This is a genomic window from Kitasatospora sp. NPDC088391 (assembly GCF_044753345.1).
Lineage (GTDB): Bacteria > Actinomycetota > Actinomycetes > Streptomycetales > Streptomycetaceae > Kitasatospora.
Genome location: NZ_JBIVNB010000004.1, coordinates 280,950 through 336,959, shown reverse-complemented (window position 1 = coordinate 336,959; position 56,010 = coordinate 280,950). Strand labels below are relative to the sequence as shown.

Below are 56,010 nucleotides of genomic sequence, written 5' to 3'. Positions count from 1 at the left end.
GTCGAACGGCACGCACCGCAGGGTGTTCCTGATCGCGGTGATCGAGCCGTGGCTCTCCGGGGAGACGCCCGTGGGGGACGCGGCGGCGACCGCCGGGGCCGCCGGGGTCTGCGGGTCCGCCGAGGGGGTGCAGCCCGCCACCGCGAGCAGCGCCGCCGCGCACCCCGCCCCGGCCGCGAGCGTCCACCGGGGCCGGGGGCCCGGCTCCGCCCGGCGGGTTCCTGCCTGTCCTGTCCGGCGCATCCCGGTCACTCCCGTCGTTCGCGTGCTGCGCTTCGCGCGCTGTGGTTCACGTGCTGTGGTTCACGTGCTGCTGTCCGCCCGGCCCGGCCGGCCCGGCCGGACTCCGAGCGTAGGAACGCGGCGACGGCGGCAGTACCCGGGAAATCCCGGGGTCACGGCGGGCGGCCGCCGGTGGGAGACTGGCGGCCACGACTGCCGCCGAACGGGCCGGGGCACCGGGTGCCGGGGCGCTCCGCGGGGTTCGTGCACGGCCAGGAGAACGACCAGGAGCAGGAGGACCGTTGAGCCCGACCGACACGCTCGGCGCGCAGCCGTCGCCGGGCCCGCTCCGGACGGCCTGGCGGTCCTGGCGCGCGGGCGGCGCGATGCTGCCGACCAGCCGGGCCGGGGCGGAACTCGCGGTCGTGGTGACCGTGGTCTGCTGGCGGATCGGCACCCTCGCCTCGATGGCCCCGGCGGTGCCGACCGCGGTGGCGCACTCGACCCGGCCCTGGCTGAACGCGGTGCTGATCGCGCTGGCGGTCACCGAGTCCGCCGTGCTGCTGGCCTGGATGGTGCGCCGCCGCGGCTACTTCACCCCGCTGTGGCCCGCCGTGGACTGCGCGACCGCGCTGGTCTGCCTGCTGGCCGAGCCCTGGTACGTGCCCGACTCCGACCTGGTCGGCACCTGGACGGGCTGGGCGCCCGCGTTCGCCGCCAGTGCCACCATGAGCGTGGCGGCCGGGGCCCCGAAACGCCGGCAGACCTTCCTGCTGACCTCGGTGATCGCGGCCTGCTACCTGCTGGTCAGCCTGCCGGCGCTCGATCACAGCGCCCAGCGCGCGGCCGTGTTCAGCAACACGCTGACCTACTTCGTCTTCGCCGTGCTGTGCCGCAGCATGAGCAGCGTCGCCCGGCGCTTCGGCACCGCCGTCGACACGGCGCGGCTCGACGCGGTGGAGGCCACCCGCCGGCTGGAGGCCGAGCGCAGCCGGCGACTGCTGCACGACCCGGCGAGCCTGCTGCGCTACCTGGCCGACCCCGACCTGGACCCCGGACTCGCCCGCACCGTACGGGCCCAGGCGCTGGCCGAGGCGAACCGCATCCGCGCCCACCTGTCCGAGCCCCGGCTCCCGGCGGGCGGTCCCACCGGCGGCGGGGGCCCGGGCGGGCGGCTGCTGACCGAGGTGGTGCGGGAGGCGACCTCGGGCTTCCACGACCTGCCGATGGACGTGCTGGTGCAGCTCGCCGAGGGCGTCGAGCTCCCGGCCGCCACCGCGGAGGCCGTCACGGCGGCGGCCGTCACCGTGCTGCACAACGTGCGCCGCCACGCCGGGCCCGAGGCCGGGGTCGTGGTCCACGCCGACTTCCAACCGGACGACCGGGAGTGGGAATTGACCATCCGGGACAGCGGCCGCGGCTTCGACCCGGCCGGCACGCCGTACGGGTACGGGCTGACGCAGCTGGTCGGCGTCGCGCTCGCCGAGCAGCGGATCAGCAGCCACGTGCACTCCTCGCCGGGCGGCGGGACGACCGTGACCCTCCGCGGGACGGTGGAGCGATGACCACTCCCCCGTCCCCGCCTTCCCCCTCGCCCGCCGGGCCGCCCGCCGAGCCGTCCGCCGGGCGGCCCGCCCCGGTCCGGGTGGCCGCCGTGGACGACGACACCGTGATCCGCCGGGGCCTGCCGGTGCTGCTGGAGCGCACCGAGGTGGTGGGCGCGTACGCCGACGTGGGCGAGTTCCTGGCCGCGGACGCGCGGGTCGACGTGGTCCTGCTGGACCTGGTCCTGACCGGCACCGGGCGGCCGGAGGTGCTGCAGGGCGCGGCCGCGATCCGCGCGGTGGTGGCGGCCGGGCACCGGGTGCTGATCTACACCAACGAGCGCCGCCAGGCCGTCCTGGTCGCCTGCCTGGCCGCCGGGGCGTCCGGCGTGGTGCACAAGGCCGAGCCGCTGCCCGCCCTGGAGGACGCCGTCCACGAGGTCGCCGCCGGTCGGGTGGTGATCACCCAGGCGCTGGTCGGCCTGGCCGAACTCGCGGAGCGCCGGGGCGAGTTGCCGTCCCTGTCGGCCCGGCAGCGGCAGGTGCTGTCGGCCCGGGCCCGGGGCGAGCAGTTCCAGTCGGTGGCCGACCGCCTGTTCATCACCCGCCGGACCGCCGAGGAGCACATGGCCGCCGTCACCGCCAAGTTCGCCGCGTTCCTCCGCGACCACTCCCCCGCCGACCTGGAACGCCACCTGGGCATCGCCCCGGGCGACGTCCTGGAGCAGCTCGGGTAGCCGCCGGACGACTAGGGTGCATGCGGAACGTCCGTTCGAACGAGAGGTGGTCCGGGTGTCCGGCAGGGTCACGGCGGTCAGCAGCAGCGGCGAGCACTCCTTCGGCAAGCCCAACCGGGAGGCGATCCGGCTGCTGGCGGGGCTGGGGGTGGAGGGGACGCGCACGCCGGGGTGACGGTGCGGCACCGGTCGCGGGTGGCGCAGGACCCGACGCAGCCCAACCTCCGGCAGGTGCACCTGATCCACGCCGAGCTGTTCGCGGAGGTCGCGGCGGCCGGGTTCGACGTCGCCCCGGGCGAGTTGGGCGAGAACATCACCACGGCCGGGCTCGACCTGCTGGCGCTGCCCACCGGCGCGCTGCTGCGGATCGGGGCGCAGGCCGTGGTCGAGGCCACCGGGCTGCGCAACCCCTGCGCGCAGATCGACGGCTTCCGGGCCGGCCTGCTGAAGCAGGTGGTCGGCCGGGACGGGAACGGGGCGATCGTCCGCAGGGCCGGTGTCATGGGCGTGGTCCGCAGCGGCGGCGAGATCCGGCCCGGCGACCGCGTGACCGTCACGCTGCCGGACGGGCCGCACCGGCCGCTGGAACGGGTCTGAGCGGACGGCGGAATCCCCGGCCGGATCGTGGGGACATGTATCCGGGCGGGCGAACGTCCGGGCTCCGGGCGGGTGGGCGGCGAGGCGGTACGGCTCGGCCGCTCGACGGCATCGACCGTACAGTGCGGCGGAGTTGACGTTCCGTCAGGAGTTGGTGGCTGTGCTGCGGGCCCAGCCGCGCCGCTCGCCCTCGTCGATCAGCCGGCGGCCGGCCGCCCAGAGGGCGGTGGAGGCGTCGCCGATCACCGCCTTGCGGGCCCGCACCTCGTCCGCGGTGACCCCGGGGGTGCGCCAAGTGCCGCCGCGGGCCATCCAGTTGAGCAGCAGGGGCTGGAGCCGGTCCATCGCCTTGGCGAACCGGGCCTCGGGGGTGCGGCGGGCCTCGAACTCGTCCCACAGGGCGCGCATCCGCTCCGCCTGGTCGGGCGGCAGCAGGCCGAAGATCCGCTCGGCGGCGGCCTCCTCGCGGGCGGCCTGGTCGGCGGCGGCCGCGCCGTCGTACAGCGGGGTGTCCCCGGCGTGGATCTCCACCAGGTCGTGCAGCAGCACGAGTTGGACGGTGTGGCCGATGTCGATCGGCTCGTCCGCGTACTCGGCCAGCACGCCGACCATCAGGGCCAGGTGCCAGGAGTGCTCGGCGTCGTTCTCCCGCCGGGCGGCGGCGGCCAGCGGGGACTGCCGGAGCACCGTCTTGAGCCGGTCCACCTCGACCAGGAAGGCGAGTTGGGCCCGCAGCCGGGCGTCCAGGCCGTCGGGGAAGGGGTTCGCGTCCACCAGCAGCTCGCTCATGCCCCCATCATGCCGGGCGCGGGCCCGACCCCGCGGGCGGCGCACCGTCCGGGAGGCCGGGCCCGCGCCGGCAGGCCGGTCCTGCTCCGGCAGGCCGGGTCCGCGCCGGGAGAGCGGTCCCTGTCCCGGGGCCGGGAAGTCATGTCCGTCCCGGGCGGAAAAGGGCCCGCGCGGTATTCCCGGACCGCCGTTCCCGGCGTCCGGCCGTGGTGGGTGCGGCGGTGGCGGCGGCGCGGTGTCATTCGTGCCGGACCCAGCCGGCGGGCGGTTCCGGCAAATTCCACGCCAGCGGGCCGTTTCCTGGAAGGACCCGCTCCGAGCATTGCCGATGCCAAGACTCCTTGTGGTCGGCCCTGCGGCGGCGCTATCTTGGCGCGGCGCTCAACTCCCTTTTCCCGGGCCTTTACCGACGTTCCGTCAAAAGGGTCGCCCTGGCGGGTTGCGGCTTTTCCCCTTGCCTTTCCCTTGCCGTCGGCCGGTGGCCTGTCGCCGTGTTCCGCCGCCGTCCTAGCGTCCTGCCGCCGAGCTGTTCCGGCCGCCCCCACACCCCTCGGGTCCGCGGCCGTCCCCCCATCAACCCGGCTCGGCGGGAGGAATGGCGATGAACCGCAAGACCGCTCTGGCGGTGGCAGTCGCGGCGGCCCTCACCCTGGGCAGCGCCGTGGCGACGAGTGCGCAGAACATCGCGCTGGCCAGCAACGCGGCATCGGACGGCACCCGGTCGAACCCGGCCGGGTTCCGGGCGATGGACGCCGCGGGCCGCGCCGCGGCCCTGGCCCGGGCGGGCCGGGAGGCCGATGCGGTGGCGAAGTCGCTGGGCCTGGGCCCGGACGAGCGCCTGGTGGCGAAGGACGTCCTGGTCGACAACAGCGGGGCGCGGCACGTGCGGTACGACCGCACCTACCGCGGCCTGCCGGTGCTGGGCGGCGACCTGGTGGTGCACCGGAGCGCCGATGACACGATCACGTCCACGAGTTGGGCGCACCCGGGGGCGATCTCGCTGAGCGGGGTGACGCCGCGGCTGAGCGCCCAGGACGCCTCGGCGAGCGCCGCGCGCAGCGCCGAGCACGTCAAGCAGGCCCGCGCCACCGACCGGGACAGCAGCCAACTCGTGGTCTGGGCCCCGGCGCACGCGGCCCCGGTGCTGGCGTACCGCTCCACCGTGACCGGCGCCGGCCAGGCGGGCGCGCAGTCCCGCGAGGCCGTCCTGCTGGACGCGGGCAGTGGCGCGGTGCTGGACCAGTACGAGCTGGAGCAGGGCGTCTCCGGCACCGGCAACGGCGTCAACGTCGGCCAGGTCACCGTCGAGACCAGCCAGGACGGCAGCGGCGGCTACACGCTGACCGACGCCCAGCACGGCGGCACGATCGTCTACGACTCCAACAACAGTCCGCAGTCGAACCCGGCGCAGAACGCGCAGGCGTTCTCGAACTCCACCGACAACTGGGGCGACGGGACGGCCTCGAACCGGGAGAGCGCGGCCGTGGACGCCTCCTACGGCCTCGCCAAGACCTGGGACTTCTACAAGAGCACCTTCAACCGCTCCGGCATCCGCAACGACGGCCGCGGCGCGCCCGCGTACGTGCACGTCGACAACCAGCTGCTGAACGCCTTCTACGACGACTCGTGCTTCTGCATGTCGTTCGGCGACGGCTCCTCGCAGAACGGCAACATCCCGCTGACCGCGCTCGACGTCTCCGGCCACGAGATGAGCCACGGCGTCACCGCCGCGACCGCGAACCTGAACTACTCGGGCGAGAGCGGCGGCCTGAACGAGTCGACCAGCGACATCATGGGCACCATGGTCGAGTTCTACGCCGGCAACAGCACCGACCCCGGTGACTACTACATCGGCGAGAAGCTCAACATGGGCAACGGCTACCTGCGCCGGATGGACAACCCGGCCGCCGACGGCTCCTCGCTGTCCTGCTACAGCAGCCGGGCCGGCCAGGTCGACGTGCACTACTCCTCCGGCATCGCCAACCACTTCTTCTACCTGACGGCGGAGGGCACCGGCGCCAAGACCATCGGCGGCCTACCGCACGACGGCGCGCCCTGCAACGGCGACAGCTTCGGCGGCATCGGCAAGGACAAGGCCGCGCAGATCTGGTACCGCGCACTGTCGACCTACATGACCTCCACCACCGACTACGCCGCGGCCCGCACCGCGACCCTGCAGGCCGCCGCCGACCTGTACGGCGCCGACTCGCAGGAGCGCTACATCGTCTCCAAGGCGTGGGCCGCCGTCTCGATCGGCACCGCCCTGCCCGACCCGGGCAACGGCACCCCGACCCCGACGCCCACCCCCACGCCGACCCCGACCGGTACTCCGGCGCCGGGCGGCAACGCGCTGGCCAACGGCGGCTTCGAACAGGGCGCCACCGGCTGGACCCAGAGCGCCAACGACATCACCAACTCCACCCAGCAGCAGGCCCACGGCGGCACCTGGTACGCCTGGATGATGGGCTACGGCAGCGCCGCCACCGAGACGCTGGCGCAGAACAGCGTCACCGTGCCCGCCGGCAGCCCCAAGCTCACCTTCTGGCTGAAGGTCACCACCCAGGAGACCGGCACCACCGCCTACGACACCCTGAAGGTCAAGGTCAACGGCACCGCGCTGGCCACCTACTCCAACGCCAACGCCTCCGCCGGGTACGTGCAGAAGACCGTCGACCTGTCCGCCTACCGCGGCCAGACCGTCAACCTGGAGTTCGCCGGCCAGGAGGACGCCTCGCTGTCCACCGTCTTCCTGCTCGACGACGTGAAGATCGGCTGACCGGGCCCCGTGCCCGGACTGACGCCCCGTCGGGAGGTCCCGGCGGGGCGTCAGTCGCGGTGGCGGGCGAGTTCGGTGCGGCCGCGGACGCCGTACTGGCGGTAGAGGCGGGTGAGGTTGGCCTCGACGGCCTTGACGGAGAGGTGGAGGGCGGCGCCGATCTCGCGGTTGGTGGCGCCGTTGCGGATCAGGACGAGGATCTGCTGCTGGGTGGGGGTGGGGTCGGCCTCCAGGGCGTCGAGGGCGGCGAGGGCGGTGGCGGTGTGCTGCTGCCAGGGCAGGCAGGCGGCGGCGGTGTAGCGGGCGTGCGCCTCCTGGAGGGCGGTGCGGGCGGCGGCGCGGCGGCGGGACCGGCGCTCCAGGTGGGCCAGGGCCAGGTGGGCGCGGGCGAGTTCGAGCGGGTAGGGGTGGGTGTCGGGGAGCAGCGCCCGCAGGGTGTCGGCGGCCCGGCGGGGGTCGGTGACGGCGGTGAGGTGGGCCTCGGCGCGGTGCAGGCCGAGCAGGACGACGTCGCGGCCGAGCCGGTCGGCCCGTTCGCGGGCGTCGGCGAGGACGTCGGCGGCCTCGTCGTGCCGGCCGGAGAGGGTGAGCGCCTCGGCGAGGTCGGCGTCGACCAGGAAGAGCGCGGGGTCGTGGAACTCCATCCGGCGCAGTTGGGCGAGGCAGCGGGTCAGGTGGTCGGCGGCGGCGGGGTGGTGGCCGCGCAGGAGTTCGACCCGGCCGCGCAGGCCGTGGGCGTAGGCGAGCCATTCGCGGTCGTGGTCGTCCTCGGCGGCGCGGATCGCGGAGTCGAGGAGCCGGGCGGCGCGTTCGGCGGTGCCGCCGTTGAGTTCGGCGGCGCCGCCGAGGACGCGGGCCGGGCCGGGGCCGGGTTCGATGCGTTCGCGCAGGTCGTGGGCGGCGCGGCCGGCGGCGAAGGCGTCGGCGCAGCGGCCGGCGCGTTCGTAGACGGAGGCGGCGATGTAGAGGACGTTGGCGAGGTCCTCGGTGCGGCCGGCGGCCTCGACCTGGGCGCGCAGGGTCTCGACCTCGTCGAGGGCGCGAGGGAGGTCGCCGGTGCGCAGGGCGGCGATGGCCAGGCCCTGGTGGCAGAAGACGGCGGCGGCGGTGAGCGGGCGGCCGGCGGCGAGGCGGCAGCCGCGTTCGAGTTGGGCGAGGCCGCGGGCGGGGTCGGTGAGCAGGGTGATGGGGGCGCGCTGGGCGAGGAGTTCGACCAGCAGGTCGGGGTCCTCGGCGTGGTCGGCGTGCTTCTCGGCGGTTTCGAGTTCGGCCATGCCGGTGGCCCGGTCGCCGCGGTGCAGGGCGCGGACGGCGCGTTCCTGGTGGACGGCGGCGGTGAGGGCGGGGTGGCCGCCGGTGTCCTCGGCGGCGGCGGCGAGCAGGGGTTCGGCGCCGGGGTGGTCGGGGCCGAGCAGGCGGGCGAGCAGCAGGCGGGCGTGCACCCGGATGTCGGCGGCGGGGGCGGTGGTGAGGCGTTCGGCGCAGGAGCGGGCGAGGTCGGGGAGGCCGGCGGCGGCGGCGTTGCGGGCGGCGGCGAGCAGGCGGCGGCCGGCGGCGTCGGGTTCGGGGGTGTGGTCGGCGGCGAGGCGGAGGAGTTCGGCGGCGGTGCCGGGGGCACCGCGGGTGAGGGCGGTGTCGGCGGCGCGGGCGAGTCGGGAGGCGAGCCGGGGGTCGGGGCGGTCGGCGGCGAGGGCCTGGTGGCGGACCTGTTCGACGGGGTCGGCGGTGAGGGTGGAGAGCAGCCGGTGGGCGGCGTGCAGGTCCTCGGGGTCGGCGTCGGCGAGCAGCACCTCGGCGACCAGGGGGTGGCTGAACTGGGGTGTTCCGTTGGGGGTTTGGCGGATGACGCCGTGGCGGCGGGCGGCGGCGAGGGCTTCGGTGACGGCGGCGGGCAGTTCGGTGCCGGGGCGGGCGGCGGCCAGCACGGTGAGGGACTGCCGGGCGGAGTCGGGGAGTTCGCCGAGCCGGGCGGAGACCAGGGCGTGCAGCCGGTGCGGGACGTCGAGCGGGCGGGCCGGGTCGGCGGCGAGTGCGGCCTCGCTGCCGCCGGCGGCCAGTGAGCGGCCCAACTCCAGCGCGTAGTAGGGGTTTCCGCCGCTGACCCGGTGGACCCGGGTGAGGGTGAGGCCGCTCAGGCGCAGGCCGAGGCGTTCGCGCAGCAGGGCGCCGGTGCCGCGTTCGCCGAGCGGGCCGACCGGGATCTCGCGGGCGGCGGGCGGGCAGAGCCGTCCCATCGCGGGTTCGGCGTCGGCGTGTTCGGTGCGTTCGGTGACGGCGAAGCGGACGTGGCGGTCGGTCAGCCGGCGGGCGGCGAAGGCGATCACCTGGCGGCTGGCCTCGTCGAGCCACTGGGTGTCGTCGAGCAGGACGAGCACGGGGCCGCGCTGGGCGAGGCGGCGCAGCGCCTCCAGGACGGCGACCCGGACGGCGAGCGGGTCGGTGGGGGTGCCGGGGGCGGGGGCGCGGTGCAGCAGGGCGCGTTCGAGGGCCTGCCGGAGGTGGTCGGGGAGGTCCTCGGCGAGGCCGGGGAGGGCCTCGCCGAGGAGGTCGATCAGCGCCAGGTGCGGCAGGTCGGCCTCGGCCGCGGTGGGACTGCTGCGCAGCACCGACTCCCCGGTGGTGTCGGCGTGTTGGGCGAGCGCGTCGAGCAGGGCGGTCTTGCCGATGCCCGCCGGTCCGTGCAGCAGGACGCCGCCGGTGGCGGCGAGGGCGGCGTGGATCTCGGCGAGCAGGTTGGCGCGGTCGACGAGCGGGAGCCCGGTCGGGTCCGCCGGGGTGGCGGCGGACCCGACCGGGCCGGTGTGGATGCCGGTCATGGCGGTCAGTGTGCCGCCTTCGCCCCGGCTGCGCGAGGGTGTCGCATGAACACGACACCTCCGCGATCTTCCGTTAAGCCCCCCTTAAGGATCGGCCTGCGGCGGCCGGTCCCCTGACGGTCCGTCAGCCGATGGCGACGTCGTCGACCAGGAAGGTGGTCGCCAGGTAGGCGTCCTCCTGGCCGGCGAACTCCAGGTTGACGGTCTGGCCGCGGTAGGCGGACAGGTCGACGGTCTTCTGCACGTACCCGGCGGAGGCGTTGGCGTTGGAGTAGGTGGCCAGCGCGGTGCCGTTGACCTTGACCTTCAGGGTGTCGTAGACGGTGGAGCCGGACTCCGCGGTGGTGACCTTCAGCCAGAAGGTGAGCTTCGGGCTGCCGGCGGCCGGGACGGCGATGCCGTTCTGCGCCAGCGACTCGGTGGCGGCGCTGCCGTAGCCCATCATCCAGGCGTACCAGGTGCCGCCGTGGGCCTGCTGCTGGGTGGAGTCGGTGATGTCGTTGGCGCTCTGGGTCCAGCCGGTGGCGCCCTGCTCGAAGCCGCCGTTGGTGAGCGCGTTGCCCGGGTTGGGGTTGGTGGGCGAGGCGGTCGGGGACGGGCTGCCGGTGCCGGTCGGCGAGGGCGAGGGGGTGCCGTTGCCCGGGTCGGGCAGGGCGGTGCCGATCGAGACGGCGGCCCACGCCTTGGAGACGATGTAGCGCTCCTGCGAGTTGGCGCCGTACAGGTCGGCGGCGGCCTGCAGGGTCGCGGTGCGGGCGGCCGAGTAGTTGGTGGTGGAGGTCATGTAGGTGGACAGCGCGCGGTACCAGATCTGCGCGGCCTTGTCCTTGCCGATGCCGCCGAAGCTGTCGCCGTTGCACGGGGTGCCGTTGTGCGGCAGGCCGCCGATGGTCTTGGCGCCGGTGCCCTCGGCGGTCAGGTAGAAGAAGTGGTTGGCGATGCCGGAGGAGTAGTGCACGTCGACCTGGCCGGCCCGGCTGCTGTAGCAGGACAGCGAGGAGCCGTCGGCGGCCGGGTTGTCCATCCGGCGCAGGTAGCCGTTGCCCATGTTGAGCTTCTCGCCGATGTAGTAGTCACCGGGGTCGGTGCTGTTGCCGGCGTAGAACTCGACCATGGTGCCGAAGATGTCGGAGGTGGCCTCGTTCAGGCCGCCGGACTCGCCCGAGTAGTTCAGGTTCGCGGTCGCGGCGGTGACGCCGTGGCTCATCTCGTGGCCGGAGACGTCGAGCGCGGTCAGCGGGATGTTGCCGTTCTGCGAGGAGCCGTCGCCGAACGACATGCAGAAGCACGAGTCGTCGTAGAAGGCGTTCAGCAGCTGGTTGTCGACGTGCACGTACGCCGGGGCGCCGCGGCCGTCGTTGCGGATGCCGGAGCGGTTGAAGGTGCTCTTGTAGAAGTCCCAGGTCTTGGCCAGGCCGTAGGAGGCGTCCACGGCGGCGCTCTCCCGGCTCGACGTGGAGCCGTTGCCCCAGGAGTTGGAGGACTTCGAGAACGTCCGGGCGTTCTGCGCCGGGTTCGACTGCGGGCTGTTGTACGAGTCGTAGACGATCGTGGAGCCGTGCAGCGCGTCGGTCAGCGTGTAGCCGCTGCCACCCTGGCTGGTCTCGACGGTCACCTGGCCGACGTTGACGCCGTTGCCGGTGCCGGAGACGCCCTGCTCCAGCTCGTACTGGTCCAGCACCGCGCCGCTGGCGGCGTCGACCAGGACGGCCTCGCGGGACTGCGCGCCCGCCTCGCCCGCGCCGGTCACGGTGGAGCGGTACGCCAGCACCGGGACCTTGCCGACCGCCCAGACCACCAGCTGGCTGCTGTCCAGGGTGCCGGTGCGGGCCTGCTTGACGTGCTTGGCGCTGCGCTCGGCGGTGGCCGAGGCGTCCTGGGTGCTGAGCCGCGGCGAGAGGCCGGCGACCTTGATCGCGCCCTCGTGCGCCCAGGTGGTGGAGGTGATCCTGCCGTTCTTGGCACGGTGCACGACCAGGTCGCCGCCGACCACCGGCAGGCCGCGGTAGGTGCGGTCGTACCGCACGTGCCGGGAGCCGTCGTTGTCGACCAGGACGTCCTTCGCCAGCAGGCGCTCGTCGGAGCCGAGGCCCAGCGACTTCGCCACCGCGTCGGCCTCCCGGCCCGCCTGCTCCATGGCCGTGAGGCGGCCCACCGTGCTCATCGCCTGGAAACCGGCCCCGGACTGGGTGGTGGGGCTGGCCAGTGCGACGTTCTGCGAACTCGCCACCACGGCGCTGCCCAGGGTGAGGGCCGCCGCGACGGCGGCCGTCAGCGCGGTCTTGCGGTTCATCGGTTTTCCTCCCACCGAGCCGGGGTTGATGGGGGACGGCCTTCGGCTCCGTTGGGGTGTGGAGCGTCGACCGGTACGGCTCGGCGGCAGGACGCTAGGACCGCCGGGCACCCCCGCGACATGCCCTCGCCGACCCGGCAAGGGCCGGTCAAGGGTGGATCACGGGAACCCGGCACGCGGGCCCGGGGTCGTCGTGGGGGTCGCCGGGGCCCGGGGGAAAACCGGTCGCCGACGGGCGTTGCGGCCCGTCATCCTGGCGCGATGGGAGACCGGGCCAACGTCGTCGTGGTGCGCGCGGACGGCGCGCACGAGCTGTACCGGAGCGGCTGGGCGGTCGGGCTCGACCTCGACCTGCTGGACGGCCCGGCCGCGCTGCTCGACCTGCTCCCCGGGCTGCACCGGGACGGCTGGTGGCTGGACGAGGTGATGGCGCAGGGCGGGGTGCTGGTCGACCTCGGTCGGCAGGTGCTGCTGTTCTTCGTGTGGGAGGGCCCGACCGGCGAACTGCGCCACCGCACAGCCGCGTTCGACCTGATCCGGGCCGCCTGGCCGGGCTGGGAGGTCCGCCCGCTGTACGACGGCCCGGCCGAACTGCGCGCGTACCTCGGCCTGGACGAGGAGTACGTCCGCTGCCCCGACGCGACGCCCTGCCCCCCACCGTTCCTGCCGCCCGGGGACGAGGACCTGGCGGGGCCCGACCCGGGCGGCGTCCTGGTCACCGTCGCCGGCGGCGGCTGCCACGTCGCCGCCGGGGGCTTCGACCACCCCGTCCACGAGGGGGCGGCCCTGCTCGACCGCCTGGCGGACGCCCCCCGGCACGACGCCTGCCACCTGCACGTCGACTCCGGCCTCCACCTCGACCCGGCCCGCCGCCGCCTGGGCTGGTGGACGCTCTGCTTCTCCCCCGGGGCCTACCGCGCCCCGGAGGCGTGGCCGGGCTGGACGGTCGAGTTCTGGCAGGACGACTGGCGACGGCACGCCGCCGCCGACCCCCGCTGCGCCCCGGCCCCGTTCGGCGCCGGGGCGACGGCCCTGACCGCCGTCCGCACCGAGGCCGCGGAGCGCCGGGCCGCCCGGGAGGAGCACCGCGCCCTGGTCGAACAGCTGCGGGCGGCACGGGCCGCGAGGTGAGGCGGCGTCAGCCGGCGTTCGTGGCGGCCTCCCGCGAGGTGAGGGCGAGGTGCTGGTCGGCGGGGAAGCGGGCGCGCAGGCGGCGGTCGTGGGTGACGAGGGCGACGGCGCCGGGGTAGGCGGACAGGGCGGACTCCAGTTCTTCGACCAGGGCGGGGGCGAGGTGGTTGGTGGGCTCGTCGAGCAGCAGGAGGTCGACCGGTTCGGCGACCAGGCGGGCGAGTTCGATCCGGCGGCGCTGGCCGTAGGAGAGGTCGCCGATCCGGCGGCCCAGGTCGGCGCGGTGGAACAGGCCGAGCGAGAGCAGCCGGTCGAGGTGGTCGGCGGGGTCGCCCGGGCGGCCGTGGGCGAAGGCCCGCAGGACCGTCAGGCCGGGGGGCCACGGGGGCTCGTGCTGGCGCAGGTGGCCGACCCGGCCCCGGGTGCGGACCGTGCCCGCGGCGGGGCGCAGCTCGCCGGCCAGGACCCGGAGCAGGGTGGTCTTGCCCGCCCCGTTCGGCCCGGTGACCAGCAGGCGTTCGGCGGGGCCGATCCGCAGCGCGGGCAGCGCGAGCCGGCCGGGGACCAGGACGCCGTCGAGCTCGGCGGCGGGCGGCGGCGGCCCCCCGGCGGCCGGGCCCTCGGCGGCGGGGCGTTCGGCGGTGCCGATCCGGGCGGCGAACACCAGCGGTTCGGGCGGGGGCAGGACCGGACGGTCCGTCAGGCGGGCGACCCTTTCCTTGGCGTTGCGGATGCGGACGGTGGCGCCGTGCGCCCGGCCGCGGGCCCGGAAGCCGCCGTGGCCGAAGACGGCCAGCGGCGCCTTGCGCGGGATCGCGGCCAGCCGCGTCACGTGGGTGGCGGCGAGTTCCTGGTGGCGCGTCAGTTCGGCGCGCCACTCGGCGTACTCGCGCAGCCGGCGGCGGCGCTCGGCGGCGCGGGCCGCGAGGTGGCCCGCGTAGCCGTCCCCGTGCCGCCGGACCCGGCCCTCGGCGACCTCCAGCACGGTGTCGGTGACGCGCTCCAGGAAGACCCGGTCGTGCGTGACGGCGAGGACCGTGCCGCGGTGGGCGCGCAGGTGGGCCTCCAGCCAGGCGAGGGCGCCGTCGTCGAGGTCGTTGGTGGGCTCGTCCAGCAGGAGCAGTTCGGCGCGGGCGGCGAGGGTGGCGGCCAGCGCGAGGCGGGCGCGCTCGCCGCCGGAGAGCGTGCCGAGGCGGCGGGCGCGGTCGAGGCCGGGCAGGCCGAGGCCGTGCAGCGCCGCCTCCACCCGGCTGTCGGCGGTGTACCCGGCGCGGGCCTCGTACCGGGCGACCAGCCGGCCGTACTCGGCGAGCGCGGCGGCCTGCCGCGATCCGTCGGGACCGTCGGGGCCTTCGGGACCGCCGGGGCCTTCCGGGCCTTCCGGGTCGGCGAGGTCCGCGAGGTCGGTCTCGGCGCGGCGGATCCGGCGCTCCAGGGCGCGGAGTTCGGCCATCGCCTCGTCCACCGCGTCCTGCACGGTGGCCTCCGGCGGGAGGTCGGAGGACTGGGCGAGGTGGCCGGTGCCGCCGGGGGCGTGGACCGTCAGCTCGCCCGCGTCGGGCGCGTCGAGTCCGGCGATCAGCCGCAGCAGCGTGGACTTGCCCGCGCCGTTGTCGCCGATGATGCCGATCCGCTCGCCGGGCCGGACGCCGAAGGAGACGTCGTCGAGGACGGTGCGGTCGCCGAAGCGGCGGGTGACGTGCTGGAGCGTGAGGGGTGAGGTGCGCATGCGCGACCCCCTGTTCCCGGCCGGGGCGGCCGCTGGGCGTGGGTGGTGGACACGCCCGCGCACGCCGCCGCGTCCTCACGGCAGCCGGGAGGCCGGCCGTACCGGAGACGCGAAGGGCGCGGGCGGGAACGCGCGGCGGCGGAGCCTTGCTCGACGCGGCCGCGCGGGGAGTGTCACAGAGAACCCATGCGCAGAACGGTAGACGGCCTCCCGGATCGGGCACAAGCGATTATTCGGGCACCCGCTCCCCCGGCGGCACTGGGCTCAGCGGGCGACCCGGAAGCCGATGTTGCCGCTGGAGCTGTCCGGGGTGTTGGAGGAGCGGGCGGCCAGCCGGTAGCGGTTGCAGTAGGAGGCGTGGCAGAGGTGGGAGCCGCCGCGCATCACCCGGTTCGGGCCCTCGGCGGGGCCGGTCGGGTTGTCGCGGGTGGCGGGGGTCGCGGGCCGGTGGTGGTCGGCGGCGAACCGGTCGGCGCACCACTCCCAGACGTTGCCGAGCACGTTGTGGAGGCCGTACCCGTTGGGCCGGTAGGCGCGCACGGGGGCGGTGGAGCGGTGCCGGCCGGTGTTCCGGGCCGGGAACTCGCCCTGCCAGATGTTGAGCATTTCCCGCCCGCCGGGGGCGAGTTCGTCGCCCCACGGGTAGCGGGTGCCCTCGCGGCCGCCGCGCGCCGCGTACTCCCACTCGGCCTCGGTGGGCAGCCTGGTCCCGGACCAGGCGCAGTACGCGAGGGCGTCGTGCCAGGAGACGTGCACCACGGGGTGCTGCTGGCGGGCCGCGAAGTCGCTGCCCGGGCCCTCCGGGGCGCGCCAGCTCGCGCCCTCGACGGCGCGCCACCACGGGGTGGCGGCGACCGGCGGCGAGAGGGCGCGGAGCCGGTCGGCGAGGAAGCCCTCGAAGACGAAGCTCGACCCGAAGCGCTCGGCCTCGGTGCGGTACCCCGTCTCCCGGGCGAAGGAGGCGAACTCGGCGTTGCTGACGGTGGTCGCCGCGATCGCGAACGCGTCCACCCGCACCTCGCGGACCGGCCCCTCGCCGTCCCCCGGTATCCCGTCCGGGTCCTGACCGCCCATCAGGAACGCCCCGCCGGGCAGCGCCAGCAGCCCCCGGCCGGCCCGCCGGGCGGCGGGCGAGGGCCCGGCCGGCCCGCCGGGCGGCGGGCGAGGGCCCGGCGACGGACGGCGGGAGCAGCGGCAGCAACGGCAGCGGCGGAAGAACCGGGTGGTCGGCGGGCTCGTGCCCGGGGGTGCAGCAGGAGAGCACGGTCGGCCTCTTTCCGGTTTCGATTCCCGGCGGAGTGCGGGGTGGCGGGGTGCGGGGTGCGGGGTGCCGGGCGCGGGGGCGGGAGGGGAGCCGGCCGGTCGCCGGGGAGACGACCGGCCGGCGTTCGGGGGCCGACGGCCGGTCAGGTCGTCCGGTCGGCGGCGAGGGTGGCCGCGAGGGCCGGGACGCCGAGCGCCTGCTCCTGGGCGGGGGTGGCCCCGTACAGGCGGTTGACCAGCTGGTACGGGTCGGCGGCCAGGTCGTAGTACTCGCGGAAGGCGACCTCGCCGGTGCCGGCGGGCAGGCCGTCCGCATCGGTGTGCAGTTTGTAGTACTCGGTGTACTGCTCGGTCTTCGACAGGTACGAGGACCAGGTGTGCGGCCGCCCGGCCTGGTGCGCGCCCTGCTCCCAGTACTCGGTCAGCAGGTGGTCGCGGCTGCGGGTGCCGAGCAGCGAGTGGCCGTCGAGCGCCCAGTCGGGGGTGATCCCGGCGGCCTCCAGGACGGTCGGGGCGATGTCGATGTTGGCGACGATCCGGTGGTCGGCGGGGCTGCCCGCGCCGAGGCCGCCGGCCGGCCAGGACAGGTAGAACGGCACCTCGACGGAGGGCAGGTAGGGCACCGACTTCTTCGACCAGCCGTGGTCGGCCCAGGTGTAGCCGTTGTCGCCGAGGTAGATCACCAGGGTGTTGTCCAACTGTCCGAGCGCGGCCAGCCGGTCGTGGAGGGCCTGCACGGCGTCGTCCACCGAGAGCAGGGTGCGCAGTTGGCGCTCCCTCAGCTGCCGTCCGGTGGCGAGGGTGCCGGTGGCGTTCCTGATCCACTCGGGCTTGTCGTCGCGGTCGGCCTCGCCGACGGACGGGCGGCCGTCCCAGGCGGGGACGGGCGTGTCGGCGTACCGGGGTTCGGGGGTGTTGGGTTCGTGCGAGGCCTTCGGGGCGACGAAGGCGAACCAGGGGCGCGGGTCGGTGGCGGCCTTGTCGAGGAAGGCGAGGGCGCGGTCGCGGATCACCGTCGTGGAGTAGCCGGGGACGGTCCGCACGGTGCCGTTGTCGTTGTACTGGCCGTCGTTGTAGACCACCGGCGCGGCGAGCAGCCACTCGTCGAAGTGCGGCGGGTTGTCGGCGGGGTGCCAGGCGTTCAGGTACTTGCCGAACAGGCCGGTGCGGTAGCCCGCCTGGTGCAGCAGCCGCTGGAAGGTGTGCCGCTGGTCGAGGTTGTACGGGTGGCCGTTGTCGCGGACGCCGTGGTGGTGCGCGTACTGGCCGCTGAAGATCGAGGACCGGGAGGGCGCGCACAGCGGCGTGGTGACGTGCCCGGAGGTGAAGCGCACCCCGTGGCCGACCAGCCAGTCGACCGTCCGGGGCGTGGCCCACTCGGTCTGCTTCGGCTGGTCGTCGGTGAGGACCACCAGGACGTTCGGCCGGGCGGCGGGCGCGGCGGCGGCACTGCCCGCCCCCAGCGGCAGGGCGGCCGCGGCGGCGACGGACGCCGCCCCGGCCAGGAACCCGCGGCGGCCGAACCTCGGCTCCTCGCGGGACGGTTCGGGATTCCGACTCATGGCGTGCAGACCCTCTCTCGACGGAACGGGCGTGCGAACGGAACGAAGCCGGCGAGCGCCCCCGACCGACCGGGGCGCGCCCTGCCCACTGCCCGGCGAACCTACGACCGCCCGGGAACCCCCCGCAATCGCTTCCGCCCGGACAACGCACGCTTTTCACGGCCCTGTTGCAATGTTGCGCGCCCGCGTCGTCCGACCCCGCTCAGCGGGGTGGCAGACCCAGCCCCCAGCGGTCCAGGCCCTCGTACACCAGCGCGGTGCGGGCGCCCTCGTGTCTTCCCCCGCCGGGTGGCCGGAAGCACTCGTACTCGCCGCGGTGGACCTCGATCAGCGAGTCCGGGCCGCGCCACCAGGTGTCGGCCCGACCCTGCACCTCGGGGACGGGTTCGAAGCCGGCCAGGTCGAGCGCGTCCGCCTCGGTGCCGGACAGCTTCGTGGTGCGCCTGGCCCACCGGGTGGCGTGGTGGGCCAGCGCCAGCGACTCCACCCACCCCTCGACGCTCGCGTACAGCGGGGTGGCGCGGGCGCCCCCGGTCAGGCAGAAGGAGTCGTCCGGGCCGATCCAGAAGGCGAACGGGACGGAGGCCCGCTGGTCCCCGGCGCAGAACCACCAGCCCTCCTCGTCCTGCTCCGGGACGTCGGCGCAGAACGGCTTCGGGCCGCCCTCGTAGCCATTGGCGGGCGGCAGTACCAGTCCGCCCCAGGTCTGCTGATAGGCCGCCATCCGATCGACGACCGGCTCGGGGATGCCGTGCTCGCGCCACCACGCCCGGTCCGGCGGGGGCTGCGGCAGGCGGACGCCGTGCACGGCGACGAAGGAGCGGGCCCGGTCGGTGAGCCGGGGCGGGGCGGGGTCCACGGCACCGACCGTACGGGGCGGACCCGCCGGTGCGCACCGGGGTTTCGGGCCGCGCCGGGGAATCTGAGAGTTGACGCTCAGGATATGTGAGAGGATTCTCTCAGGTATGAGTTCCGAGAATCCCCTGGGTGACGTCGAGGTCACCGATCCGCGGGCGATGCGCGCCCTGGCCCATCCGGTGCGGTTGGCGATCCTGGAGCGGTTGCGGCTGCACGGGGCGGCCACCGCGAGCGAGTTGGCGCCGCACGTGGGGGCGACGCCGACGGTGGCGAGTTGGCATCTGCGGCATCTGGCGGAGTTCGGGCTGGTGCGGGACGCCGAGCCGGGGCCGGACCGGCGGAAGCGGCGGTGGGAGGCGGTCGGGCGGGGGTTCCGGTTCGCGGCCGGGGCGGAGGAGGGGTCGGCGGAGGCGGCGTCCGCGCTGTCGCAGCTGATGTTCCAGCGCTCGGCGGCCCTCCCGGCCCGCTGGATGGCCGAGGTCGAGCCCGAACTGCCGCTGGAGTGGCGGACGCTGTCGGGTCTGGCGAACACCCGGGTGGTGCTCTCGCCGGAGGAGCTGGCCGGTCTGGAGGCGGCGGTCGAGCAGCTGCTCGCCCCGTACGTGCACCGCGAGCGCGCCGACTGGCCGGCCGGGGCCCGGACGGTGCGGCTGATGCGCTACGCCCTGCCGGAGGCCGCCGAGGCCGGGGACGGCACCCCGTGACGGCCCCGGCCGCACCCCCGCTCTGGAGCGATCGGCGGTTCCGGCGGTTCTGGGCGGGCCAGTCGGTCTCCCAGTTCGGCGACCGGATATCGGAGTTGGCGCTGCCGCTGATCGCCGTCGGGGCGCTGGACGCCTCCGCCGCGCAGGTGGCCGCGCTGACGGCGCTGGTCTGGGCGCCGAACCTGCCGGCGGTCCTGCTGGGGGCCTGGGTGGACGGCCGCCCCGGCAAGCGCCGGCTGCTGGTGCTGGCCGACGTGGTGCGCGCCCTGGCGCTGGCCTCGCTGCCGGTGGCGGCGCTGTGCGGCGCGGTGACGCTCGGCCAGCTGTACGCGGTGGCGCTGGTGACGGGCGCGGCGGGCGTGCTGTTCAACAACGCGTACGCGCCGTTCTTCGCCCACCTGGTGCCGCGCGCCTCCTACCTGGAGGCCAACAGCCGCCTGAGCACGACCCGTTCGGCCGCGCAGCTGGCCGGTCCGGCGCTCGGCGGCGTGCTGGTGCAGGTGCTGACGGCACCGGGCGCGGTGCTGGTGGACGCGCTGTCCTTCCTCGGTTCGGCGCTGCTGATCGGCCGGATCGACGTCCACGAGCCGGAGCCGGAGCCCGCGACCGGGCCCGCGACCGGGCGTTCGGTGCCGGCCCGGGCCGGGCACGGGCTGCGGTTCGTGACCGGGCACCCGTACCTGCGGGCGGCGCTGGGCTGCTGCACGACCGTCAACTTCTTCACCTTCCTCGGCTACGGCCTGACCGTGCTGTTCGCCGGCCGGGAGCTGGGCCTGTCGGCGGGCGTCATCGGCCTGGCCCTCGGGGTCGGCGCGAGCGGGGCGCTGCTGGGCGCGCTGCTCGCCCCGGCGCTGTCGCGCCGGATCGGGGCGGGCCGGACGGTCGTGCTGGGCGCGGTGCTGTTCCCCGCGCCGGTGGCGCTGCTGACGCTGGCGGACGGCCCGCTCTGGGCCCGGGCGGGCGTGCTGGCGGGGGCCGAGTTCCTGTCCGGCCTCGGCGTGATGATCTTCGACGTGAACCTGAACTCGCTGCAGGCGGCGGTGATCCCGGACGCGCTGCGCAGCCGGGTCTCGGGCGCGTTCGCCACCGTCAACTACGGGGTGCGCCCGCTCGGCGCGCTGGCCGGCGGCCTGCTCGGTTCGACACTGGGGCTGCGCGCCGCGCTGCTGACGGCGGCGGCGGGCGGCGTCCTGTCGGTGCTGTGGCTGCTGCCCTCGCCGATCCCCCGGGTCCGCGCCGTCGAGGACCTGGACGTCCCGGCCGGGCCGCTGCCGGAGTCGGCGGGGGCCCGCTGACGCACTTCGGCGGCACCCCCCACGGGTGCCGCCGAAGCGGGTGCGCGCCGGGTGCCGGCGGTGGGTCAGCCGGGCGTGCCGGGGACGACCAGGCGGTCGAGGTCGGGGGCGGCGCCGGACGGGTTGGCCACCGCGAGGGTGTTGCCGCCCGCGGCGAGGGTGAGGGCGACGGTGACGGTGCCGGGGGTGGTGAAGGCGCCGGTCGGGGCGAAGCTCACGGTCTTCGCGGCGCCCCCGTTGACGGACAGTTGGGCGGAGCGGGCTCCGGCGGAGCCGTTGGTGTAGGTGATCCGGACCTGGTACGTCCCGGCGGTGGCGACGGTGACGCCCTGGAAGGTGAGGCTGCCGGTGCCCGCGCTGACGGTGCCGAGGTAGCCGATCCGGGTGCCGCCGGAGCAGTCGGGGCAGGCCACGGGCGCAGCCCGGCCGGTGCGGGTGTTGCCGGGGGCCTCCGCCTCGTAGGCGCCGTCGGCGGGGGCGGTGCCGGTGACGGTCAGGGTGTACGTGGTGCTGTGGGCGGTGCCGCCGGAGGTGCCGGTGACGGTGACCGGGTAGCTGCCGGGCGCGGTGCCGGCCGCGACGGCGGCGGTCAGGGCGGCGGTGCCGCCCGCGGTGACGGTGGCCGGGGCGAGGGAGACGGTGACGCCCGCCGGGGCGCCGCTCGCGGTGAGCGCGACGGGCTGGGCGGTGCCGGCGGCGACGCTGGTGGTGACGGTCGCGGTGGCGCTGCCGCCGGGGGCGGCGGAGCCGGCGGCGGGGCCGACGTTCAGCGCGAAGTCGTCGGCGGGCGCGGTGCCGGTGCTGTTGACGGCCTGCTGGAGCGCGGCGCCGATGACCGCGGAGGCGGTCATGTCGATGGCGGGCTCGGAGGTCTGCCAGGACCGGACGTCGTCCACGTAGCGGCTGCTGTGGCCGGTGAAGGCGTTGAACGGGTCTGCGCCGTCGGCCGGGCACTTCTTCATGCCGCTCTCGTAGCCGCCGAGTCCGCCGCTGAAGATGCCGGAGGAGTTCGGCCCGTTGACGACCGCGCCGAGCGGGATCGCGCCGGTGCCATCGGTGGAGCCGTTGATGTTGGCGACCTGGTGCTGGATGCAGTGCGGGAAGGTGGTGCCCTCGCCGACCATGAAGCTGGTGCCCCACGGGTTGGCGCCGAACAGCCAGTTGCGCTGCTGGGTGGCGTAGCCGTCGTACGTGGTGTCGCCGCTGGCCTGCTTGTAGAGCGCCTCGGTGGCGAGCAGGCCGAAGCTGTGCGAGTCGACGTCGAAGTCGGTGTAGTTGCCGCCCGCGTGGAACATGTCGGCGGCGGCGTGGTCGGCGCCGACCTTGGTCTGCCGCTTGAGGTCGGCGGTCAGGTCGGCGGTGCTGACGGCCAGTCCGCCGGGGTTGCCGGCCGCGGCGATGGCCCGGATCAGGTCGGCGTGGGCGAGCGCGCTGGTGTCGTACAGGTTGAAGGTGTCGCCCTTGTCGTTGGCCAGGTAGCCCTTGGCCCAGGTCGCGGCGGCGGTCAGGTACGGGGTGGCGTTCTCGCCCAGCTTCTGGGCGGCGAGGGCGAGTTCGGCGGCGCCGAACTCCATGTCGTCGCGCCAGGTGGACTCGGGGTAGTAGTCGTTGGGCACCGCGGTGGTCAGGGTGCTCGGCGGGTTGGCGGTGTTCGCCAGCGCGTACAGCGAGGTCGCGGCCCGGTAGTAGGCCTGCGCCTGGGTCGGGTTGCTCGCGGCGTCGACCTGGGCGGCCAGCGCGAACGCGGCCGAGACCCGGCCCGCCAGGTTCGGACTGACCTGCCCGCCGGGGGTGTTGGCGCGGAACACCGGCCGGTGCGCGGCCGCGTAGCGGTTCTTGGACGAGGTGTCGCCGTCGTCCTTCTCCGGGAGCCGCCACAGGTCGTGGTCGCCGGTGAAGGTGCCGGCCGAGTTGCCGGAGCCGATGCCGACCTGCAGGTACAGCGTCTTGGTGTTCTGGTCCCACATCCGGTTCAGCCAGGCCGCGCCGAAGTGCGCCTCGGCGTCCAGGGTGGCGGGCGCGGCCGGGCCGAGGGCGCGCTGCGAGGCCAGCAGGACGGCGTCCGCGTAGGCGGTGGTGTGGGTGAACTTGAGGTAGTCGCCGGCGTCCGACCAGCCGCCGGCCACGTTCACCGGGCCGCCGATCTTCGACAGGTCGCTGTTGGTGATCTCGTCCGAGCCGCCGCTCTTGAAGGACGGCACCGCGTAGACGTTCGCACTGGCGTCGTTGAGGTGCGCGGGCTTGCGGTTCAGCGTGCCGGGGACGGTGTCGGCGCCGTCCCGCTGGGTCTGGAAGAAGCTCACCCCGTCGGCGACGAACTTGCCGTAGAGGCCCGCGGGTTGGGCCACCTTGAAACTGGGCGAGGTGGCGCTGACACCGCCGTTGACCACCACCTTGTAGGTGCCGGGCGCGGTCAGGCCGCCGAGCGCGATCGGGTAGACGGCCGGGTAGGCGGTGTTCCACGAGCCGAGGCTGGTGGTACCGACGGTGCCGGTCTGCACGGTGCTGCCGTTGGAGTCGACGACGCTGAAGCCCGCCGAGGTGACCTTGGCGCTGGTCATCAGGTACGCCAGCTTGGCCTCCCCCGGCAGGAACCCGGCCTGGTCGACCCGGACCAGGCCGGTGGTGGCGGCGTGCGCGGGAGCACTGACGAACGCGAGCGGCGCGGCGGTGAGCGTGGCAGCGAGGGTCGCGCCGAGCGCGGTGCGGCGTCGGGCGCGGCTGCGGGCAGTGGGCATCGGCGACTCCAACTGTTCAACAGTTAGGAACATTTCCTAACTGATCGCAGGAAAGCTAGAACCTCACCACCCGGCGGTCAAGGGGCCACGCACACTCGCCACCCCGGGTTCACCGTCCCGCCGCCACCGTCACCCCGCCCCCACCTCCCAGGCGGCGAGCCGCTCGCGCCACCGATCCCCGAACGGCTCCGCCCCCGCCCGCAGCACGACGGCCGACTCCCGGGCGGCGGCCGGGACCAAGCGTCGGCGGAGGCGTTGACGGAGCGTCAGGGCCCCGGCGGGGCGGTGAGGGCGAGGGTGAAGCTGAAGCGGTCGCCGCGGTAGAGGGTGCGGACGAGTTCCAGGGGGTGGCCGGCGGTGTCGCGGCTGCGGCGGTGGAGGAGGAGCATCGGGAGGGCGGGCGGCGTGCCGATCAGCAGGGCCTCGCGGGGGGTGGCGAGGACGGTTTCGATGCGTTCCTCCGCGCCGGCCAGGTGGACGCCGTGCTCGGCCAGGTGGGCGTAGAGCGAGCCGGACGGGTCGAAGTCCCGTTCCAGGTGGGGCAGTCGGGTCACCGGGAGGTAGGTGGACTCCAGGCCGACGCGCTCCTCGTCGGCGCGGAGGACGCGCTCCAGGTGCCAGAGCGGTTCGCCCGGCCGGACGGCGAGGCGTTCGGCCGTGGCGGGGTCGGCGGGCAGCCGGTCCAGGGCGATCAGGGTGCGGCCCGGGCGCAGGCCCTGGCGGGTGACGCCCTCGGTGTAGCTGGCCAGCGACAGCGGCTGCTCGATCTTCGCGCCCGCCACCACCGTCCCGCGCCCCTGCCGCCGCAGCCGCCCCTCCACCAGCAGGTCCCGCAGCGCCTGCCGGACGGTGGCCCGGGCCACCCCGTACCGCTCGGCCAGGTCCGCCTCGGTGGGCAGCCGCCCGCCGGGCCCCAGTTCGCCGAGCAGCTCCTCCACCCGGGCCTTCACCAGGAAGTACTTGGGCACCCGCCCGTGCTCCGGCACGCCGGACCGGGCGGGGGCGACAGGACGGTGCGGGGAGCCGTGGTTCACCGCCCTACCCTACCGACGCCGCACCGGCCCCGGACCGCCGGACGGACGCCCGGACGCCCGGACGGATCGGCGTTCACCCGGCCAGGTCGCGGACCAAGGTGCTGCTCACCTGCGGCAGTTCGCCGTACTCGGGGTCGTCGCAGTCGACCGGGAGCCGGTGGACCACGGCGGCCAGCCGGGGCGGGAGCTTCACGTCCAGGCCCTCGTGGCACAGGGCGAGGAGTTCCGCGAGCACCCCGGACGGGAGCAGGGTGGCCCGGGCCTCCAGCACCCGTTGCGGGGGGCGGGGGCCGACGGCCAGGGTCTCGGCCTGGCGGCGCCAGACCTCGGCGTCCAGGAACTCGCCGAGGCTGCGGTGCAGCAGGCTCAGGCAGGACGCGGCGGTGTAGGAACCGCCGCCGGCCGCGAACTGCCACCAGAACTGGGCGCCGTCGCGGTGGTGCGCGACGTACAGCAGCGCGCCCAGGACGAGCGCCCCCTCGGGGTGGATGCGCCGGTCGTCGACCAGGAGGTCCAGCGAGGCGGCGGCGGTCGGCATCGCCAGGACCAGGCTGGTCGCGAGGTCGAGTTCGTGGGCGGCCTGCAGGTGTTCGGAGGGGAAGGGCCGCGGGGCGGTCAGCAGCCGCTCCCAGCACACGCCGGTGTCCTCGGGGCGCGGCCGGGGCGCCCGGGCGGGCAGGTGCAGGCTGTCGCGTCCGGCGCTCATCGCTGCTCCCCGCCCATCGGTCCCGTCCGTCCCGTCCGTCCCGCCCGCCCTGCCCGACCCGCCCGCTCCTCGGTACCGCCGGACCCGCGCGCGCCGTGCACCCGGCCCGCGCCGCACGCCCCGGCGGCCCGGTGCCGTCGGCCGTTCACCGGTGCCACTCGCGGGGGCGGCCGCCGAGGGCGCCGGCCAGCCGGTCGAGGGCCTGGCCCGCGGTGGAGCGCACGTTGGCCTCCGTCGTGGCCAGGCAGTCGGCGATCTGAGCGTCCGTCAGACCGAGCAGGTAGCGCAGGACGACGACGTCGTGGCGCCGTTCGGACAGTCCGCACAGGGCAGCGTACAGCCGCTCGTGACCGGCGCCGGTCTCCGGCAGGTCGCGCGCCCGCTCGGCGGCGGCCCGCACCGAGCGGACCCAGGGCGGGACGGGCCCCGGGGCGGGCGACGGCTCGCCGTCCATCATCCGGCGCAGCAGGACCGCGCCCAGCTCCTCCTTGAGGATCGTCCACGCCTGGAACGCCGGGTACGGCTCGCGCAGGATGCGCTGCCACTCCCGCCACACCCGGTCCTTCGCGGTCTCCACCGCCTCGCGCGCGGCTCCCTCGGGCAGCCGGGTGCCGGCGAAGCCGGACCACGTCCGGTGGTGGGTGTCGCAGAAGGCGTCGAACGTCAGGCGGCTCCGGTCCCCCACCGCCCAGTCACTCTCGTTCACGCACCCCAACCCCTCACCGGTCGCCCCGGAGCGACGGCCGTACCGTGCCGCCGCGGGAACTCGCTTCCCTGGTAAGAACATTAAGGCGCATGAAGGGTCGAGATGGTAATCCGGCACAAGAGGTTTCAGGATCGGACGCAAGTCACTCAATCGGAAAATATGCCCATCCAGCTGCTCCCTCGGCCCGGGCCCGGCCCTCCCCGCCCCCTTGATTGCCCGTTCGTGGGTGTGGGCATAGTGGGGGCGCAGTGACAGACGATCAGGGGGAACCCATGGCAGACGCACAGGCGCAGACCGACGGAGTCCACGGGACGGACCGGAGGGACCGGACCGACCGGACGGACGGGGTCGACGGGGTCGACGGGGTCGAGGTCAACCTCGACATCCACCTGGCGCACTCCGCCCGCATGTACGACTTCTACCTGGGCGGCACCACCAACTTCCCGGCCGACCGGGAGGCCGCCGGCCGCGCCCTGGCCGTCTTCCCGTACGCGCGCTCCGCCGCCCGCGCCAACCGCGCCTTCATGCGCCGCACCACCCGGCGGCTGGCCGAGGCGGGCATCCGCCAGTTCCTCGACATCGGCACCGGCATCCCGACCTCCCCGAACCTGCACGAGGTCGCCCAGCGGATCGCCCCGGACGCCGCGGTGGTCTACGCCGACAACGACCCGATCGTGCTGCTGCACGCCCAGTCCCTGCTGCGCGGCACCGAACAGGGTGTCACCGCCTACGTCCAGGCCGACGTGCGCGAGCCCGAAGCCCTGCTGGAGGCCGCCGCCCGGACCCTCGACTTCGACCGGCCGATCGCGCTCAGCATGAACGCCCTGCTGCACTTCGTGCCGGACGAGGCCCACCGGATCACCGAGGGCCTCAAGGCCCGGCTGCCCAGCGGCTCGGCCCTGGTGATGAGCCACCTGACGCCGGACTTCGCGCCCGACGAGACCGCCCGGCTGATCCAGGTCTACACCGCCGCCGGCACCCCCGTCGCGGCCTGCACCAGCGAGGAGTTCGGCCGCTTCTTCGCCGGCTGGGACATGCTCGCCCCCGGCATCGTGGCCACCCCCCGCTGGAACCCCTCCCCCGACGACGGCACCGAGCACATCACCGACGCCGGGGCCTCCTGCTACGGCGCCGTCGCCGTCCGCCCCTGACGCGCTCCCCCGCCCCTCCCGGCCTCCCGGCCGCCGGTCGACCGGGAGGCCGCGCCCCGTCGCATCCGGGCGCACCCCCGTCGCATCCGGTCGCTGACGAAGCATCACGAAAAGGTAACCGGTATGGACTGAATTTCGGCGCTTGTTCATACAAGCGTGGATTCGGAGCGGGTTCGCGCTCGCCCGGCCGCCCCATCCTCGGTGTGCCGGTGCGACCGCACCGTCCGCTTTCCGTTGGGAGCCCCCCGTGCGCAACTCCCGTTCCACCATGGCCCTTTCGCTGTCCGCCGCCGCGGTCGTCGCGGCCGCCCTGCTGCCGCTGGGCGGCTCGTCCGCCGTCGCGGCGACCGCCTCGTACAACGGCCTGCCGAACGGCACCAAGCAGGCCAAGACGCTGGTGATCGGCATCGACGGCACCCGCTACGACAAGATCGCCGCGGCCGACGCGCCGAACCTGAAGGCGCTGATGGCGTCCGGGACCACCTCGACCTCCAACCTGTACGCCAACCCGCTGGCGCCGACGCTCTCCGGGCCGGGCTGGTCGACCATCGCCACCGGCGTGTGGCCGGACAAGCACAAGGTGCTGGACAACAACTTCACCGGCGCGCGCTTCGACCTGTACCCGGACTACGCCAGCCGGCTGGAGAACGCCGACCCGTCGAACTCGACGCTGGTGATCGGCTCCTGGAACCCGATCACCGCGAACGTCTTCAACGGCCGGGCCGACCTGCGGATCGCCGAGAGCGAGAACGACGCCAAGACCGCCTCCGACGCCGCCGACTACCTGGCGCACGGCAACCCGGACGCGACGTTCCTGCACTTCGACGAGGTGGACGAGGCCGGACACAGCTACGGCGGCGCGTCCAGCCAGTACCTGGCCGCGATCCACACCGTGGACGGCCTGCTCGGGCAGGTGCTGGCCGGGCTCAGGTCCCGCCCCACGTACGCCGCCGAGGACTGGCTGATCGTGGTCACCACCGACCACGGCCACACCGACGCGGGCGGCCACGGCGGCAACTCCGCCAACGAGCGGCAGACCTGGATGGTCCTCAACGGCCAGGGCTACCCGGCCGGTTCGCGCCGCTACGACGTCAAGCCGGTGGACATCGCGCCGACCGTGCTCAAGCACGAGGGCGCGCCGATCGACCCGGCCTGGGGCCTGGACGGCAAGCCCGCCGACGAGATCGTGCCGGACGAGTTCGACGCGCTGCGCCCGAGCCTGCAGACCCGGGTCGACGAGACCGGCATCGGCTCGACGGTCAAGGGCTTCACCCACACCCCGCCGGCCGGCTGGTCGATCGACAACTCGCGGATGCCGTCCGGCGGCGTCACCGAGTGGCGCGGCTGGGCGTTCGCCACCGACGAGTTCTGGACGGCCGCGCAGCTCGGCCAGAGCCGGGAGACCAACGTCCGGGCCCGCAACGTCTTCGCGGTCGCCGACTCCGACGAGTGGGACGACAAGACGCACGGCGCCGGGCAGTTCGACTCCACCCTGGTCAGCCCGGCCTACCCGGTGGCGGGCCGGACGCACGCCACGCTGTCCTTCGCCACCGACTACAAGATCGACGGCCCGCAGACCGGCGACGTGTACGTGTCCTTCGACGGCGGCACCGCCCAGCTGGTGAAGTCCTACCGGGCCGACCTGAACACCGTCGAGCACCTCGACGTGGCCGTCCCGGCGGGCGCCTCGACGGCCCGCTTCCAGTTCCGCTACACCGGCACCAACTCGGCGTTCTGGACGGTCGACCAGGTCGTCGTGGGCTGACCCGCCCGGCCGGGGCCCGCTGGTTCCGGCGGGCCCCGGCGCGGCGGGTCTCAGCGGGTCTTGAGCACCACCCCGACGGCGAAGGCGATCTGCTCGTCCGTCAGGTCGGCCCGGGCGGTCAGCCGCAGGCGCGGGACGCCGTCGGGGACGGACGGCGGCCGGAAGCAGCCGACCGCCAGGCCCTCGGCCCGGCAGGCGGCGGCCCAGCGCACCGCGTGCTCCGGGTCGTCGGCGCGGACGGACACCACCGCGCCGTCGGGGGCGGAGGCGTCCAGGCCGGACTCGGCCAGGCGTCCGGCGAGTTCGCGGGTGACCCGGACGGCGTCGGCGGCCCGGCCGGGTTCGGCCCGCAGCAGGCGCAGCGCGCCGAGGGCGGCGCCGACGGCGGCCGGGTTGAGGCCGGTGTCGAAGATGAAGGTGCGGGCGGCGGAGACCAGGTGGCGGGTCACCCGTTCGGGGCCGAGGACGACGCCGCCCTGCGAGCCGAGCGACTTGGAGAGCGTCGCGGTGGCGACCACGTCGGGCTGTCCGGCGAGGCCGAAGGCGGCGCCCGCGCCCGCGCCGCCGGGGCCGAGCACGCCCAGGCCGTGCGCGTCGTCGATCACCAGGGCGGCCCCGAACCCGCGCGCGGCGGCGTGCTGTTCGGCGAGCGGGGCGGCGTTGCCGTCGACCGAGAAGACCGAGTCGGTGACCACCAGGGCACGCGGTTCGGCGCGGGCGGCGAGGTGGGCGCGGACGGATTCCGGGTCGGCGTGCGCGGCGCGGGCGACCCGGCCCCGGGCGAGGCGGCAGCCGTCGATCAGCGAGGCGTGGTTGTGCGCGTCGGAGACGATCAGGGTGTCGGGTCCGGCCAGCGCGGTGAGCACGGCCAGGTTGGCGGCGTAGCCGGAGGAGAACACCAGGGCGGACTCGTAGCCGCAGAACTCGGCGAGTTCGCGCTCCAGTTCGGTGTGCGCCTCGGTGGTGCCGGTGACCAGCCGGGAGCCGGTGGCGCCGCCGCCCCAGCGCCGGGCGGCCTCGGCGGCGGCCGCGGTGACGGCCGGGTGGCGGGTCAGGCCGAGGTAGTCGTTGGAGGCCAGGTCGAGCACCGGGTCCTCGGCGGGGCGGCTGTGCAGCCGCCTGGTCAGTCCGGCGGCGTCGCGGTCGGCGGCCGCCGCGTCCAGCCAGTCGAACACCGTCTCCGGCCCTGCGGCCCGTTCCCCCGTGCTGACCTGCGCTTCTCCCATGTCCGGCACTCTGTCATCCGGGGCGGCCCGGAGCAACGCACTCCGCCCCGATGTGCCGTGTCGCACACTCGGCGGGAACGCCGGGCGGGCGGCGGGCCCGGGCGGCAGGATGCCGGGATGGACCTCCGCCTCCCCTCCCACCTGCTGTTCGACTTCTTCGGCACGCTGGTCGACTACTCGCCGAGCCGCACCGAGCAGGGCTACTCCCGCTCGCACGCGCTGCTGCGCGGCTTCGGCGGCACGCTCGACTACCCGGCCTTCCTGGACGCCTGGTCGGCGGTCTCGGCGCGCTTCGACCGGGAGAGCGCGGCGGACGAGCGGGAGTTCTCGATGCACGAGCTGGCGGCGGCGTTCCTGGCCGAGACCCTGCCGGGCGACGCCACCGGCCCTACCGGCCCTGCTGGCACGGACCTGCGCGCGGACCCTCGGGTGGACGCCTTCGTGGCGGCGTACCTGGCCGAGTGGGGCACCGCGATCCGGCCGTTCGACGGGGTGGCGGAGCTGCTGCGGGAGCTGTCCGGGCGGTGCCGGCTGGCGGTGGTGTCGAACACGCACAGCCCGACGATGGTGCCCGACCTGCTCGCCTCGATGGGGGTGGCCGAGTTGTTCGACGCCGTGGTGCTCTCGGTCGACACCGGGTACCGCAAGCCGCACCCCTCGATCTACCGGGCGGCCCTGGACCGTTTGGGCGTCTCTCCCGCGGACGCCTGGTTCGTCGGCGACTCGGCCGCCCCCGACTACCACGGCCCGCGCGCGGCGGGCCTGCACGCCCTGCTGATCGACCCGGCCGGGGCCGCGGACGTGCCGGCCGAGCACCGGATCGACTCCGTGCACGACCTGCCGGCGCGGCTCGCCGCCCTCACCCCCGGGCGGGGGTGAGGGCGGCGAGCCGGACGCACCTGACCGGGGATCAGGTGCGGTAGCGGTACATGATCCGTCCCCTGGTCAGGTCGTAGGGGCTCAGTTCGACCAGGACGCGGTCGAACGGGAGGATCTTGATGTAGTTCTTCCGGATCTTCCCGCTGATGTGGGCGAGCACGTGGTGCCCGTTCTGGAGCTCCACCTTGAAGGTGGCGTTGCGCAGGCACTCGAGGACGGTGCCCTCGATCTCCAGGCCCTTCGAAACTCGTGGCAAGACTTCTCGCTTCTGTGAGAGGGGGTTACTGCTCTGGGTCACTGCTCGGGGTGTTGCTCGAATCGTGGCACGGAGTGCCGCGGACGCGCCCGGCGGCGCCGCACGGTGGTCAGCGGCGCACCAGCTGCAGGGTGTGGCCCGCCCGCTCGGCGCCGAAGCGCTCGAACAGGGCGGTGGCGGCACTGTTGGACTGGTCGACCTCGGCCCAGGCCCGGGAGACCCCCGCGCCGTCCAGCTCACTCAGAGCGTGCCCGAGCAGGGCCGCGCCCACACCACGGCCGCGGTGCTCGGCGCGGACGGCGAGCAGTCCGATCCGGGCGGGGCCGCGGCCGCGGACCACCCGGACCAGGCCGGCGTACTCGCCGTCACGGACTGCGACAGCGTACAGCGAGGGATCGACCAGGGTGTCCCCGGGCGGGCCGCACCGCAGCTCGGCGGGCATCGTGTGCCAGCCCCGCTCCGCCTCGACCTCGCCCCGGACCGCCCCGTCCAGCTCCCGCAGCCGCGCCTCGTCGGCCGTCCCGGCGGGCAGGACCGTCACGCCCCGCGCCGCCTCCGCCGCTCCTCCGAACGCCCCGGTGCCGAGCGAGTATTCCCACTCCCGGCGCTCGGGCACGAACCCGGCCCGCTCCCAACGGGCCGTCAGCTCGGCGTCCTCACCGCCGACCAGGGTGTGCAGCGGCGCGGGCAGCGCCGCGACCATCGCCTCGGCGAGCAGCGCGAAGGCCGCGTCGTCCCAGACGTCGATACTGACGAAGCGCCGGCCGTCGGGACGGGTCGAGACATCGCCGCTGCCGACGACCGCCCCACCCGCCAGGGCCTGCCACTGGGTCTCGTCGACCCGTTCGATGATCATCTCAATGTCCATGGCTTTCGCCTTTCAGGAGTGCCTGCGTGCGTACAGCGGGCGCTCCCGACGACACCTGAGGTCAGTCGATCACCGTGCGGGAAAGGCGGAGCACCCACCTCGATCCAGCTCTCATGGGTCACACCTCCTCGCGTCCTGTCACGGTGATCCGTACGTTAGCAAGCCCGGGCCCCCCGTCCAACCCATTTATCGCGCCCGACCGTCCGGGCCGTCTGCGGCAGGACCGTTCGGGTTCGGTACCGGCATGATCACGAGGGCCGTGCACCGCGCCGGGGCTGCGGCATGCTCCGAGGAGTCGGAACGGGGATCTTGAGCGGGAGCCCCTGACGTACGTGGCCCCGGCCACCACCGTCACGGCCCCCGGGGGCGGGCCGCCGGAGTACCCCGCGGCGCTGCCCGTGCAACCGCTCACCGCGACCGCGGCTTCGGGCGCGGGCGAAGCCGACGCCCGTCGGGCGTCCACCGCGTTCCTCGACCGGGGGACCGTCCGCACCCCCTTCTCCTCCTGTCAGGACGTCAGCCCTACCGCTTCCGGGTCCTGTATCGCTTGAGGAGGGCGGTGAGCCTCGCCGGGTCGGCGCCGTCGTTCAGTTCGGCGGTGAGGTCGTCGGGGCAGAGCTCGTACAGGTCGCCCCACCACCGGCGTCCTCGGTTGTCCCAGACGCGGTACCCGCCGGGCACGCCCCTGGCCACGTAGCGACGCCTACTCACAGGGCCTCCGCTGACTGCAGGGCTCACGCCCGTCACCCGCTTCCCCTCCCTCGTCCGCTCCCCGGCAGCAGGCTACGGCGGACCTCGAACGCCGACCGTCGGCGGCCACGGGGCGGGAAGTCGCCTGCTCGGCCCTCCGACCAGTCCCCCGGAACGACCTCCCGCATCCGGTCGAGGGCCTCCTCCGTTCGGGCCCGGACGTTCAGGCAGAAGCCGTCGAACTCGCGGAGCAGGACGTCCTCACCCGCGAACCACCGCATCCCGCGACCCACCCGCGGAAGCTCCTGCAGGAACTCCCCCGGCGCAACCTCCTCCCCGTCCACCTCGAGGAAGTCGGTGAACCCGTCGGGGAACAGGACCACCTCGGACATGACCATCTCGACGCAGGCGACCGTCAGGCTCGACTCCCAGGGCTCCCAGCGTTCCTGCGTCTTGTCGGCGAGATCCGCGCGCATCACCGTGCCGGGATCGTCGCGGTCCAGGTCTTCCAGGAGGACGCCCCACGAGGCGGCACCCTGGTTCTCGACCCGGTACACGAGCGCGCCGTCGACCACCGCCAACTCGTCGGGCCCGAGCAGCCTGTCGTGATTGCTGGTGAGGTCCGTCCGGTGCCCGAGAAGCAGGTGGGCCTCACGGAGCGCCGTCGGCAGCACCAGGCCGAGACGCCGCTCCGCCGCCTCCACCTCGGCAGCGCTCCAACCGTCGCCCGGCTGGAGCGGCTGCCGCCAGTGGGCCGCGAAGTCGGCAACGAACCGCCAGGCTTCGGCACGGTCGTGCAGTGCCTCGGACAGCCGGGCGTGAATGTCGAAGGTGCCAGTCATGGCCGCACCCTACGGCGGAGCGCGGACACCACGTGTTCGCGGGCCGGCGTCGAGGAGCGAGCTCGGGGCGACGGCTCGCGAGAAGCCCTCCGATCGCCACTTCGCCGTACGCGGAAGTCCCCGACGTCGCAGACGTCCCCGGCCGCGGGCCGGGTCATTGCGGGGCGGTGTCGGTGAGGCCGAGGGTGGTGAGGGGCGGGGCGAGGTCGGTGGCGGTGGCGTTCTCGATCTCGATGTCGGCCTCGATGCGGAGGTCGAGGTGGGTGAAGCGGGGGGCGAGGTCGGTGAGGAGTTCGAGGGGGGTGCGGTCCTCGGCGTGGTGCTCCTCGACGACCAGTTCGCGGAGAGCGAGGTGGGTGAGTTGCGGGAGCAGCGGGTGGTCGGCGAGGAGGAGGAAGTCGCCGGTCTCCTCGGGGTCGAACTCGGCCGCGCCGAGGTCGAGGCTGCGCAGGCGGGGGAAGCGGGCGGGGTCGAGGTCCTCGAGTTGGAGGTTGGAGCCGACGGTGCCGTGGACGTCGGGGCCGATCTCCACCTCCAGTGCGGTGAGGGCGGGGGTGGTGAGGTCGAAGAGCGAGCCGTCGGAGAAGACCGCGCCCCGGGTGCGGAGTTCGGCGAGGGTGTCGTGGGCGAGGTGGTCGAAGAGGAAAGCGCCTTCCAGCTCCAGGGAGCGCAGGGCCGGCAGCGCCTGCCAGAGGGCCTTGCCGTGGTCCGCGGGGACGACGGGGTCGTGCAGGTGCTCCTCGGGGGAGATCCGGTTGCCCGCGGAGGTGGTGTGCGGGGCGAACAGGAGCGTGAAGTCGTGGCCGAAGTAGAGGGTGTCGAGCCGGGGCCGGGGGTGGGCGGCGAGGACGGCGGCGGCCCGGGCGGCGGAGTGGTGGTGGTCGGTGAGGTGCAGTTCGAGGCGGCGCAGCAGGCGGGTGGCGGGGTGGGCGAGGAAGGCGTCGACCAGGGCGGCCTCCCACTGCTCGGGGTCGGCCGGGTCGAGGGGTGCGGACAGCGGCAGGTGCTCGACCAGGGTGCGGCGGCGCGCGGTGCTGCCGGGGTCGAGGCGGAACACGGCGGTGTCGATCCGTCCCCGGGACCAGGCGAACTGCCAGGAGCCGTCGGCGCGGAGCGCGTCGAGCCCGAAGGCGCGTTCGACCCGGGTGTACGCGGCGGCGGCCTGCGCCGCGTCCCCGTCGCCGGTCTCCCGCAGGTGTTCCAGGCGGATCGCCCGGCCGCGGGGGTCGCCGGCCGCGGTGAGGGCGTCCGCGTGGGTGAGCCAGTCCGTCCAGACGTCGGTCTCCGGAGCGGCGATGTGGTCGGCGAAGGCCATCTGGTTCTCTCCCGGTCTCGGTTTTCCGGCACCCTATCCAGCACCGCCGACGGCGAGCTGACGGGACGTCAGGTTGTGGTCGGGTAGCCGGTTTCCGCGAGGTCGGCGGCGAGGCCGGCGAGGGACTGTTCGGGGTTGAGGGCGGTGACCACGGCTTCGGTGAGCGGGCGCAGCGCGAAGACGTGGCGGACGGCGTCGAGGTCGACGGTGGTCTCGTAGTAGTCCTCGGCGAACTCCTGGTACGCCTCGGGGGTTCCGGCCGCCAGGACGTCGAACAGCCATCCCGCGCTGCCGTCGTCGACCTGGCCGGGCGGCAGCGGGGCGAGGTCGCCGGTGCGCCAGGCGGTGTCGTGGGTCTCGCGCCAGAAGCAGACCGTGGCCCGCAGCACGCCGTCGTCGCAGAACGCGGGTTCCTCGACCTGGGGGCGGAAGACGGCGGGGACGGTGTCGAGCAGGCCGGGCCAGGGGGCCAGGGGGGCGGTCCGGTAGGGGCTCATCGGCGACTCGTGGTCGAAGCCGCGGGCGAAGACGCCGTCCGGGGTGAGGACGAGGGAGTACTCGTCGCCGGAGCCGTTGCGCATCGAGGCCATCTCCTGGCCGGAGGCCCAGTGCGCGTCGTAGGAGAAGTACCGCCACTCCCACTCGGGGCTGAGGACGGCGTCGAGCACCGCCAGGGCGCGCGAGCGGTCGCGCAGGACGGGGACGGCGGGCAGGCGGGCGATCAGCGACAGGACGTTCACCGGCCCATTGAAGCAAGCGGTCCCGAGCCCCGGACGGGCGGCACCCTTGCCGCGCCGCTCCCCCGCCGCTCCCCCGCCCCGCCCTGCCCGTGGGCGGCCGCGGCGTGGACGGACAGCGCGCGTCCGGCCGGGCGGCGACGGGCGACGGCTCGCCCACGACCTTCGACTCCTGTACGCACGGGGGTTGACGTGGTCGCGTCCGCAGCCCTAACTTCACGTCTTGAAAAAGGTCCAGACCAACCCGGCCGCGCCGCTGGCCACCACCACTGATCCGCCGTCAGGCGGGCGGCGCACCCTGCCCGGACCGCTCCGGACGCTCCCTCAGGCATCGCTTCGCGTTCACTTCATGAACGAGTGGACGTTCTCCCCCACGAGGAGCCGCCTTGATCCGCCCCACTCTCCGCCGCACGGCCGCGGCCGTCGCACTGCCCGCCACCCTCGCCGCCGCCCTGCTGGTGGCCGGAGCCGGCCCGGCCTCGGCCGCCGCCAACCCCGGGCCCGGTTTCCCCGCGCACTACGCCGCCCCGTACCTGGAGACCTGGAACTCGCCGAACACCCTGGCGGACGCCCGCAACGGCGGCGGGCTGAAGTACGTCACCCTGGCCTTCGTGATCAGCGACGGCAGCTGCAACGCCACCTTCAACGGCAACACCCCGATCACGGACGCCGGTTGGACCAACGCGATCAACGCGCACCGGGCGGCCGGCGGCGACGTGATCGCCAGTTTCGGCGGCGCCTCCGGCACCGAGCTGGGCCAGGCGTGCACCAGCGTCTCCACCCTCCAGGCCCAGTACAAGCGGGTGGTGGACGCGCTCAGCCTGACCAGGATCGACCTGGACGTCGAGGGTGGCGCGCTGAACGACACCGCCGCCAACGACCGCCGCAACCAGGCGCTGGCCCAGCTCCAGCAGGCCCAGGCGGCCGCGGGCAAGCGCCTCGACGTCAACTACACGCTGCCGGTCAGCCCTTCGGGACTCGAATCCAACTCGATCAGCCTGCTGAACAACGCCAAGAGCCGCGGGCTGACCGTGAACGCCGTCAACATCATGACGATGGACTACGGCTCGCCGATGGACATGGGCCAGGCCGCGATCAGCGCCGCCAACGGCCTGCACACCCAGCTCGGCCAGATCTGGACGTCCAAGACCTCCGACCAGCTGTGGGCGATGGAGGGCAACACCCCGATGATCGGGGTCAACGACACCACCTCCGAGGTGTTCTCCACCGCCAACGCGCAGACCCTGGAGACCTTCGCCGCGTCCAAGGGCATCCAACTGCTGGCCTTCTGGGCGGTCGGCCGCGACAAGGCGTGCGCCACCAACGGCACGCTGTCCGACAGTTGCAGCGGCACCCCGCAGTCGGCGTACCAGTTCTCGAAGACCTTCAACCAGCTCACCGGCGGCACCACCACCCCGCCGCCGGGCGGCCGCACCGGGCAGGTCACCGGCTACGGCGGCAAGTGCGTGGACGTGGCGGCCGCCAACTCCGCGAACGGCACCGCGATCCAGCTCTACGACTGCAACGGCACCACCGCCCAGCAGTGGACGGTCGGCACCGACGGCACCCTGCGCGCGCTCGGCAAATGCCTGGACGTCACGGCCGCCGGCACCGCCAACGGCACCCAGGTCCAGCTGTACGACTGCAACGGGACCGGCGCCCAGCAGTGGCAGGCCCAGTCGAACAAGACCCTGGTGAACCCGGTCTCCGGCCGCTGCCTGGACGCCACCGGCCCGTCCTCGGCGAACGGCACCCGGCTGCAGATCTGGGACTGCTTCGCCGGAGCCAACCAGCAGTGGAACCTGCCCGCCTGACGGACCGTCGGACAACGAAAGGAGCAACTCCCGTGCGCAGGAAGACCCTTCTCCCGCTGACGGCCACCGCCGGCCTGCTCGCCTCCTCGGCGGTGCTGCTGTCCCCCGCCCCGGCCGCGCTGGCCGCCGTCCCGACCGGGGCGACCACCCTGGTCGCGCAGAACTCCGGCAAGTGCGTGGACGCCGCCGCGGCCGCCACCGCCAACGGCACCGTCGTCCAGCAGTACGCGTGCAACGGCACCACCGCCCAGCAGTGGCAGGTCCAGGACCTCGGCAACGGCTACGTCCGGATCAACAACCAGAACGACACCTCGAAGTCGCTGGACGTCGTCGACGTCTCCACCGCCGACGGCGCGAAGGTCCAGCTCTGGACGTACGGCGGCGGCGCGAACCAGCAGTGGCAGGCCGTCGCCGAGAGCAGCGGCGCGTACCACTTCGTCAACCGCAACAGCGGCAAGTGCCTGGACGTGCCGAGCGCCTCGACCGCGGACGCCGTGCCGTTGCAGCAGTACGCCTGCAACGGCACCACCGCGCAGTCCTTCACCTTCGGGAGCACCGTCACCAACCCGCCCGGCACGCCCGACTTCGGGCCGAACGTGGCCGTCTTCGACCCGTCGACGCCCGCCGCGACCGTCCAGGCCAAGCTGAACGCGGTCTTCGCCCAGCAGGAGTCCAACCAGTTCGGCGCCCAGCGCCAGGCCCTGCTGTTCAAGCCGGGCAACTACACCGTGGATGCCAACGTCGGCTTCTACACCCAGGTCGCCGGCCTCGGCCTGTCCCCCGACGACGTCACCATCAACGGCGCGGTGCACGCCGAGGCCGACTGGTTCCAGGGCAACGCGACGCAGAACTTCTGGCGCTCGGCCGAGAACCTGTCCGTCAACCCGACCGGCGGCACCGACCGCTGGGCGGTCTCCCAGGCCGCGCCCTACCGCCGGATGCATGTCCGCGGCAACCTGCAGCTGGACGACGGCGGCTGGTCCTCGGGCGGCTTCATCGCCGACTCGAAGATCGACGGCCAGCTCCGCTCCGGCTCCCAGCAGCAGTGGCTCTCGCGCAACGCCCAGTGGGGCAGCTGGACGGGCTCGAACTGGAACATGGTGTTCGTCGGCGACGTCAACGCGCCCGCCAACTCCTTCCCCAACCCGCCCTACACGACGGTGAACCAGACCCCGGTGGTGCGCGAGAAGCCCTTCCTGTACGTCGACTCGGCGGGCGCCTACAAGGTGTTCGTCCCGGCGCTGCGCACCAACACCTCCGGCACCACCTGGGCGGGCGGCGCGCAGCAGGGCAGCTCGCTGCCGATCGACCAGTTCTTCATCGTGAAGCCGGGCGCGAGCGCGGCCGACATCAACGCGGCGCTGGCGCAGGGCAAGAACCTGCTCTTCACCCCGGGCGTCTACCACCTGAACCAGACCCTGAACGTCAACCGCGCCGACACCGTGGTGCTCGGCCTGGGCCTCGCCACCCTCGTCCCGGACAACGGCGTCACCGCCGTGAACGTCGCGGACGTGGACGGCGTCAAGCTGGCCGGGCTGCTGATCGACGCGGGGACGACCAACTCCCCGGTGCTGATGCAGATCGGCGCGGCCGGTTCCGCCGCCGACCACTCGGCCGACCCGACCTCGCTGCACGACGTGTTCTTCCGGATCGGCGGCGCGGGCGTCGGCAGGGCCACCCAGTCGCTGGTGGTCAATTCGAACAACGTGATCGGCGACCACATGTGGCTGTGGCGCGCGGACCACGGCAGCGGCGTCGGCTGGACCAGCAACACCGCGGCCAACGGGCTGGTCGTCAACGGCAACAACGTCACCATGTACGGCCTGTTCGTCGAGCACTACCAGCAGACCCAGGTGATCTGGAACGGCAACAACGGCCGCACGTACTTCTTCCAGAACGAGCTGCCGTACGACCCGCCGAACCAGGCCGCCTGGACGAACGGCTCGACCCGCGGCTACCCGGCCTACAAGGTCGCCGACGCGGTGACCGCCCACGAGGCCTGGGGCCTGGGCTCCTACGCCTACTTCAACGTCAACCCGGCCGTGGTCGAGGAGCACTCCTTCGAGGTCCCGAACCGCAGCGGCGTCCGCTTCCACGACATGGTGACCGTCTCGCTCGGCGGCACCGGCACCATCAACCACGTCATCAACTCGACCGGTGGCCCGTCCAATTCGGCCACCAACGTCGCCGACCTGGTCGCCTACCCGTAGGCCCCGGGAACGGCGAGGGCCGCCCCTCCGTGCGGGAGGGACGGCCCTTGCCGCGCAGTCACCACGCGGTCCTGACGGGGCGTCAGTCGAGGCAGAACTCGTTGCCCTCGATGTCCTGCATCACCTGGCAGGACTCGTTCTCCTCGTCGGCGAGCAGCAACTGCAGCCGGGTGGCGCCCAGCTTCTCCAGGCGGGTGGCCTCGGCCTCCAGCACCGCGAGGCGCTCGGCACCGACCAGGCCGGTACCGACCCGGACGTCCACGTGCACCCGGTTCTTGACGACCTTGCCCTCGGGGACGCGCTGGAAGTACATCCGCGGGCCCGCGCCCGTCGGGTCGGCGGCCACGCCCCAACCGCCCTGCTTCTCCGCGGGCAGTTCGCGCTCGGCCTCCTCCCAGGAGGCGAAGCCCTCCGGGGGCGCGGGCATGACGTACCCCAGCACCTCGCACCAGAACGCGGCGACCCGGCGCGGCTCCGCGCAGTCGAAGGTGATCTGAACCTGCCTGATCGAACTCATCGCGCCACCGTAGCAGCGGCTTCCGGGCCGCGCCCGTGATTTTCCGGCCGCCCGACCCGGCGTGCGACGGGCGTTCCGGGGTATCCGCGCGACGTGCCGCCGCGGGAGGACCCGGACGGCGGATGTCCAGGGTGTCGAGGGTGTCGAGGGTGGGGAAGGCGGTCACGGTGGGCGGCAGAGCGCGGACCGGCGCGGTGGTGCGGCAGGAGGACGGGAAGGGGAAGGGGGCCGTCGGCGCGGTTCCGGCGGACGGCGCCGGGGCACGGGCCGCCGGGCCGCCGTTCCTGCAGCGGCGCGGCCCGCTGACCGCCGTGGTCCGGGCCCTGATCCTGCTGGCCGCGCTGGCCCTGACGGTGGCGTTCGCGGTGGCGCTGGCCCGGGTGACGCTGGTGCCGGAGCCGGGAGCACGGCACCTGGTGCACCCCAACTTCCATCCGGGCAGCTCGCTGCGGACCTACCTGGACCGGCCGGCCGTCCGGACCGCGGCCCAGCAGGTCGGCGGGAACCTGCTGCTGGGCGTGCCGTTCGGCGTGCTGCTGCCGGTGCTGTTCCCCCGGCTGCGCAGCGTGCTGGCCGCGACCGCGCTGACCGCCTTCGTGATGCTGGCGGTGGAGGTCGCGCAGGGCTTCCTGGTGGTCGGCCGGGCCTTCGACGTGGACGACGTGCTGCTGAACACCGCCGGTGCGCTGCTCGGCCACCTGCTGCTCGGACGGCGGCTCGGGCGCGCGCTGTACCGCAGGCGCTGAGCTCCGGGCGGCGGCGTCCGCGCCGGGCGCCTGATGACGGGGCGTCGGGCCGGACGGGCGACTCCGGGTGACGGGTCGTCAGGCCGGACGGGCGGCCCAGACCCGGCGTTCGGTGCGGACGCCGAGGTCGGCGCGGCGGGCGAGGCCGTCCGGCCCGTCGGCGTCCAGCAGGCGGTCCAGGGCGTCCAGGTCCGCGGGGTCGAGGTGCGGGGCGGCCGCGCCGCGGACCCGCCGCAGGGTGGCGAGGGCGTAGCGGCCGACCGCGTCCCGGCCCGCGTCGCAGGTGTCGGCGTCCAGGTCGACGGTGACGGTGCGCTCCCCCGCGAGCGCGAACCCGGCGGCGGTCAGCGGCGGCCCCCAGTCGGCGCCCCGGTGCGGGACGTGCTCGGCGTGCAGCCGGTCGGTCGCGGCGTGGCAGCGCTCCTCCAGTCCGGGGCGCCCGGCGGGGGCGTCCGGGGGCAGGAAGCGCGGGAAGCCGGCGAGCTCGACCAGCGCGAACAGGCCGTCCGGGGCGAGGAGTCCGCGGACCGCGCGGAGCGCCCGCCCCGGGTCGGCCAGGTGGTGCACCGACGCGGACGCCCAGACCAGGTCGGGTGCGCCGAGGTCGGGCCAGTCGGCGGCGTCCAGGTCGGCCTGCACGGTGCGGACCCGGTCGTCGAGTCCGCGCGCGCACGCTTTCTCACGCAGCCGCAGCAGGTGGGCGGGCGAGGCGTCCACCGCCAGCACCTCCGCCTCGGGGAAGCGCTCCAGCAGGGCGAAGGTGCCGGCGCCGGTGCCGCAGCCCAGGTCGACGATCCGGCGCGGCCCGGCCGCCAGCGGCAGCCAGTCGGCGACGGCGGCGAGGTGCCCGGCCAGCACCTCGGCGTCCAGGTCGAGGACTTCGGCCTGCCCGGCCTCGTCCTCGGCGGACGCGGCGTGGTCGTGCCCGGGTCGGTGGTCGTGCTGGTGGCGGTGGTGATCGGGCTGGTGGTGATCGGGCTGGTGGTGGTCGGGCTGGTCGGGCTGGGGTCCGTGGCTCATGCTCCCCACCGTAGGGGCGTCATGCCCGGGGAGCACGCACCCTCCCGGAATGCGCAAGAAGATCGGTCCGGACCATGTCGGAGGCGCAAGGGGCACCCCTGCGGGGCGGGACGCTCAGCAGTTGCCGGGGCCGGGGTCGGCCAGGTGGCCGCGGCGGGCGTCGCGGTCGAAGATGCCGAGGAGCTCGCACGGGCCGCCCTCCGCGCCGATCGCGTGCGGCATCATGGTGGGGAACTCGGCGGCCTGGTTGACGGCGATCCGGATGCGGCGGTGGCCGAGCATCAGGACCGCGGTCCCGGAGAGCACCACCAGCCACTCCCGGCCGGGGTGCGCCCGCATCTTCGCGGGGTTCTCCGGCGGCGGCTCGGTCATCCGCTGCCGGACCACGCTGATCCCCGGGTCGCCCTTGACCGGCCAGCGCAGCAGGCCGTGCGCGGCGTCGACGGTGGGGCTGATCACCACGTCCTCGGTGGCGGTCTCCACCAGTTGGTCGAGCGTGGTGTCCAGGGCCCGGGCCAGCGTGACGAGTTGGTCGAGGGCCAGGCGGCGCTGTCCGTTCTCGATCCGGCTCAGCGAGGACTGGCTCAGGTTGGCCCGCCCGGCCAGTTCCTCCAGCGACCAGCCCTGCGCGACCCGCAGCGCCCGAATCCGCCGGCGCACCAGGCTGTCCAGCTCACCGTTCTCCTCCGCCATGGGCAGCAATGCTACGGCCGCGGGCGGGCCCGGGGCGGCAGGCGGGACGGCGGCCGGGACAGCAGCCGGGAACGGCGGAACGACGACGCCGGGGTGCCGTCGAACGGCACCCCGGCGGGAGTCGGCGGCGAGGAGAGCGGACGGACTGGTTTCAGAGAGGAAGGAGAAGGAAGCCCGTCCATGGCCTCGCCGCCGCACACGCTAGCACTCAGGCGGGCAGCAGGTCGCGCAGGTTCTCCGGTGTGACGACCCGGACGCCGGCGGGCAGCCCGTCCGGCCGTTCCAGCCCCAGGTAGTCGGTCGTCCCCTCCGGCACCGGGGCGCCGTCCGCGAGCAGCGTGACGGTGGCGCCCCGGCGGACCATCAGGTCCAGCAGGTGACGCACCGTCACGCGCTCCTGCCCGGTGGCGGCCGCCAGCAGGTCGGCCACCGTGACCCGGTTCGTCTCGACCCGGTTGGCGGCCGGCGTCCCGCGCAGGTACAGGTGCAGCCAGCGGGCCCGCCAGGCGCCTTCGGGGGTCCGTTCGAACACCAGCGGCAGCGCGATCCGGCCCGGGCCGCGCAGTTCGGACTTCATCCGCACCGTGCGGGCCTCGAAGGGCAGGCCCTCCTGCTCGGCGTCCCGCAGCATGTAGCCGAAGAAGGACTCCTCGACCTGCTCGAAGCCCTCGCCGCTGTAGACGTTGACCTGCGGCACGATGTACGCCTCCCGCACCGCGTCCAGCCGCAGGTTGATGAACTCCGAGGCCCCGTCGGGGGCTTCCGTGACGTCCCCGGAGTGCTCACCCGCCAGCGACTTGAGCTCGGTGTACGACAGCCAGACCGGGTGGTCGTACTCCTCGTCGAGCATCAGGGCGGACAGGTCGAAGTCGGTGGTCTCGGCGCGCTGCTTCCAGTAGACGAAGAAGCGCAGCAGCTCGCCGCGGACGGGCGAGAGCGAGCCGCGCGGGAGCACGCCGAACCCCGTCCCGGCGGCCCGGCCGCTGAGCGGCAGGGCGATCTCCAGGACGTCCGGGTCGACCAGCAGCCGCCGCGGCCCGGACGGGAGCCGGCTCGCCACCTCGTCGTCCAGCAGCCCGATCAGCCGCTCCCGTTCGGCCTCCGGCAGCGGCGCCCGGGTGTCGGCGAGCACCTTGGCGTGGGCCCGCCGGTTGACGAACACCCGGCGGGCGCCGCCGCCGGCGCCCCGGTGGTGCAGGTGCTCGCGGACCGACAGCAGCAGCGGGCCGGCCGCCCCGGGCAGCGCCCGTTCGGCCGCCGCCAGCACGGCGGCCCGCTCCGCGTCCGTGCGGCAGGTGCGCAGCAGCCGGTCGAGGGCGCGCAGCAGCCGGCCCGGGGTGGCGGCGAGCAGCGCGGCGGCGCCGGACACGTCACCGGCGGCGAGCAGTTCCTCGACCCGGCCGTCCGGCGTCCGGACGGCGCGCTCGCCGCGGGCGACCGCGAACACCTCGGCGGCGTGCGGCCAGCGCGGGTACTCGTGCGGGTGCAGGCGCTCGCCGAGCCGCTTGAACGCCTCCCGGTGCGCGGGCACGTCCGCGAGCTTCCCGGGGGCGGCCGCGACCACGGCGTCCAGCCCGGCCAGCAGGGCCCGGCGGACCGGCCGGGACAGCGGGCCGAACCTGGTCGGCGTGCCCAGTCCGACGTCGCCGTCGCAGAGCGCGCAGGCCAACCGGAGCACGTCCGTGACGGTGTCCAGCAGCAGCGGGGCGCCGGCCCGCAGTCGGGCCGCGTTCACCACGGCGCGGTTCTCCCGGACGGGCATCCGCTCCGGCTGCGGTCCGTCGGCGCAGTGCGCGGCCAGCGCCGCGAGGTCGCGCAGCCCGTCCTCGCCGAGCGGGGTGGGGCTGCCGGCCAGCGCCAGGTAGAGCGCGCCGACCTCCGCCTCCGGCTCCCCGCCGAGTTCCAGGACCGTCAGGCGGTCACCGGCACCGGCCACCAACTCCTGGTGCGCGTCCAGCAGTTCGCGGTAGGTGTGCCGGTAGGTGCCGTAGCCGGGGAGCTCCAGCAGGTTCACCGCGCCGGTCCCCGTCCACGGGGTGGCGGCCGTCTCGTCGGCCAGCGCCGCCCCGATCAGCCCGGCCCAGAACTCCAGGGTGTCGGGCACGTGGTGCGGGAAGTCCACGAAGTACGCGTTGTGCCGGACGTGGTCGCCCACCGACTCCCGCACCACCGGCAGCAGACCGGCGGCGACCTCCCGCACCCGCGCCGCGTCCAGCTCCGACAGGTGCGCCAGCAGCGCCGTCGACAGCTTGAACCCGGCCGACACCAGCGCCACGTCCAACTGGCGTGCCGCGGCGGCCCCTTGCTCCCACCGATCGGCCGCGGACGCGGACCCGGGCCCGGGAGCGGGCGCGGACGTGGGCGTGGGCAGCGGGAGGCGGCGGGTGTGGCGCAGGACCGTCGGCGCGAACTCGTGCAGCATGCGCGCATCCTCGCAGTCGCCCGCACCCGCTTTCCACCGCGTTCCCGCGGCGCCGGGCCCGTCCCTCCTCGGCGCCCGTTCCGCCGGGTGCTCCGGGTCCGGCGGAAAGCGGGTGCCGCCGGCCCGGGAACCGGCGAAACTGACGGCATGACAGCTTCCGCACCGATCCCGCTGCTGCGGCCGCGCGCCCTGGCGCCGGGGGACCTGGTCGTCGTCGCCGCGCTCTCCGGACCGCTGCCGGCCGCGTACGAGCCCAACGTCGGGCGGACGGTGGCGGTCTTCGAGCGGATGGGGTTCCGGGTCCGGCGGGCCCCGCTCCTGGAGGCGGGGCGCGGGCGGTGGTGGAGCGCGGCCCCGCCCGCCGAGATCGCCGCCGAGCTCAACGGCCTGCTGCGCGACCCCGAGGTGCGCGCGATCGTCGCGGCCGACGGCGGGCAGACCGTGCTCGGCTACCTCGACCTGATCGACGTCGAGGCGGTCCGGGCCGACCCCAAGCCGATCCTCGGCTACAGCGACATCTCGCTGCTGCACCTGGTGCTGCACGCCCGCACCGGCCTGGTCGGCTTCCACGCCGACATGGCCGTCCCCGGCTTCGGCGGGAACTGGCGCTCCGCGTCCCCGGCCCGGCGCGGCGAGTTGGAGCGGCTCTACCGCGCCCTGCTGACCGGCACCGGGCCGCTCGGCCCCCTGCCCACCGGCCCCGCCTGGGAGTGCTGGCGCCCCGGCCGGGCCGAGGGCCCGCTGATCGGCGGGGTGATCAACCGCCTCGTGCTGGCCCGGGCGACGCCCTTCGCCCTCCCCCTCGAACGCTTCGACGGCGCGATCCTGTTCTGGGAGGAGATGGGCGGCCTGGCCTCGTACGTCTGGAGCTACCTGCACGTCCTGCGGCACAGCGGCGTCCTCGACCGGATCGCCGGCATGGTCGTGGGCGTCCCGCACGGGATCGGCGGCCTCGAACCCGGCTCCTCCCCGTCCCTCGCCGAGATCGTCCTCGACGTCCTCGGCGACCGGGACGTCCCGGTCCTGGGCAACGTCGACTTCGGCCACGCCGGCCCGAACCTCCCGATGCCGATCGGCCTCCGCGCCGGCCTGGACGCCCGGCGGCGGACCCTGTCGCTGCTCGAACCGGCGGTGGCGCCCCCGTCCTGAACCGGCGGCCCGGGCCGTCCGGCCGTTCCCGGGCGGCGCACCGGCTACGTCAGGTCGGTCATCGGGTGGGAAAGTTCGCGGTCGGCGTCGATCAGGCAGGAGATCGCCCGCCCGTGCAGGTCGCCGAGGCGGTCCTGCACGGTGATCCGGACGTAGGCGTCGGCGATCACGGCCAGCCCGGTCTCGGCGAACCAGGCCAGCATGAACCGGCTCTCGCTGCCGAGGACGCCGTTGGGCCGCATCGAGGTGAGGCGGTAGTCGGTGCCGGAGCGCAGCCCGCGCTCCGCCGCCGCCTCGACCACCGCGTCCCGGGTGGTCCAGCCGGTGCTGGTGGCGGGCGAGTCGGCCGTCGCGGTGAAGTCCACCCGGTAGTCGATCGACCTGACCACCAGCGAGCCGTGCCCCTCGTTGCGCAGGTAGCACGTCCAGGACAGCACCCCGCCGGGGGCCTGCCCGGCCGCCGTCCAGGCCGAGACGCCGAGCAACGGCTGCACCGTGCGGGCGAACTGGGCCCGGGCGACGATCGCGCCGGTCGCGGCCATCAGCGCCGCGGTCGCGCTCTGCGCGTCCAGCAGCTGCCAGGACCACGGCCAGTGGGTCAGCGCCGCCCCCGACAGGTTCTGCCGCACCATGGCGTGCAGGAACAGCAGGCTCGACACCCCGAGCAGGCCGTTCAGCGTCCAGACCACCAACGGACTCCGCCGCAGCACCCGTTGACGCAGGTCCATGCCCTCCCCCGTTCCCCCGACGTCCCCCGACGTCCCCCGAACCGGCCCGGTGCGGCCGCCCGACGGCCCGTCACCCGGTGTTCGAACAGGATGCCTCCGGGCCGGGCCCCGGGGAAGGGGGCCTGCCCGCGCCCCGGGGCGGCCGGGTCAGTGGTCGTAGACCGTGACGGGGATGCCGCGGGCCGTCAGGCGGGCCGTGACCAGGGGCTCGACCCGCTCCCAGCGGCCGCCGGCCAGGCCACAGCCGATCCGGGGCATGTGGACGGAGGCGCCCAGCCGCCCGGCGTGCCCGGCGAGGGCGCCGAGCGCGGTGTCGATCGCCTCGTAGCGGACCGGGACGCCGGTGGAACGGGCGGTGCGGGTGCCGCGCTGACCCACCATGTTGGCCACCCACAAGTACGGCGAGACCTGCACCAGTTGGACCGCGCCCAGACCGAAGTCGTTGCCCGCGCGCTCCCGGTGCCACCGCCGGTACGCCGCCTCCGGCTCGGGCCACCGCCTGGACAGCGCCAGCACGAAGCCCTTGCCCCACCCGCCGAGGTCGTTGCAGACGTGCGCGACGATCCGCGTCCCCTTCCCCCGCGGGGCGGTCGCGTCACCACGGACGTACACGATCGTCTCACTCATGCCCGCCATCCTCGCACCCCCCGCCGACACCGGGGCCGACACCTGGGCCGGGGCCGCCGACACCGAGGACGGGGCCGACGGGTGCGGCCGATCCGTCGTCAGGCGCGGGTGCGGCGGTGGTCCTTGAGGTGGTCGAGGGAGTCGACGTACTTGAGCATCAGGCGGGCGAACTCCAGGCGTTCGGCCTCCGGCCAGTCGGCGGTGATGTACTCGAAGGCGGAGCGCTGGTGGCGGCGGAACCGGGCCATCAGCTCCTCGCCGGCGGGGCTGAGCCGGAGCACGGTGCGGCGGCCGTCCTGCTGGGAGGCGGCGCGCAGCAGGTAGCCGGCCTTGATGTTGTCGGTGACCATCCGACTGGCCACCGAGGGGTCGACGGCGAGGAGTTCGGCGATCGCGCCGACGGTGACCTCCCGCTCCCGGTCGCGGGTGTGCTCCAGCACCAGGTTCAGCACCAGGGTGCGGCTGAGGTCCTTGGCGGAGATCGGGTGCTCGACCTCCAGCAGCGAGGTGCGGCGCAGCTTGCCGAAGGCCGGGCCGACGGCGTCCAGCAACTCGTCGGCGCTCCCGTGCCGCCAGGTCTCGTTCGGCTGGGCACCGTGCGGCTCGGCGGCGTTCGGCCGGGCGTCGTGCGGCCAGTCCTGCTTGGTCATGGGCTCCATGGTAGGTCCATGCGCGGGGACAAAAATATGTTGTCGCGCAATTGTGTGCATGAAAGCATGCATCTTGGTCGCGGGGCGGGGTGCTCTGCGGCAGGCGTCGTCACGCCTCTCTCCGAGTTCAGGGGGTTCTCCCATGACCGTTCTCGTCACCGGTGCCCGCGGCCAGGTCGGCCGCGGTGTCGTCCGGCGGTTGCACGCCGCCGGCCTGCCCGTCCGCGCCGCGAGCGCCCGGCCCGGGGAGCTGTCCGTCCCGGCCGGGGTGGAGTCGGTGGAGCTGGCGCTCGGCCGGCCGGAGACCTTCGCGGCCGCGCTGTCCGGCGTCCGCCAGGTCTTCCTCTATCCGGAGCCCTCGGGGGTCGACGCCTTCGTCGGGGCGGCCCGCGCCGCGGGCGTCGAGCACGTGGTGCTGCTCTCCTCCGCCGCGGTGCTGTCCGAGGCCGCGGCGGAGGACCCGCTCGGTTCGCACAACCTGCGGGTCGAGCAGGCGCTGCTCGCCTCCGGCCTGTCCTGCACGCTGCTGCGGGCCGATTCCTTCGCCAGCAACGCGCTGGCCTGGGCCCACCCGATCGGCCGGGGCCTGCCGATCGAACTGCCCTATCCGGAAGCCGCGTTGGCGGTGGTCCATCCGGAGGATCTGGCCGAGCTGGCCTTCGCCGCGCTGACGGGGCGGGAGCCGCGCGGCCGCGCGGTGACGGTCACCGGCGGCGAGTCGCTGACGCTGCGCCGGCAGCTCGCGGTGCTGGCCGAGGTGCTGGGCCGGGAGATCCCGGTGGAGACGATAGGCCGGGCGGCGGCGGCCGAGCAGCTGGGCCGCCACATGCCCGCCGCCTTCGTCGAATCGCTGCTGACGTACTGGGCCGCGGCGAGCGGCGGCGCCCCGGCCGCCCTCGGCGACACCACCCGGACGCTGCTCGGCCGCCCGGAGCGGACCTTCCGCCAGTGGGCGGTCGAGCACGCCGGGGAGTTCGCCGCGCACCGACCGGGCCCGCCCGCTCAGCCGAGGGCGGGGATCACCTCCGCCCCGTAGGCGTCGATCGTCGCCTCGCGCGCGTCGTGCATCGCGTACACCGCGAACTGGTCCACCCCCAGCTCCCGCAGCAGGCGCAGCTTCTCCACGTGCGCGGAGGCGGGGCCGAGCAGGCAGAAGCGGTCGACGATGCCGTCGGGGACGAAGTCGGTGGAGGGGTTTCCGGCCCGGCCGTGGTGGCTGTAGTCGTAGCCGTGCCGGTCCTTGATGTAGGCGGTGAGTTCCTCGGGGACGAGTGCGGAGTGCTCGCCGTACTTGGCCACCAGGTCGGCGACGTGGTTGCCGACCATGCCGCCGAACCAGCGGCACTGCTCGCGGGCGTGGGCGAGGTCGTCGCCGACGTAGGCGGGCGCGGCGACGCAGACGGTGATCGCGGCGGGGTCGCGGCCGGCCTCCTCGGCGGCCCGGCGAACGGCTTTGACCATCCATTCGGTGAGGAAGGGGTCGGCGAGTTGCAGGATGAATCCGTCGGCCTTCTGTCCGGCCAGGGCCAGCGCCCTGGGCCCGTAGGCGGCCATCCAGACGGGCAGCCGCCCGTCCTTCACCCAGGGCAGCCGGATCGGGTTGCCGTCGACCTCGGCCTCCCGGCCCTCGGCGAGGTCGCGGATGACGTCGATGGCCTCGCCGAGCCGGGCCAGCGTGTTGGGGCGGCGGCCGGCCACCCGCATCGCGGAGTCGCCGCGGCCGATGCCGCAGACCGTCCGGTTGCCGTACATGTCGTTGAGGGTGGCGAAGGTGGAGGCGGTGACCTCCCAGGTGCGGGTGCCGGGGTTGGTGACCATCGGGCCGACGTGCAGCCGTTCGGTCTCGGCCAGGATGCGGCTGTAGATGACGAAGGGTTCCTGCCAGAGCACGGCGGAGTCGAAGGTCCAGCCGTAGCGGAAGCCGCGCTGTTCGGCGCGGCGCATCAGCTCGACGACCTTGGCGGCCGGCGGGTCGGTCTGCAGGACGAGTCCGAAGTCCACTGTGCGAGAGCTCCCGGGGTGCGGAGGGTGACGGGGGGGGGGGAAGGGCGGTGCGGGTGCGGGTGCGGGTGCGGGTGCGGGTGCGGGTGCGGGTGCGGGTGCGGGTGCGGGTGCGGTCAGAGGTACTGGCAGGTGGAGCGGCGCAGGAAGGCGCCGTGTCCGGTGCGGCCGAGGTACTCGCCCCGGTCGATGACCACCTCGCCCCGGGAGAGCACGGTCTCCACCCGGCCGGTGACGGTGCGGCCCTCGTAGGCGGAGTAGTCGACGTTCATGTGGTGGGTGGCGGCGGAGAGCACCTGGGTGGCGTGCGGGTCGTAGATCACCACGTCGGCGTCGGAGCCGGGCGCGAGGGTGCCCTTGCGCGGGTACAGGCCGAACATCCGGGCGGGGGCGGCGCAGGCGATCTCGATCCACCGGCGGCGGGTCAGGTGGCCGTCCACCACGGCCTGGTGGAGCAGGTCCATCCGGTTCTCCACGCCGGGCAGGCCGTTGGGGATCTTCGAGAAGTCGCCGAGGCCGAGTTCCTTCTGGCCCTTGAAGCAGAACGGGCAGTGGTCGGTGGAGACCACCTGGAGGTCGTCGGTGCGCAGGCCGCGCCAGAGCGCGGCCTGGTGGTCCTTGGGGCGCAGCGGGGTGGAGCAGACGTACTTGGCCCCCTCGAAGCCGGGTTCGGCGAGGTTGTCGGTGGAGAGGAAGAGGTACTGCGGGCAGGTCTCGCCGAAGACGGGCAGCCCCTGGTCGCGGGCGGCGGCGAGTTCGGCGAGCGCCTCGCGGGCGGAGACGTGGACGACGTAGAGCGGGGAGCCGGCCACCCGGGAGAGCTGGACGGCGCGGTGGGTGGCCTCGGCCTCCAGCAGCGCGCGGCGGACTTCGCCGTGGTACCGCGGGTCGGTCTCGCCCCGGGCCAGGGCCTGTTCGACCAGCACGTCGATGGCGGGGCCGTTCTCGGCGTGCATCATGATCAGCGCGCCGGTGTCGCCGGCCTGCTGCATGGCGCGCAGGATCTGTCCGTCGTCGGAGTAGAAGACGCCGGGGTAGGCCATGAACAGCTTGAAGGAGCTGATGCCTTCGGCGAGCAGTCCGGGCATCTCGCGCAGCGTCGCGTCGTTCACGTCCGAGACGATCATGTGGAAGGCGTAGTCGACGGCGCAGTTGCCCTCGGCCTTGGCGTGCCAGGCGTCGAGTCCGGCGCGCAGCGAGTCGCCCCGGCTCTGGACGGCGAAGTCGACGACGGTGGTGGTGCCGCCCCAGGCGGCGGCGCGGGTGCCGGTCTCGAAGGTGTCGGAGGCGTGGGTGCCGCCGAAGGGCAGTTCCATGTGGGTGTGCGCGTCGACGCCGCCGGGGATCACGTACTTCCCGTCGGCGTGGAACACCCGGTCGGCGGTCCACTGCTGACTGCCCGGCAGGGCGAGGGCGGCGATCCGGCCGTCCTCGATCAGCACGTCGGCGCGGGTCTCCTCGGCGGCGGTGACGACGAGTCCGCCGGTGATCAGGGTCCGGGTCACGGCTCAGCCCTCGGTGAGCGGGCCGTAGGCGTCGGGGCGCCGGTCCCGGTAGAAGGCCCACTGCTGGCGGACCTGCTCGATCAGTCCGAGGTCGAGGTCGCGGACGACGAGTTCCTCGTGCTTGTCGGAGGCGACGTCGCCGACGAACTGGCCGCGCGGGTCGACGAAGTAGCTGGTGCCGTAGAAGTCGTTGTCGCCGTACTCCTCGACGCCGACGCGGTTGATCGCGGCGACGAAGTACTCGTTGGCGACGGCGGCGGCGGGCTGTTCGAGCTGCCACAGGTAGGCGGAGAGGCCGCGGCTGGTCGCGGAGGGGTTGTAGACGATCTCCGCCCCGGCCAGGCCGAGGGCGCGCCAGCCCTCGGGGAAGTGCCGGTCGTAGCAGATGTACACGCCGACCTTGCCGACGGCGGTGTCGAACACCGGCCAGCCGAGGTTGCCGGGCTTGAAGTAGTACTTCTCCCAGAAGCCGCGGACCTGCGGGATGTGGTGCTTGCGGTACTTGCCGAGGTAGCTGCCGTCGGCGTCGATGACGGCGGCGGTGTTGTAGTAGAAGCCGGCCTGCTCGATCTCGTAGACCGGGACGACCATGACCAGGCCGAGTTCGCGGGCGAGCGCGCTCATCCGGCGCACGGTGGGGCCGTCGGGGACGGGCTCGGCCCAGGCGTAGTGCTCCGGCTCCTGCACCTGGCAGAAGTAGGGGGCGTTGAACACCTCCTGGAACCCGATGACCTGCGCGCCCTGCGCGGCGGCGTCCCGGGCGGCCTTCTCGTGGGCCGCGAGCATCGTTTCCTTGTCGCCCGTCCACGCGGTCTGGAACAGGGCTGCCCTGACGACACGACTCATGGTCGTACTCCTCGCTCGAAGGCTCAGCGGATGACGCTGTAGACCGTCGAGACTAGGAGCTGTCCCGCGAGAGAGCGCGTGCCACGCGGGAGTCCGGAGAAATTCGGTCCCGCCGTGTTCATCTGTGCCCGTCCTTGACGGATTCTCGACCATTTTCTTTCGAATGAGTCGGCGGCACCCGCCCCGACCGCCGCCTCCCCGCTGCCTGCCCACCTCCCCGCCTCCGCCCGCCGTCCTCGAACGGGGCCGCCGATGCGGAATACCCGCCCCCGCTCCCTTGTGACAATTTCTGTCAGCACATCGCCACCGCGCCGACCTGCGGCTTCGGGGCGGGATTTCACCGAGGTGAATGGAGTGTGCGGAAATGGGCGAGGCCGATATTCCGTCTTGACTCCCTCTTTGCCGTCTCCCTACGATGCCGGGGGCCGATCACGGCCGAGCGGGCGGATGTCGGGACCACGGGGGGTCACGCATGCCAAAGGCACTGGGCGGGGATGAATATGATCATCAGGGGATTCACCTCTGCGCCGAGGGAGTGGCCCCGCCGCCCTGGGTGCGGGAGACCGACCTCTCCCTCCTGACCGGGCGTGAACTCGACATCCTCCGGGCGCTGGGCGAATGCCGGCCGAACGCGGCCATCGCCGCACGGTTCCGGATCACCGAGCGCACGGTCAAGAAGCACGTCGCCAGCATTCTGCTCAAGCTGGGGATCACCTCGCGGACCGAGGCGGCGATCGTGGCGGTGTTCACCTGTCGGGACGACCACCCGACGGCGGCCGCGACCGGGCGACCGGCCTCGGTGTCCTTGCGGACACTGGTGCCGCCCGGACGGGTGTGACACTTTCGTCATGGCACTGCCAACCGATGAGGAGAGCACCTATGTCTGCGTCAACTCCGGTCCTGGAGAAGGAAATTGCCCTCGCGGAGTCGGCTCCGGCCGGTTCCGTCCGCAGCTCCGTGGCGATCGGCGCGTACGTCGCCGCGGTCAACGCACCGACCCGGGCCCTCGCCTCGATCCGGGCGAAGGTCGACCGCGGCCTGGTCCGCTACGACGCCTGGTTCCTGATCTTCACCGCCGTCATCCTGGCGCTCGGCGCCACCATCTTCGCCGGCCTGGTGATCTGGTGCGTGGTCTACCAGGGGAAGAAGTTCACCGGCAGCTGGTCGTTCAAGGACTTCGGTCTGAAGGTCAACGCGGAATGCGTCTGACCGTCTGACGGTCCGGACCGCCGGAGGTCCGGAGCGCGGGAAATCCACCAGGTGCCCAGGAAGTCCCGGTCCGCGCCGGGACGGCCTGGGCATCGCCCCGGTTCGCCGACTCGGCAAAGGATCGAACACGACCGTGTCCCTCCTGAATGTGCAGGACCTGAGTTTCTCCTACGACGGCATGGTCAATGTGCTCCAGGACGTCTCGCTCGTCCTGGAGGAAGGCACGATCACCGGGCTGGTCGGGCCGAACGGCTCCGGCAAGTCGACCCTGATCCGCAACCTGTTCGACCTGGTGCGCCTGCAGGCCGGATCGGTCCGGATCGCGGGCCACCCGCACGACCGGCCCGAGGCGAAGAAACAGGCCCTCTACCTCGCCAGCAACGACTACCTGCCGGAGTTCCTGACCGCCCGCGAGTACGTCACCATGATGGGGCGGCTGTACGACCTGGAGGTCGACCACCGGGAGGCGCTGGACCTGTTCCGCCGGTTCGCCATGGAGGGCCGCTACGACCACCTGGTCGAGGACTACTCGCACGGCATGCGGAAGAAGACCCAGCTGGTCTCGGCGCTGCTGGTGCGCCGCCCGCTGACCGTCGTGGACGAGACCCTGAACGGCGTCGACCTGGAGGCGCTGCACCTCGCCGAGCAGGAGTTCCGCCGGGTCCGCGCGGAGGGCCGGTCGGTGCTGCTGTGCACCCACGACTTCGCCGTGCTGGAGCGCCTCGCCGACCGCACGGTCTTCCTCGACCTCGGCCAGGTGGTGCAGGACGCGCCGACCGCCGAACTGGTCGAGCGGCACGGCTCGCTGTCCGCGATGGTGTTCGACCACCTCGGGTCCGGTCCCCGGTGAAGGCCCCGACCGGGCAGGGCCGGGAGAAGGGCCGGGAGAAGGGCCGGGGGCAGGACCGGGGGCAGGGCCCGGGGGCGGGGGCCCCGGCCGCCGGGACGGGGCGGGGCGCGGTCCCGGGGACGGTCCGGCTGAAGCAGTCCGCCGTGCTGGCCCGGATGCTGCTGGTGTTCTTCCGCCGCCGGGTGCTGCGGGCGGGCGTGCTGAAGTCCGCGCCGGTGCGGGTCCTCGTGCTGGGCGCGACCGCGCTGCTGCTCGCGGTGATGTGCGCCGCCGCCTACTTCTTCCTGCGCCCGCTGGCCGGCGAGGCCCGGATCTGGCGGCTGATGTTCGACGCCGCCACGGTCTCGCTGCTGCTCTGGGTGCAGATCTCCTTCCTACTGGTGAAGGTGCTGTTCCTGAACGCGGAGGGCCTGCTCCGGCTCAGCTACCAGCTCCCGGTCACCAACCGGGAGCGGGCGGCGGCGTTCCTGATGTACGAGGCGGCGATGACCGCCCTGGTGGCCGCCGCCGGACTGGTCTCACTGGCCGTGAGTTCGCTGCTGCTGCTCGGCCCTTCGGCGGTCGGCTTCATCACCGCCTCGATCGTGCTGCCGACCCTGCTCTGCTACCTGCTGCTCTCGGTGGCGCACCAGTTGCTGACCCGGCTGTGGATGCTGGCCGGCCTGGGGCGGATGGCGGGCCTGCTGAACGTGCTGGTGCTGTTCGCCGGGGCCGCCGCCTACTCGGCGGGCACCGCCGGGCTGGTCCAGGACGTCGCCGGCGCCTACCTGGAGGACCGCACCCGCTACACCTGGGTCACCAGCGTCTCCTGGGCCTGGCACCGGTTCGGCCCGGTGGCGGCCCTGGCCGGTTCGCTGCTGCTCGCGGCGGTGCTGGTGGTGCTGGTGTTCGCGCTCGCCCCGAACCGGCACCTGCCGCAGTCCGCGTACCTGAAGCTGCCCGGCAGCGTCCGGCTGCGCCGCTTCCTCGGGCCGTACGACTGGTGCCTGCTGCGCAGCGCGCAGACGGTGGCGGCGGCCGTGCTGGCGGTGGCGGTGTTCGGCTACCTGCTGGTGGCCCGGCCCGGGACGAACCCGATGTGGGCGCTGACCGCGCTGTCCTTCGGCGGCCTGTACCAGTTCACCGCGACGCTGCCGCTGCGGCTGCTGCCCGGCGTCCGGGAGCCGGCCTGGCGGGTCTGGCTGCGGCTGGTGCGCGCGCAGGCGGTGCTGCTGGCGGTGTTCGCGGTGCCCGGGTACGTGCTCACCACGGCCGTGGAGCCGGGCCGCTGGCTGTCCGGCGCGGCCGCGGTCGCCGCCGGGCTGGGCGGGGCGGTGACGACGACCTGCGTCAGCGTGGTGTTCCCGGCCGAGAAGGACAACCCGTTCTCGGTCTTCCTCGGGCTGTCCGTGACGACCGTGGTCCTGGGCCTGTCGCTGATCGGGCTGGGCCTGCTCGACCTGCCCCCGTGGGCGCTGGTGCTCTGCCTGGCCGGGGCGTTCGGCGCCCTCGCCCGGTACGCGATCCGAGGAATCGAAGCGAGTGAAGCGAGGAGATGGCATGTTCGAGGCACGGTCGGTCGTACGGGCCGCCGCCGGGGCGGCGCTGCTGACGCTGGTGACGGCGGCGGGCACGCTGCTCGTCCTGATGTTCTCCACGGACGGTGACGACTACGGGGCGCACCGGGGGCTGTTCGGCGCGATGGTGTTCGAGACGGTGCAGCGGGCCAACGGCGCGACCGGCATCACCGCGGGCGTCGACGACCCGGTGCCGCTGCTGGTGCTGTTCCTGGTGCTGTCCTTCGTCCTGCTACTG

The 56,010-nt window shown here is 74.2% G+C and carries 48 protein-coding genes and 1 pseudogene (2 of these 49 running past the window's edge); 20 read left to right on the top strand and 29 right to left on the bottom strand.

The features are described from left to right. Positions 1-243, bottom strand: the start of a protein-coding gene (locus ACIQBJ_RS14635) for a hypothetical protein (protein ID WP_400708772.1). The gene continues 1,050 nt to the left of window position 1, outside the view; the window shows 243 of its 1,293 coding nt (coding positions 1-243); the start codon lies at positions 241-243; the stop codon falls past the left edge of the window. A gap of 281 nt (positions 244-524) precedes the next feature. Here ACIQBJ_RS14635 and ACIQBJ_RS14630 point away from each other — a divergent pair, with 281 nt between their 5' ends. The 3 genes and pseudogenes from ACIQBJ_RS14630 to ACIQBJ_RS14620 all read left to right on the top strand — a co-directional run bounded on the left by ACIQBJ_RS14630 (position 525) and on the right by ACIQBJ_RS14620 (position 3,100). After that, positions 525-1,787 (top strand): hypothetical protein, encoded by a 1,263-nt coding sequence (locus tag ACIQBJ_RS14630; protein ID WP_400708770.1) that lies wholly within the window; start codon positions 525-527, stop codon positions 1,785-1,787. Continuing rightward, entirely contained in the window at positions 1,784-2,503 is a 720-nt protein-coding gene (locus tag ACIQBJ_RS14625; RefSeq protein ID WP_400708768.1) for a response regulator, read from the top strand. Before ACIQBJ_RS14630 ends, ACIQBJ_RS14625 begins: the two co-directional genes overlap by 4 nt. 55 nt (positions 2,504-2,558) lie before the next feature. Further along, a pseudogene (locus ACIQBJ_RS14620) lies at positions 2,559-3,100 on the top strand (MOSC domain-containing protein). Between the two features lie 144 nt (positions 3,101-3,244). Here ACIQBJ_RS14620 and ACIQBJ_RS14615 read toward each other — a convergent pair. Then, positions 3,245-3,889, bottom strand: a complete 645-nt coding sequence (locus tag ACIQBJ_RS14615; RefSeq protein ID WP_400708766.1) for an HD family hydrolase — start codon at positions 3,887-3,889, stop codon at positions 3,245-3,247. A gap of 601 nt (positions 3,890-4,490) precedes the next feature. Here ACIQBJ_RS14615 and ACIQBJ_RS14610 point away from each other — a divergent pair. Next, positions 4,491-6,665 (top strand): M4 family metallopeptidase, encoded by a 2,175-nt coding sequence (locus ACIQBJ_RS14610; protein WP_400708764.1) that lies wholly within the window; start codon positions 4,491-4,493, stop codon positions 6,663-6,665. Between the two features lie 50 nt (positions 6,666-6,715). Here ACIQBJ_RS14610 and ACIQBJ_RS14605 read toward each other — a convergent pair whose 3' ends face one another. Continuing rightward, positions 6,716-9,481, bottom strand: coding sequence for an AAA family ATPase (locus ACIQBJ_RS14605; protein WP_400708762.1), 2,766 nt, complete (start codon positions 9,479-9,481; stop codon positions 6,716-6,718). Between the two features lie 124 nt (positions 9,482-9,605). Then, positions 9,606-11,774: a M4 family metallopeptidase gene (locus ACIQBJ_RS14600; RefSeq protein ID WP_400708760.1), complete on the bottom strand. Its 2,169-nt coding sequence runs from the start codon at positions 11,772-11,774 to the stop codon at positions 9,606-9,608. A 261-nt stretch (positions 11,775-12,035) separates the two neighbouring features. Here ACIQBJ_RS14600 and ACIQBJ_RS14595 point away from each other — a divergent pair, with 261 nt between their 5' ends. Further along, complete coding sequence (locus tag ACIQBJ_RS14595; protein WP_400708758.1) at positions 12,036-12,905, top strand: hypothetical protein; 870 nt, start codon at positions 12,036-12,038, stop codon at positions 12,903-12,905. 7 nt (positions 12,906-12,912) lie between these two features. Here ACIQBJ_RS14595 and ACIQBJ_RS14590 read toward each other — a convergent pair whose 3' ends face one another. The 4 genes from ACIQBJ_RS14590 to ACIQBJ_RS14575 all read right to left on the bottom strand — a co-directional run bounded on the left by ACIQBJ_RS14590 (position 12,913) and on the right by ACIQBJ_RS14575 (position 18,318). Continuing rightward, complete coding sequence (locus tag ACIQBJ_RS14590; protein ID WP_400708756.1) at positions 12,913-14,634, bottom strand: TlrC/CarA/OleB/SrmB family ABC-F type ribosomal protection protein; 1,722 nt, start codon at positions 14,632-14,634, stop codon at positions 12,913-12,915. A 264-nt stretch (positions 14,635-14,898) separates the two neighbouring features. Then, entirely contained in the window at positions 14,899-15,708 is an 810-nt protein-coding gene (locus ACIQBJ_RS14585) for a formylglycine-generating enzyme family protein (RefSeq protein WP_400708754.1), read from the bottom strand. A 332-nt stretch (positions 15,709-16,040) separates the two neighbouring features. Beyond that, positions 16,041-17,459: a sulfatase gene (locus tag ACIQBJ_RS14580; RefSeq protein ID WP_400708752.1), complete on the bottom strand. Its 1,419-nt coding sequence runs from the start codon at positions 17,457-17,459 to the stop codon at positions 16,041-16,043. Between the two features lie 202 nt (positions 17,460-17,661). Next, entirely contained in the window at positions 17,662-18,318 is a 657-nt protein-coding gene (locus ACIQBJ_RS14575; RefSeq protein ID WP_400708750.1) for a hypothetical protein, read from the bottom strand. A gap of 106 nt (positions 18,319-18,424) precedes the next feature. On the opposite strand from ACIQBJ_RS14575, the gene ACIQBJ_RS14570 reads away from it, so the two are divergent. Continuing rightward, positions 18,425-19,021, top strand: coding sequence for an ArsR/SmtB family transcription factor (locus ACIQBJ_RS14570; protein ID WP_400708748.1), 597 nt, complete (start codon positions 18,425-18,427; stop codon positions 19,019-19,021). Next, positions 19,018-20,316 carry an MFS transporter gene (locus tag ACIQBJ_RS14565; RefSeq protein WP_400708746.1) on the top strand — a complete coding sequence of 433 codons (1,299 nt, stop codon included), beginning with the start codon at positions 19,018-19,020 and terminating at the stop codon, positions 20,314-20,316. The genes ACIQBJ_RS14570 and ACIQBJ_RS14565 overlap by 4 nt, the downstream gene beginning before the upstream one ends. A 65-nt stretch (positions 20,317-20,381) precedes the next feature. Here the strand turns inward: ACIQBJ_RS14565 and ACIQBJ_RS14560 are convergent, their stop codons facing one another. From ACIQBJ_RS14560 to ACIQBJ_RS14545, 4 genes are all read right to left on the bottom strand, one after another. After that, positions 20,382-23,054 (bottom strand): glycoside hydrolase family 9 protein, encoded by a 2,673-nt coding sequence (locus ACIQBJ_RS14560; RefSeq protein ID WP_400708744.1) that lies wholly within the window; start codon positions 23,052-23,054, stop codon positions 20,382-20,384. Between the two features lie 266 nt (positions 23,055-23,320). Then, complete coding sequence (locus ACIQBJ_RS14555) at positions 23,321-24,088, bottom strand: GntR family transcriptional regulator (protein WP_400708742.1); 768 nt, start codon at positions 24,086-24,088, stop codon at positions 23,321-23,323. Positions 24,089-24,161: 73 nt separating this feature from the next. Beyond that, the gene (locus ACIQBJ_RS14550; RefSeq protein WP_400708740.1) at positions 24,162-24,794 is read right to left on the bottom strand and encodes a hypothetical protein; all 633 of its coding nucleotides are present in this window, start codon (positions 24,792-24,794) and stop codon (positions 24,162-24,164) included. A 145-nt stretch (positions 24,795-24,939) separates the two neighbouring features. Then, positions 24,940-25,500, bottom strand: a complete 561-nt coding sequence (locus ACIQBJ_RS14545) for a sigma factor-like helix-turn-helix DNA-binding protein (RefSeq protein WP_400708738.1) — start codon at positions 25,498-25,500, stop codon at positions 24,940-24,942. Between the two features lie 407 nt (positions 25,501-25,907). Between ACIQBJ_RS14545 and ACIQBJ_RS14540 the strand changes: the two genes are divergently transcribed. Beyond that, positions 25,908-26,651 carry an SAM-dependent methyltransferase gene (locus tag ACIQBJ_RS14540; RefSeq protein ID WP_400709761.1) on the top strand — a complete coding sequence of 248 codons (744 nt, stop codon included), beginning with the start codon at positions 25,908-25,910 and terminating at the stop codon, positions 26,649-26,651. Between the two features lie 247 nt (positions 26,652-26,898). Beyond that, the gene (locus ACIQBJ_RS14535) at positions 26,899-28,416 is read left to right on the top strand and encodes an alkaline phosphatase family protein (protein WP_400708736.1); all 1,518 of its coding nucleotides are present in this window, start codon (positions 26,899-26,901) and stop codon (positions 28,414-28,416) included. A 50-nt stretch (positions 28,417-28,466) separates the two neighbouring features. On the opposite strand, the gene ACIQBJ_RS14530 is transcribed toward ACIQBJ_RS14535, so the two are convergent. Further along, positions 28,467-29,642: an 8-amino-7-oxononanoate synthase gene (locus tag ACIQBJ_RS14530; protein ID WP_400708734.1), complete on the bottom strand. Its 1,176-nt coding sequence runs from the start codon at positions 29,640-29,642 to the stop codon at positions 28,467-28,469. Between the two features lie 117 nt (positions 29,643-29,759). On the opposite strand from ACIQBJ_RS14530, the gene ACIQBJ_RS14525 reads away from it, so the two are divergent. Next, a complete protein-coding gene (locus ACIQBJ_RS14525) occupies positions 29,760-30,521 on the top strand; it encodes an HAD family hydrolase (protein WP_400708732.1) in 762 nt (253 codons plus the stop codon). Between the two features lie 31 nt (positions 30,522-30,552). Here the strand turns inward: ACIQBJ_RS14525 and infA are convergent, their stop codons facing one another. From infA to ACIQBJ_RS14495, 6 genes are all read right to left on the bottom strand, one after another. Beyond that, on the bottom strand, positions 30,553-30,777 hold the full coding sequence (gene infA / locus ACIQBJ_RS14520) for a translation initiation factor IF-1 (RefSeq protein WP_400708730.1): 225 nt from the start codon (positions 30,775-30,777) through the stop codon (positions 30,553-30,555). Between the two features lie 109 nt (positions 30,778-30,886). Beyond that, positions 30,887-31,645 carry a GNAT family N-acetyltransferase gene (locus ACIQBJ_RS14515; RefSeq protein ID WP_400708728.1) on the bottom strand — a complete coding sequence of 253 codons (759 nt, stop codon included), beginning with the start codon at positions 31,643-31,645 and terminating at the stop codon, positions 30,887-30,889. 522 nt (positions 31,646-32,167) lie between these two features. Next, the gene (locus tag ACIQBJ_RS14510) at positions 32,168-32,356 is read right to left on the bottom strand and encodes a hypothetical protein (RefSeq protein ID WP_400708726.1); all 189 of its coding nucleotides are present in this window, start codon (positions 32,354-32,356) and stop codon (positions 32,168-32,170) included. A 32-nt stretch (positions 32,357-32,388) separates the two neighbouring features. Then, positions 32,389-33,177, bottom strand: a complete 789-nt coding sequence (locus ACIQBJ_RS14505; protein WP_400708724.1) for an SMI1/KNR4 family protein — start codon at positions 33,175-33,177, stop codon at positions 32,389-32,391. Between the two features lie 154 nt (positions 33,178-33,331). After that, positions 33,332-34,492, bottom strand: coding sequence for a hypothetical protein (locus ACIQBJ_RS14500; protein WP_400708722.1), 1,161 nt, complete (start codon positions 34,490-34,492; stop codon positions 33,332-33,334). A 68-nt stretch (positions 34,493-34,560) separates the two neighbouring features. Beyond that, positions 34,561-35,232: a hypothetical protein gene (locus tag ACIQBJ_RS14495; RefSeq protein ID WP_400708720.1), complete on the bottom strand. Its 672-nt coding sequence runs from the start codon at positions 35,230-35,232 to the stop codon at positions 34,561-34,563. A 383-nt stretch (positions 35,233-35,615) separates the two neighbouring features. Here ACIQBJ_RS14495 and ACIQBJ_RS14490 point away from each other — a divergent pair, with 383 nt between their 5' ends. Next, positions 35,616-37,043: a ricin-type beta-trefoil lectin domain protein gene (locus tag ACIQBJ_RS14490; protein WP_400708718.1), complete on the top strand. Its 1,428-nt coding sequence runs from the start codon at positions 35,616-35,618 to the stop codon at positions 37,041-37,043. Positions 37,044-37,075: 32 nt separating this feature from the next. After that, a complete protein-coding gene (locus ACIQBJ_RS14485) occupies positions 37,076-39,253 on the top strand; it encodes an RICIN domain-containing protein (RefSeq protein ID WP_400708716.1) in 2,178 nt (725 codons plus the stop codon). A gap of 82 nt (positions 39,254-39,335) precedes the next feature. Here ACIQBJ_RS14485 and ACIQBJ_RS14480 read toward each other — a convergent pair whose 3' ends face one another. Then, positions 39,336-39,770, bottom strand: a complete 435-nt coding sequence (locus tag ACIQBJ_RS14480; protein ID WP_400708714.1) for a VOC family protein — start codon at positions 39,768-39,770, stop codon at positions 39,336-39,338. A 167-nt stretch (positions 39,771-39,937) separates the two neighbouring features. Here ACIQBJ_RS14480 and ACIQBJ_RS14475 point away from each other — a divergent pair, with 167 nt between their 5' ends. Continuing rightward, positions 39,938-40,516 carry a VanZ family protein gene (locus ACIQBJ_RS14475; protein ID WP_400708712.1) on the top strand — a complete coding sequence of 193 codons (579 nt, stop codon included), beginning with the start codon at positions 39,938-39,940 and terminating at the stop codon, positions 40,514-40,516. A gap of 78 nt (positions 40,517-40,594) precedes the next feature. Here ACIQBJ_RS14475 and ACIQBJ_RS14470 read toward each other — a convergent pair whose 3' ends face one another. The 3 genes from ACIQBJ_RS14470 to ACIQBJ_RS14460 form a co-directional block, all read right to left on the bottom strand. Next, the gene (locus ACIQBJ_RS14470; RefSeq protein WP_400708710.1) at positions 40,595-41,536 is read right to left on the bottom strand and encodes a class I SAM-dependent methyltransferase; all 942 of its coding nucleotides are present in this window, start codon (positions 41,534-41,536) and stop codon (positions 40,595-40,597) included. Between the two features lie 114 nt (positions 41,537-41,650). Continuing rightward, positions 41,651-42,229 carry a helix-turn-helix domain-containing protein gene (locus tag ACIQBJ_RS14465; RefSeq protein WP_400708708.1) on the bottom strand — a complete coding sequence of 193 codons (579 nt, stop codon included), beginning with the start codon at positions 42,227-42,229 and terminating at the stop codon, positions 41,651-41,653. A gap of 208 nt (positions 42,230-42,437) precedes the next feature. Next, positions 42,438-44,651 carry a hypothetical protein gene (locus ACIQBJ_RS14460; RefSeq protein ID WP_400708706.1) on the bottom strand — a complete coding sequence of 738 codons (2,214 nt, stop codon included), beginning with the start codon at positions 44,649-44,651 and terminating at the stop codon, positions 42,438-42,440. A gap of 147 nt (positions 44,652-44,798) precedes the next feature. On the opposite strand from ACIQBJ_RS14460, the gene ACIQBJ_RS14455 reads away from it, so the two are divergent. Beyond that, complete coding sequence (locus ACIQBJ_RS14455; protein WP_400708704.1) at positions 44,799-45,800, top strand: LD-carboxypeptidase; 1,002 nt, start codon at positions 44,799-44,801, stop codon at positions 45,798-45,800. 44 nt (positions 45,801-45,844) lie between these two features. On the opposite strand, the gene ACIQBJ_RS14450 is transcribed toward ACIQBJ_RS14455, so the two are convergent. The 3 genes from ACIQBJ_RS14450 to ACIQBJ_RS14440 form a co-directional block, all read right to left on the bottom strand. Next, a complete protein-coding gene (locus ACIQBJ_RS14450) occupies positions 45,845-46,528 on the bottom strand; it encodes a hypothetical protein (RefSeq protein ID WP_400708702.1) in 684 nt (227 codons plus the stop codon). A 147-nt stretch (positions 46,529-46,675) separates the two neighbouring features. Further along, positions 46,676-47,155, bottom strand: a complete 480-nt coding sequence (locus ACIQBJ_RS14445; protein WP_400708700.1) for a macro domain-containing protein — start codon at positions 47,153-47,155, stop codon at positions 46,676-46,678. 98 nt (positions 47,156-47,253) lie between these two features. Beyond that, positions 47,254-47,805 carry a MarR family winged helix-turn-helix transcriptional regulator gene (locus ACIQBJ_RS14440; protein ID WP_400708698.1) on the bottom strand — a complete coding sequence of 184 codons (552 nt, stop codon included), beginning with the start codon at positions 47,803-47,805 and terminating at the stop codon, positions 47,254-47,256. A 142-nt stretch (positions 47,806-47,947) separates the two neighbouring features. On the opposite strand from ACIQBJ_RS14440, the gene ACIQBJ_RS14435 reads away from it, so the two are divergent. Next, positions 47,948-48,841, top strand: coding sequence for an SDR family oxidoreductase (locus ACIQBJ_RS14435; protein ID WP_400708696.1), 894 nt, complete (start codon positions 47,948-47,950; stop codon positions 48,839-48,841). Here ACIQBJ_RS14435 and ACIQBJ_RS14430 read toward each other — a convergent pair. From ACIQBJ_RS14430 to ACIQBJ_RS14420, 3 genes are all read right to left on the bottom strand, one after another. Continuing rightward, positions 48,808-49,806 (bottom strand): TIGR03842 family LLM class F420-dependent oxidoreductase, encoded by a 999-nt coding sequence (locus tag ACIQBJ_RS14430; protein ID WP_400708694.1) that lies wholly within the window; start codon positions 49,804-49,806, stop codon positions 48,808-48,810. The genes ACIQBJ_RS14435 and ACIQBJ_RS14430 overlap by 34 nt on opposite strands. Positions 49,807-49,922: 116 nt before the next feature. Beyond that, on the bottom strand, positions 49,923-51,311 hold the full coding sequence (gene hydA, locus ACIQBJ_RS14425; RefSeq protein ID WP_400708692.1) for a dihydropyrimidinase: 1,389 nt from the start codon (positions 51,309-51,311) through the stop codon (positions 49,923-49,925). A gap of 3 nt (positions 51,312-51,314) precedes the next feature. Then, positions 51,315-52,157 carry a nitrilase-related carbon-nitrogen hydrolase gene (locus tag ACIQBJ_RS14420; protein WP_400708690.1) on the bottom strand — a complete coding sequence of 281 codons (843 nt, stop codon included), beginning with the start codon at positions 52,155-52,157 and terminating at the stop codon, positions 51,315-51,317. A gap of 472 nt (positions 52,158-52,629) precedes the next feature. Here ACIQBJ_RS14420 and ACIQBJ_RS14415 point away from each other — a divergent pair, with 472 nt between their 5' ends. The 5 genes from ACIQBJ_RS14415 to ACIQBJ_RS14395 all read left to right on the top strand — a co-directional run. Continuing rightward, a complete protein-coding gene (locus tag ACIQBJ_RS14415) occupies positions 52,630-52,995 on the top strand; it encodes a response regulator transcription factor (RefSeq protein ID WP_400708688.1) in 366 nt (121 codons plus the stop codon). A gap of 41 nt (positions 52,996-53,036) precedes the next feature. Then, a complete protein-coding gene (locus ACIQBJ_RS14410) occupies positions 53,037-53,366 on the top strand; it encodes a hypothetical protein (RefSeq protein ID WP_400708686.1) in 330 nt (109 codons plus the stop codon). 133 nt (positions 53,367-53,499) lie between these two features. Next, on the top strand, positions 53,500-54,216 hold the full coding sequence (locus ACIQBJ_RS14405) for an ATP-binding cassette domain-containing protein (protein WP_400708684.1): 717 nt from the start codon (positions 53,500-53,502) through the stop codon (positions 54,214-54,216). Further along, positions 54,213-55,862 (top strand): hypothetical protein, encoded by a 1,650-nt coding sequence (locus ACIQBJ_RS14400; RefSeq protein WP_400708682.1) that lies wholly within the window; start codon positions 54,213-54,215, stop codon positions 55,860-55,862. Before ACIQBJ_RS14405 ends, ACIQBJ_RS14400 begins: the two co-directional genes overlap by 4 nt. Then, positions 55,756-56,010, top strand: the 5' portion of a protein-coding gene (locus ACIQBJ_RS14395) for a hypothetical protein (RefSeq protein WP_400708680.1). 72 nt of this gene lie beyond the right edge of the window; the window shows 255 of its 327 coding nt (coding positions 1-255); it begins with the start codon at positions 55,756-55,758; its stop codon lies off the right edge, out of view. Before ACIQBJ_RS14400 ends, ACIQBJ_RS14395 begins: the two co-directional genes overlap by 107 nt.

Excerpts from the sequence above, each read along its gene's own strand:
- ACIQBJ_RS14515 (WP_400708728.1), bottom strand. The coding sequence starts at position 31,645 with ATGGACATTGAGATGATCATCGAACGGGTCGACGAGACCCAGTGGCAG.
- ACIQBJ_RS14440 (WP_400708698.1), bottom strand. The coding sequence starts at position 47,805 with ATGACCAAGCAGGACTGGCCGCACGACGCCCGGCCGAACGCCGCCGAG.
- ACIQBJ_RS14445 (WP_400708700.1), bottom strand. The coding sequence starts at position 47,155 with ATGAGTGAGACGATCGTGTACGTCCGTGGTGACGCGACCGCCCCGCGG.
- ACIQBJ_RS14505 (WP_400708724.1), bottom strand. The coding sequence starts at position 33,177 with ATGACTGGCACCTTCGACATTCACGCCCGGCTGTCCGAGGCACTGCAC.
- ACIQBJ_RS14410 (WP_400708686.1), top strand. The coding sequence starts at position 53,037 with ATGTCTGCGTCAACTCCGGTCCTGGAGAAGGAAATTGCCCTCGCGGAG.
- ACIQBJ_RS14465 (WP_400708708.1), bottom strand. The coding sequence starts at position 42,229 with ATGGCGGAGGAGAACGGTGAGCTGGACAGCCTGGTGCGCCGGCGGATT.
- ACIQBJ_RS14600 (WP_400708760.1), bottom strand. The coding sequence starts at position 11,774 with ATGAACCGCAAGACCGCGCTGACGGCCGCCGTCGCGGCGGCCCTCACC.
- ACIQBJ_RS14625 (WP_400708768.1), top strand. The coding sequence starts at position 1,784 with ATGACCACTCCCCCGTCCCCGCCTTCCCCCTCGCCCGCCGGGCCGCCC.
- ACIQBJ_RS14550 (WP_400708740.1), bottom strand. The coding sequence starts at position 24,794 with ATGAGCGCCGGACGCGACAGCCTGCACCTGCCCGCCCGGGCGCCCCGG.
- ACIQBJ_RS14415 (WP_400708688.1), top strand. The coding sequence starts at position 52,630 with ATGCCAAAGGCACTGGGCGGGGATGAATATGATCATCAGGGGATTCAC.
- ACIQBJ_RS14560 (WP_400708744.1), bottom strand. The coding sequence starts at position 23,054 with ATGCCCACTGCCCGCAGCCGCGCCCGACGCCGCACCGCGCTCGGCGCG.
- ACIQBJ_RS14500 (WP_400708722.1), bottom strand. The coding sequence starts at position 34,492 with ATGGCCTTCGCCGACCACATCGCCGCTCCGGAGACCGACGTCTGGACG.
- ACIQBJ_RS14590 (WP_400708756.1), bottom strand. The coding sequence starts at position 14,634 with ATGCGCACCTCACCCCTCACGCTCCAGCACGTCACCCGCCGCTTCGGC.
- ACIQBJ_RS14455 (WP_400708704.1), top strand. The coding sequence starts at position 44,799 with ATGACAGCTTCCGCACCGATCCCGCTGCTGCGGCCGCGCGCCCTGGCG.
- ACIQBJ_RS14480 (WP_400708714.1), bottom strand. The coding sequence starts at position 39,770 with ATGAGTTCGATCAGGCAGGTTCAGATCACCTTCGACTGCGCGGAGCCG.
- ACIQBJ_RS14530 (WP_400708734.1), bottom strand. The coding sequence starts at position 29,642 with ATGGGAGAAGCGCAGGTCAGCACGGGGGAACGGGCCGCAGGGCCGGAG.
- ACIQBJ_RS14525 (WP_400708732.1), top strand. The coding sequence starts at position 29,760 with ATGGACCTCCGCCTCCCCTCCCACCTGCTGTTCGACTTCTTCGGCACG.
- ACIQBJ_RS14615 (WP_400708766.1), bottom strand. The coding sequence starts at position 3,889 with ATGAGCGAGCTGCTGGTGGACGCGAACCCCTTCCCCGACGGCCTGGAC.
- ACIQBJ_RS14470 (WP_400708710.1), bottom strand. The coding sequence starts at position 41,536 with ATGAGCCACGGACCCCAGCCCGACCAGCCCGACCACCACCAGCCCGAT.
- ACIQBJ_RS14460 (WP_400708706.1), bottom strand. The coding sequence starts at position 44,651 with ATGCTGCACGAGTTCGCGCCGACGGTCCTGCGCCACACCCGCCGCCTC.
- ACIQBJ_RS14450 (WP_400708702.1), bottom strand. The coding sequence starts at position 46,528 with ATGGACCTGCGTCAACGGGTGCTGCGGCGGAGTCCGTTGGTGGTCTGG.
- ACIQBJ_RS14595 (WP_400708758.1), top strand. The coding sequence starts at position 12,036 with ATGGGAGACCGGGCCAACGTCGTCGTGGTGCGCGCGGACGGCGCGCAC.
- ACIQBJ_RS14605 (WP_400708762.1), bottom strand. The coding sequence starts at position 9,481 with ATGACCGGCATCCACACCGGCCCGGTCGGGTCCGCCGCCACCCCGGCG.
- ACIQBJ_RS14610 (WP_400708764.1), top strand. The coding sequence starts at position 4,491 with ATGAACCGCAAGACCGCTCTGGCGGTGGCAGTCGCGGCGGCCCTCACC.
- ACIQBJ_RS14435 (WP_400708696.1), top strand. The coding sequence starts at position 47,948 with ATGACCGTTCTCGTCACCGGTGCCCGCGGCCAGGTCGGCCGCGGTGTC.
- ACIQBJ_RS14420 (WP_400708690.1), bottom strand. The coding sequence starts at position 52,157 with ATGAGTCGTGTCGTCAGGGCAGCCCTGTTCCAGACCGCGTGGACGGGC.
- ACIQBJ_RS14540 (WP_400709761.1), top strand. The coding sequence starts at position 25,908 with ATGTACGACTTCTACCTGGGCGGCACCACCAACTTCCCGGCCGACCGG.
- ACIQBJ_RS14580 (WP_400708752.1), bottom strand. The coding sequence starts at position 17,459 with ATGAGTCGGAATCCCGAACCGTCCCGCGAGGAGCCGAGGTTCGGCCGC.
- ACIQBJ_RS14585 (WP_400708754.1), bottom strand. The coding sequence starts at position 15,708 with ATGGGCGGTCAGGACCCGGACGGGATACCGGGGGACGGCGAGGGGCCG.
- ACIQBJ_RS14570 (WP_400708748.1), top strand. The coding sequence starts at position 18,425 with ATGAGTTCCGAGAATCCCCTGGGTGACGTCGAGGTCACCGATCCGCGG.